The organism is Actinoplanes sichuanensis (assembly GCF_033097365.1).
Taxonomy (GTDB): Bacteria; Actinomycetota; Actinomycetes; order Mycobacteriales; family Micromonosporaceae; genus Actinoplanes; species Actinoplanes sichuanensis.
The window spans coordinates 6,830,547-6,888,217 of record NZ_AP028461.1 but is presented as its reverse complement, the minus strand read 5'-3'; the positions used below and the strand labels follow the sequence as shown (position 1 = coordinate 6,888,217).

Here is a 57,671-nt window from a genome sequence, read left to right as displayed (position 1 = left end):
CGCCCTCGGCACCCTGCGGCACGAACGGCCGGAGACCGCCGAGATCTTCACCGCGATCGACACCGCCCTCGCCGCCCACGGCGTGCCCACCGTCGGCGACCGGCTGCTGCGCCCGGACGCGCCGACCCTCGCCGAACTGCTCGACGGCGATCCGCACCTGCTGCAACTCGCCCTCTACGGCACCAACCTGGTGATCCACCGGATCCTCACCGACGCCGGGATCGGCGCCGGCGTCCTGGTCGGCCACAGCCTCGGCGAGATCTCGGCGCTGGTCGCGGCGGGCGCCTTCAGCGTCGGCGACGGCGCGGTCATCGTCGCCGAACGGACCGCGGCACTCCGGCCGCTCGACGGCCTCGGCGCGATGACCTCCCTTTCCACCCATGCGGTACGGGCGACCGCTCTCGTCACCGCGCTGGACCGGCCCGGCCTCGCCGTGGCCGTCGACAACGGCCCGGATCAGGTGGCGGTCTCGGGCCCGCTGGGTGACCTGACCCGCCTGGAGGGGCTCGCCCAGTCGGTCGGGATCGTCACGACTCGGCTGCGGTCGCCCTACCCGTTCCACAACCCGCTGCTCGCCGACGCCGCCGCCGACTTCCACCAGCGGATCCGGCACGTCCGTCAGCAGCCGCTGCGTGCCCGGGTGCACTCGCCGATCCTCGGCCGCGCCTACCACGATCTGGACGACCTGCCCGCCCTGCTGGCCCGGCATCTCACCTCGCCGGTCGGTTTCCGGGAGGCGATCCGGCTCCTGCACGGAACCGGCTTCCGGACCTTCGTCGAGGTCGGCGCCCGGCACGCGCTGACCGGCCTGACCCGGACCATCGTCCCGGGCGTCGTCACCGTCACCTGCCTGGACGGCCGCGACCCGATCGCGACGGCCTTGCGAGCCCTCCGCGGAGAAACCACCCCGCCCGCTTCCGCCGCGCCCGCGCCTGCTGTGCCCGCGCCTGCTGTGCCCGCGCCTGCACCTGCACCTGCTGTGCCCGCGCCTGCTCTTGTGCCCGCGTCGGCCGTCGCGTCCACCGCCGCCCCCATGTCGGTTCCGGGCGCGCTCAACCGGGAGCAGTTGATCACCGATCTGCGGGGGTTCTATGCCGAGGCGCTGGAGTATCCGGTGGACGTGTTGACCGCGGACGCCGAGCTGGAAGCGGATCTCGGTGTGGATTCGCTGAAGCAGACCGAGCTGCTGACCCGGCTGGGGGAGCGTTACGGCTTCGGCTCGTTGCCCGACGACTTCCGGATCACCGAGTTGAACACCCTCAGCCGGATCGCGAGCCTCGTCATCCGAATGTCCGGCACCAAGCCGGCGGCCCCGGCCGATCCCTCCGTCTCGCCCATTTCCGCGCTTTCGTCGGCCACACCCGTTTCGTCGGTTCTGGCAGCCGCCCCCGTTTCGCCGGTTCCAGAGTCCGCCCCCGTTTCGCCGGTTCCAGAGCCCGCCCCCGTTTCGCCGGTTTCAGCGGCCGCGCCCGTCCCGCCGCCGCTCGGTCGGGAGCAGGGGCTCGACCGGGAGCAGTTGATCACCGATCTGCGGGGGTTCTATGCGGCGGCGCTGGAGTATCCGGTGGACGTGCTGACCGCGGACGCCGAGCTGGAAGCGGATCTCGGTGTGGATTCGCTGAAGCAGACCGAGCTGCTGACCCGGTTGGGGGAGCGTTACGGCTTCGGCTCGTTGCCCGACGACTTCCGGATCACCGAGCTCAACACCCTCAGCCGGATCGCCGACCTGGTCCGCCGCATGCGGTCCGCGACGGTGTGAGAGGACCGGAAATGATCAGCTTCACGGGGAAGACCGTACTCATCACCGGCGGTGTCCGCGGCCTCGGCCTGGAGATCGCCCGCACGTTCGCCGACGCGGGCGCGAGCCTGGTGCTCAACTACTTCCACTCCCGGGACGCGGCCCGCGCGGTCGAGGCCGAGTTCGCCGCCCGGGGTGTCGACGTGCATCTGGTCCGTGGCTCGGTGGCCCGCGACGAGCAGGTCGGCCGGATGTTCGAGGAGATCCGGGACCGGGTCGGGCACCTGGACGTCCTGGTCAACAATGCCGCCTCGGGAGCCCTGCTGCCGCCGTCGGAACTGTCCGAACAGCACTGGAACCGGGCCTGGGACACCAACGTCCGTGGTTCCTGGCGGTGTGCCGAGGCGGCCCGGCCGCTGCTGGCCGCGCGGGGTGGCGGAACGATCGTCAACCTGTCGTCGTTCGGCGCCGGGCACGTCATCGGCAACTACGTCACGGTCGGCACCTCGAAGGCCGCGGTCGAATCGCTGACCCGCTACCTGGCCGCCGAGTACGCGACCGACAACATCCGGGTCAACACCGCGTCCGGTGGGCTGGTCCAGGGTTCGGTCGCCGAACTGTTCCCGGACGCCGCCGAGCTGCGCCGGGTGATGTCCGAGGCGACACCGTTCGGCCGCCTGGCCACCGAACGCGAACTGGCCAACATCGTGCTGTTCCTGGCCTCCGACCTGTCGTCCTGGGTGACCGGCCAGACCCTGCTGGCCGACGGCGGCCTGACCCTGGCCGGCGCGATCATGACCCCACCCGCGTTCCGCCCGGCGCCACCCACCCGTCCGACCCCGCCGACCCCGTCCGCGCCGGAGAAGGCGGCGGCGGAGAAGGCGGAGAGCGCGGCGCCGGAGAAGGCGGCGGAGAAGGCGGAGAGCGCGGCGCCGGAGACGGCGGCGGCGGAGAGTGCGGCGCCGGGGGAGCCCGCGGATGAGGCGGAGCCCGACGACGCCATCGTGGTCGTCGGTATGGGGCTGGTCTGTCCCGGCGCCGACAGTCCGGCCGAGTTCCTGCGGTTGCGGGCCGGCGCCGACGACGTGCTCAGCGAGCCCGGCGACCGGTGGGACCACTCGATCTTCCATTCGCCGGATCCGGGGGCGCAGGACCGTACCCGATCGCGCCGTGCCGGTTTCGTCACGAACGCCGAGGAGGCGAGCGGCGGCGCCGAATACACCACGGTGTGGCTGCGGAGGGCCATCGAGCAGGCGCTCACCGGGGTCACCCGGCCGGCCGGCGGGCACGTCGCCTACCTGGGCTACACCGCGGACGGCAGCCAGCACCTGGAGGAGGCCCTGGCCGCCGGGGGCGCGGCCGCCGGGCTCGTCGCCCGGCTGCGGGCGGTCGGTCACGACGACCGGGCGGCGAAGGTGGAACGGGTGGTCGCCGAGGCGCTGCGCCGCGCCGGGGACACCCCCGCCACCCGCCTTCCGCACGCGGTGATGCGGGCCGCCGTCGACGGGCTGCTCCCGGACGGGACACCGGTCACCGCGGTCGACACCGCGTGCTCGTCGTCGCTGTACGCGGTCGACCTCGGCATCAAGGCCCTGCGGACCGGCGCGGCGACCGTGGCGATCTGCGGCGGCGCCCACGCGATGGGCCCGCGGAACCCGGTGATGTTCGGAAAACTCGGCGGTCTGTCCGAATCGGATCGAATCCGGCCGTTCGACAGCCACGGCGACGGGGTGCTCTTCGCCGACGGGGCGGCGGTCGTGGTGCTCAAGACGCTGCGTCAGGCCCGCGCCGACGGCGACGAGATCCACGGGGTGATCCTCGGCGTGGGCACCTCGTCGGACGGACGGGGCAAGGCGATCCACGCCCCGAACGCCGACGGGCAGCGCCTCGCCGTGCGCCGCGCCTACCGGGCCGCCGGTGTCGAGCCGGAGCAGGTGGACTGGGTGGCCGCGCACGCCACCGGCACCCGGGCCGGCGACAGCACCGAGTTCTCCGCGCTGAAGGATCTCTTCGGTGGCCCGGACGGCTGCCTCGTCACCTCCAACAAGGCGCAGATCGGTCACACCGGCTGGGCGGCCGGTGTGGTGTCGCTGATCGAGGTGCTGCTCTCGCTGCGGGCCGAGACGATCGCCCCGCAGCAGGGATTCGTCGCCAGCGGACCGGCCGTCGCCGCCGAGGGCAGCTCGCTGACCATCCCGAAGATCGGCACACCGTGGCCGCGTACCGCCGACCGGCCACGGCTCGCCGGTGTCTCCGGTTTCGGGTTCGGCGGCACCAACGCCCACGTCGTCGTGGCCGACCGCCCCCTACCGGCCGGTCCCGCCGCCGACCCCGAGCCGCGGCCCGACGACCCGGTCGTGGTGGTCGGCTGGTCCACCCACCTGCCCGGCGAGGTCGCCGACGACGACGTCACCGCCTGGCTGACCGGCCGGGGCGCCGCACCCGCGCGGACGTTCGGCGACGACTACCCGGCGCCCCCGGTGCGCCGTTTCCGGCTCCCGCCGCCGATCATGCGCTCGTCGGACCGGGCCCAGCTGATGGCTCTGGAATGTGTCGACAAGCTGATCCGCTCGCCGCTCGGCGACACGTTCGACGACTACCGCGACACCACCGGCGTGTTCGTCGGCCAGCTCGGGCCCACCCGGCACGGTGCCCTGTCGGCGTCCCGCTGCTACCTGACCCTGGTCGAGCAGGCGGTCCGCGCCGATCCGGAACTCGCCGCCGACGAGGTGGTCACCGCCGCGCTCGACGTGTTCACCGGCGGGGTGCGGCGGCTGTTCCCGCCGATCGGCCCGGACACCCTGCCCGGCCTGATGACCAACATCGTCCCGGCCCGGGTGGCGAACTACTTCGACTTCCACGGCGTCAACATGGCCGTCGACACCGGGCTCGGCTCCAGCCTGGAAGCGATCCGGGTGGCGAGCAAGTACCTGCACGCGCCCGCCGGCGAGACACCGCTCGACCTGGCGGTGGTCTGCGGGGTCAACGGCAACTCGACCGACGAGCTGGCGTACGTCCTGGGCGGCACCGTCGACCGGCCGCTCGCCGAGGGCGCGTTCACCGTGGTCCTGACCCGCCGGTCGACCGCCGAGCAGAACGGCCTGACGATCCTCGGCACCCTCCGCGACGCCCCGGCCACGGGGGCCGGGGCGGTGCGGCTGGTCGCCGACGGCAGCGGCCCGGAACCCACCTATCTGGGCGGCGACGCCGCGCGTCTGCTGGTGCAAGCCCTGGTCAGCCCGGCGGCCGAGGTCGAGATCGGGTGCGTCGACCCGATCACCGGCACCGAGGACCGGCTGACCCTGCAGAAGACGCCGGTGCAGGAGGCGGCACCGGCCGCCGAGCGGTTCGTGGTGACCACCCGTTCACTGCCGCCGCTCGAACCGGTGGCCGCCGGACCGAACACTCTGGTGCTCACCGACGGTGACCTGACCGACGTGGCGGTGCCGGCGGACGTCACGTCGATCCTGGTGGTGTCGGACGTGCTGGCGGGCCGTGGTCGGCTCGACGGATCCGAGGCGGCTCTGGCCGTACACGACGGGGTCTTCAAGGTCTTGAGCGGTTGCCCTTCGGGGGTGACCTCGGTCGGTGTGGTCCTGCTCGGCGCGGTGGACACGACCGCGCATCCGGCGCTCGGGCTGTTCGACGGCCTGTTGAAGAGCCTGCAGACCGAGCGGCCGGGAATCCGGACGGTGACGGTGGCCCATGACGGCACCGACCCGGCGGCCGGGCTTGCCGCGCTCCGTGCGGAACTGGCCGCCGAGTCCGGCCCGCCGCTGGTGATCAGGCGCGGCCGGGCCCGGGAGGCACCGGTGGCCACCGCCCGCCCGGCCCGCCCCGACCTGCCGCCGATCACCGCCACGCTCGGCGAACGACCGGTCGTGCTGGCGACCGGCGGCGCCCGTGGCCTGACCGCGGAGATCGCCCTCGCGCTGGCCGAACGGGCCGGTGCACGGTTGTGGCTGCTGGGCACCGTGCCGCTCGACGGCCGCCCGGAGTGGGTGACCGGCGGCAGCGACGAGGAGTTCGCCCGGCACCGCGCGGACTATCTGCGGACGCTGCCCGACGGCGGCACGTTCGCGCAGGCCAAGCGGGAGACCGACCGGATGGCTCACGCCCGCGAGGTGCACCGCAACCTGGCCCGGATGGCCGCCCACGTCGGCGCCGACAACGTCACCTACGTGGTCTGCGACGTCACCGACGGCGAGTCCGTCGACGCCGCGGTGCGCCGGGTGCTGGCCCGCGACGGGCGGGTCGACCTGGTGATCCACGGTGCGGGGGTGAACCATTCGGCCGCGCTCGGCCGCAAGACCCTGGACCAGTTCCACCGGGTCCGCGACGTGAAGGTCCGCGGTTATCTGAACCTGAAGCGGGCCCTCGCGGCCACCCCGCCGAGGGTGTGGTGCAACTTCGGCTCGGTGGTGGGCTTCGCCGGCGGGCCCGGCGAGGCCGACTACGCCTCGGCCAACGCGTTCCTGGCGACCGCGGCCCGGGCCGTCGGCGACACCCGGGAGATCACCGTCGAGTGGCCGCTCTGGCGTGAGGTCGGCTTCGCCGCCAACAGCCTGACCAAGAGCTTCCTCAGCCGTACGGGCGGCGTCGACGGCATCGACACGGCGGCCGGAGTCGGCTACTTCCTGTCCGAGGTCGCCGATCCGGGGCAGAGCGGCTCGGTGGTCTACCTCCAGGCCGAGCACCGGGACGCCATCCTCGGCAGCCGCCCGGCGTTGCTCGGCTCGCCCGCTTCGGCCCTGCTCGTCGGCGGGTTCCGGCCGGACGGCGACGGCCGGTGGACCGGCACGCTGGAGCTGACCGCCGACGACCACGAGTTCCTGCGGCAGCACCTGGTCCGTGACCTGCCGACCGTGCCGGGCGCGTTCCTGCTGGAGGCGGCGGCCGAGGCGGCGTGCGCGGTCAGCCCGGGCCGTCCGGTGACCGCCGTGTCCGATGTGCGGTTCCTGGCGCCGGTACGCCGCCAGCCCGGCCGCCCGAACGTCTACCGGGTCGCCGTCGAGACCTCCGGTCCCGGCACCGCGTTCGCGGTCACGGTGACCGGTGACGTGCACGCCCCGGACGGCACGCTGCTCCGCCCGGACCGGCTCTACTGCCAGGCCGTCGTGCACCTGGGCACACCCGGCACGGCGCCCGCCGACGGCCCGGTCATCGGCGCGCCGGCCGGTCCGCCGATCCCCGACCCGTACCTGTGCGACAACGAGTACCTGCGCCTCGCGGGCCTCTTCGCCACGAACACCGACGGCCGGCTCCACGAGTACGGCTGCCGGGCCACCTTCCAGCTACCAGAGGGGCCGCGGCCGCCCCGGTTCGACGACTTCCGTCTACCGGCGATGTTGTTGGACGGCCTGTTCCGGGTGACGGTGTTACCACACGTCCGGGACGGGCGAGCGCCGCTCGTGGCGCCGACCGCGATCGACCGGATCGACTTCTACGACAGCCGCAACGACCTCCGGCTCGCCGCCGGACTGCCGGCGATCACCCTCACCTCGGACACCGCGGGCCGGCATGCCGTCGCGACGTCGCCCGACGGCCGGGTCCTGGTCCGGGTGCGCGGCCTGACCGGTGCGGTTCTCGGCGAGGTCGGCACGACGCCGGCTCTCGCCGCCAGGGCCTGACAACTAAGGGGAATGACATGACTGTGGACCTCCTATCAGCCGACCTCACGCCGGAGACCGTCGACGTCCTCCGGCGCCACGTCACCGGCGACTTCTACGACCTGGTGATCAGCCGTCGGCATAGCTCCGGCTCGTGGATCGTCGACGACCGGACCGGCCGCCGCTACCTCGACATGGTGGGCTTCTACGCGAGCTCGGCCATCGGGCACAACCATCCACGCCTGACCGAGGACGCCGGGTTCCTGGCCGAGCTCCAGTCGCTCGCCGGGTTCAAGCCGTCCAATCCGGACTTCCCGACCGACGTGCAGGCCCGGTTCACCCAGACGCTGCTGCGGGTGCTCGGTGACCCGGAGCTGCCGTACCTGCTCTACATCGACGGCGGCGCGCTCGCCGTCGAGAACGCGCTGAAGGTCGCCTTCGACTGGAAGACCAGGCACAACGGTCGTCGCGGAGTGGCCGTCGCCGGCTGGCGGGTGCTGCACCTGGAGCGGGCCTTCCACGGCCGCTCCGGCTACACCCTGTCGCTGACGAACACCGACCCGGCCAAGACGGCGCTGTATCCGGCGTTCGACTGGCCGCGCATCCCCAGCCCCGCGGTCAACGACACGGCCCTCTGGGCCGACCCGGAGCTGACCGTCGACGAGCGGGCCGCGATCACCGCGGCCGAGGCGGCGTTCCGGCGGCATCCGGACGAGATCGCCTGTTTCATCGCCGAGCCGATCCAGTGCGAGGGCGGCGACCGGCACCTGCGCCCGGCGTTCCTGCTGGCCATGCAGGAGCTCTGCCACCGGCACGACGCGCTGTTCGTGCTGGACGAGGTGCAGACCGGCTGCGGCGTCACCGGCGTCCCGTGGCTGCACCAGGAGCTCGGGCTCGCCCCCGACCTGGTCGCCTTCGGCAAGAAGACGCAGGTGTGCGGGGTGATGGGCGGCCGCCGGGTGCTCGACGAGCCGCTCAACGCGATGCGTACGCCGAGCCGGCTGAGCTCCACCTTCGGCGGCAACCTGATCGACATGCTGCGGGCCACCCGCATCCTGGAGGTGATCGAGGAGGACCGGCTGATGGACGCCGCCGCCACCAGCGGCGCCCACCTGCTGGGTCGGCTGCGGGAGGTGGCCGCCGACTTCAAGGGCACCGTCGACGACCCGCGCGGGCGGGGCCTGCTCTGCGCGGTCGACCTGGTGGACGGCGCGCTGCGGGACCGGGTCGTGGAGATCGCGCGGGAGAAGTACGACACGCTGTTCGTCGGGGCCGGGGAACGTACCCTCCGGTTCCGCCCGGCGCTGACGGTGACCGTGGCCGAGCTGGACGAGGCCGTCGACCGGATGACGACGGCGCTCAGCGACGCGCTCACCGAGCGCGGGACCACCCCGTGACCCTGGTCGACGACCGGGTCGCCGCCCTTCTGGCAGACCATCCGCGGGTACGGGACGCGCGTGTCGAGGCCGGGCCGGGCGGCGCCCGGACGGCCGTACTGACCAGCCGTCCGGTACCCGCGGCGGGCCCCGACCGGGTGTCCGGCCTGCAATCGATGTACGAGTCGCTGTACAGCCGCACCGACGCGCCCGAGGACCCGGCGTTCGACGTGCTCGGCTGGACGAGCAGCTACGACGGCGAGCCGATGGCGGCGGACGCGATGCGGGAGTGGGTGGACCAGACGGTCGCGCGGATCCTGGCTCGACGGCCGGCCCGGGTGCTGGAGCTGGGCTGCGGCACGGGCCTGCTGATGGCCCGGATCGCGCCGCACTGCGACAGGTACTGGGCGACCGACTTCTCGGTGTCGGCGTTGCGGCGGGCCCGCCGGGCGGTCACCGACGTCGCGGTGGCCCGCCGGATCCGGCTGCTGCACCGCCGCGCCGAGGACTTCTCCGGGCTGCCGTCCGATGTCGACGGTGTGGTGCTCAACTCGGTCGTCCAGTACTTCCCCGACCTGGACTATCTGCGGGAGGTGCTGGCCGGTGCGGTCGCCGCCACCCGGCCCGGCGGGACGGTGTTCGTCGGCGACGTGCGTTCCCTGCCACTGCTCGGGGTGTTCCACGCGTCGGTCGTTGCCGCAACCGGCCGTGACCTCGAGCCGGCGGCGCGCGCGGCGGCCGTACGCAGGCGGGTGGCGATCGACCAGGAGCTGGTCGTCGCCCCCGCCTGGTTCACCGCCCTGCCCGGGACGTTGCCGGGGGTCGCGGCGGTCGAGATCCGGCCCAAGGTCGCGACCTGCCGCAACGAGCTGACCATGTTCCGGTACGACGTGGTCGTGCACGTGGGGGAGCGGCCGGATCCGGTCGTCGTGCCCTGGACCGACGGGCGGGCGCTGACCGATCCGGCCGCTCTGCGCGCCACGCTGGAACACGACAGCCCCGCGGTTCTGGCGGTGTCGGCGATCCCGAACGCGCTGGTGGCGCCGGCTCTGGCCGACTGGGAGGCGATCCGCCGGGGCACTCCGACCGTGCCCTGGCACGAGGGTTCGGCCCCGGCCGACGCGACCGCGCACCGGCTCACCGGTCTGGCCGCCGGCCTGCCCTACCGGCTGCGGCTGGGCCTGACGGCGGGCCGTGCGGACGGGGCGCTGGACGCGGTGTGGGTTCGTGCCGGCGGCCCGGCACCGGAGGCGATCGTCATGCCGGCGGCGGTCGATCCGGGCCCGCCGGCCAACCGCGGCGGCGCCGGTCTGCCGTCCCACGACGAGCTGGCCGCGTTCCTGCGCCCGTGGTTACCGGCGGATCTGCTGCCCCGGAGCTTCGTCTGGACCGCCTGAGCACCACCCGCAGCGGCCCCGGTCAGTCACCACGACCGGGGCCGCCCGGCGCGAGCGACTCCAGGTAGCGCAGCACGGCGAGGACCCGGCGGTTGTGGTCCTGCTCGTCCTGGGACAGGTCCAGTTTCAGGAAGATGCTGCGGATGTGTTTCTCCACCGAACGCGGGGCCACGAACAGCCGTTCCGCGATGGCGTTGTTGCTCAGGCCCTCGGCCATCCAGCCGAGAACCTCGTACTCCCGGGCCGACAGCCGGTCGACGACCGGATTACTGCGGATCTTGGTACGGGCGACCAGCTGCCCGACCACCTCGGGGTCCAGCGCGCTGCCCCCGGCGAGCACCCGGTGCACCGCGGCGACGAAGTCGTCGATGTCCGGCACCCGGTCCTTGAGCAGATAACCGATGCTGTTCGTGCCCCGGCTGAGCAGCTCGGTGGCGTACCTCTCGTCGACGTACTGGGAGAGGACCAGAACCCCGATCTTCGGGTACGACGCGCGGATCTCGAGCGCTGCGTGGATGCCCTCGTCGGTGAAGCTGGGCGGCATCCGTACGTCGACGATCGCCAGGTCCGGTTGGTGCTCGCCGACCGCGGCGAGCAGCCCCGGCACGTCGCCGACCTCGGCCACCACGTCGATCCCCTCGTCCTCCAGCAGACGGGCGACACCGCTGCGCAGGAGCACGGAGTCATCGGCGATGGCGACCCGAGGACGCCGTTCTACGCTTCCCACGGAATGGTTGCCTTCATTTCGGTCGGGCCGCCCAGCGGACTCTGGAGTGCGAACGTGCCGTCCACCGCGTGGACACGATCGGCCAGACCGGCGAGTCCACCGCCGGGCGAGAGCTGCGCCCCGCCCATCCCGTCATCGACGATCCGCACCTCGAGGTCGTCCGCCGCCCGGGAGAGCGTGATGGTGACGGAAGCCGCGCCGGCGTGTTTTGCCGCATTCGCCAGCGCTTCCGAGACCACATAGTAGCCCAGTGCCTCGATCCGAGGGGACGGGCGCTCATCGAGTTCGATGTCCAGCTCCACCGGTGCGGGATGCCGTCCGGCGGCCGAGACGACCGCGGCGACCAGGCCGCGCTCGGTCAGGATCGGCGGGTGCGCGCCGCGGGCGATCTCCCGGAGCTCCTGGACCGCGGCCTGCGCCTCGGACTGGGCGGTGTCCAGCAGCCGGCGCGTCTTCTCCATGTCGGTGTCACCGATCCGCTTGGCCCGGCTGACCGCCAGCGCCACCGCGAGGAGCCGCTGCTGGGCGCCGTCGTGCAGGTTGCGCTCGATCCGGGCGCGCTCGGCGGCGGCCGCGTCGATCATCGCGGTCCGGGTGGACTCCAGCGTCTCGATGCGCCGCTGGAGCCGCAGCCGGCCGCCCTCGCCCTGGAACCAGCGCCCGACCAGCGCCTCGGACCGGACCGACCAGCGGGCCAGATGCAGCGCCCCGGTGGCGATCGCCAGCCCGGCCGGGATGCCGAACGCGGAGGCACCGAAGCTGATCGGGAAGCCGTTGATGTTCGCGTAGTCGATCGGGATCATGGTGGCGATCCACGGCAGGTTGACCAGCAGGAACGCGATCAGTAGCAGGCCGGCGACCAGGCCACCGGCGCCGAGCGACCAGAACGCCAGCGCCGCGCTGTGCCCGAGGGTGCGCCACGCCCGCCCGTCGACCAGCCCCCGCCAGCCGGGGTTGTGCCGGGGCGGCGGTATCTCCTCGCCGGCGATCCGCAGCGCGCCACGCTCGAGATGGATCGCCCAGCGGGCCGCGAATGTGGCCGCCGGAATCAGCGCGAGGCCGATCAGGAATACGGCGACGCCCACCACGCCGGCGATCATCAGAATGAGCGGCGTGAAGTAGAGAGGCGCCAGAAACAGCGCCGCCGTGGCGTAAAGGCCGGCCCGCCATCCGTCCTTGTTCAGCAGAATCGGCTTTCTTTCCCCGAACCAGGTACTCATTCGTCTACTCCAGCTCCGTGTGGATGACGGTGACGCTACCCGCGCGCCGGGCGCCGCCGCGTGGCCGTGAACCCACCGATCGGAGGTAGTGCTAGCCACACCCAAGAGACGGGTTAGCGCCCCAGCGGCGGCGTCCGCGCCCTCGATAGCTTCGAACGGCCGTAAGGGAGAACCTCGGTCGAATGGAGGACCAGTGAGTGTCAGGGCGACTGATCAGCCACAGGTAACACCGCCGCCGCAGCGCGCGGCGGGCGACGGGCCACGGTCACCTCGCGGCCTGGCCGAACGACTCGCGATGTGGAGCGCGAAGCGACGGGTTCTCGTCCTCGTCCTCTGGCTCCTGCTCACCATGCTCACCTATGCGTCGTCATTCCTGGTGCCCTCGCACGAGCTCGAGGACGCCGATTACCTCAATGGTGAGTCGGCCGTCGCCGAACGCGCGGTGGACAATGCGGAGTTCGACGAGGGTGCATGGGAAACGGTGCTGATCCAGGCCCGTGAGGGCAATCTGGATCGGGCCACCGGAACCGCGGTCAGCGAGGAACTGAAGAAGCGGTACACCGATCTCGGAAACATCCTCCAGATCGAGGGCCCGTATTTCTCCGACGACAACCGCACCGTGCGGCTGTCCGTGGAGATGGACCGTGGCCAGGGGACCGAGCGCAAGAACCCGGTGGAGATCGTGCAGCCGATGCTCGACACCACCGAGAGCGTCCAGGCGGCGCACTCCGACCTGCGCATCGAGCAGGTAGGCGCCGGGTCGATCCGGAAGGAGTTCGCCTACCAGGACGCCAAGGACATGCAGCGGGCCGAGCTGATCAGCATCCCGATCACGCTGGCGATCCTGCTGGTGGCATTCGGCGCGCTGGCCGCGGCCGGTCTGCCGCTGCTGCTCGGCCTCACCGCGGTCGGCGCGGCGCTCGGCATCAACGGGCTGCTGTCGGCGCTCGTGCCGATCAACACGTTCCAGTCCAGTCTGGTGCTGCTCCTCGGCCTCGCGGTCGGTGTCGATTATTCGCTGTTCTACGTGCGGAGGCAGCGTGAGGAGCGGGCCGCGGGGCTGAACACCCACGACGCGCTGCTGCGCACGGCCGCGACCTCCGGCCGTACCGTCATCGTCTCGGGTGTCGCGGTGGCGGTCGCCGCCGGCGGCATGTTCTTCACCAACAGCACGCTCTTCGCCGGTCTGGCGCTCGGCACGATGATCGTGGTGCTGCTCGCCGTCCTCGGCTCGCTCACGTTCATCCCGGCGATGCTCTCGTTGCTCGGCGACAAGATCAATTCGCCGCGCATCCCGCTGCTGTGGCGGCGGGCGCAGGCATCGGGGGAGAGCCGGATCTGGAACGCGATCCTGCGCCCGGTTCTCAAGGCGCCGGTACTGACCGTGATCCTCGGCTTCCTGATCATCGGTGCGATGACCGCCCCGATGTTCGGCATGAAGCTGCAGATGCCGACCGACGACCAGCTGCCCCAGAGCTACGGGGTGGTGCAGACCCGGGCCCGGCTGATCGAGGCGTTCCCCAGCGAGGGCTCCAGCCACACCGTCGTGGTGGAGCACGAGCCGGCGACCGAGGAGCAGGTCCGTGCGGCGCTGGCCGACCTGTCCGCCAAGGCCACCGCGAGCGGTCGGTTCTCGGCGGTGCAGGAGCCGCGCATCTCGACCTCGGTGGACGGACGGATCACCCGGATGTTCGTGCCGTTCCCGCAGACCGCCGACAGCCCGGAGGCGGAACAGACGTTGCAGGTGCTGCGAACCGACCTGGCGCCGGCGGCGCTCGGCGGGCTGCAGAACGCGACCTGGGCGGTCGGTGGCGGCACGGCGTTCAGCTCGGACGTCTCCCACCTGCTGCAGGAACGTCTGCCCATCGTGGTCGGCTTCGTGCTGCTGCTGAGCCTGATCGTGATGCTGCTGGCCTTCCGGTCGATCATCATCGCGATGCTCACCACGGTGCTCAACGTGCTGTCGGTCGCGGCGTCGTTCGGGGTGATCACGCTGGTCTTCCAGAACGAGTGGGCGGAGGGTCTGCTCGGGTTCCAATCCAGCGGGTTCATCGTCGCCTGGATCCCGATCATCCTGTTCGTGGTACTGATCGGACTGTCGATGGACTACAACGTGTTCATCCTCAGTCGGATCCGTGAGCCGCTGCAGCGCGGTGGTGACCTGCGGGACTCGATCCGGCACGGCATCGCCTCCTCGGCGGGCGTGGTGACCAGCGCCGCGATGGTGATGGTGGCGGTGTTCTCGGTCTTCGCGACGCTCTCCACCCTGGAGATGAAGCAGCTGGGTGTGGGTCTCGCGATCGCGATCCTGGTCGACATCACGCTGGTCCGGGCGCTGCTGCTGCCGGGGATCCTGGTCCTGCTCGGCCGGTCGCCCTGGAAGGAGCACCGGATGCTCCGCCGGCTCCCGTCGATCGCCCACGACTGACGACGTCCGGCGGGTGACCCCGCAGTGGTCACCCGCCGGACGGTCAACGCTCTGGTGCCCCCGTGTTGCGGTGATGCACGTGGGGGAGGTACTCGGGACGGATCATCCTGCTGTTCGTCCGCTGAGGCGCCGGATCGTGGGCCAGTCCGAGGCGAGCCGCGACTATGCCGGCCTGGAATCGCGAGGCGACGCCCAGGTGGTCGAGCAGCTCGGAGACTCTGCGACTGTACGTCCGTCCGGACACCCCGAGCTTGCGGCAGGCGGCCAGATCGGTGGCGCCGCTCGCCAGTTGGTCGAGGACCTCGGCCAAGTGTTCGGGGAGCGCCTGGCGGGACGTCTCACGACTCCCCGTCAAGCGATGGCTGTGTAATCCCGCGGTATGTGTCACGTATACCCCCGCATTTCATAACACTTCGCTAAATCACCACCGTCACCAGACTGAACCATTGACATCGCGCGGCAATCGTAACAGCGATCTATGGATCGGTAGATGACCGACAGAGCATGACAAGTGATATGTATCACTTTATTTCCCCCCGAGTTGCGATCATCGAGGCCTAGAAAAATTGGCTCCCACCAGGGGTTATGTTCAGCGGCCGCGATCAGCGAGGATGTCGTCGGAAGTCGCGACGTGGCCGGAACCGGGCCGCCGTCGTAATCCCATCGAGACTGTCGGCATTCGGATCGGACCGGCACGGCCATCGGCCGGGATGACGTTCCTCCGAGGGCAGGGCGGCCCGACTCCCCCGTGTCGGGAGCTGCCGGCTCTCAGATGCCGGCCCATCGCCTCCGCGGTGGGCCGGCATCCCCCCAGGTCACCGCAGGACGGCGGTCACCGCGATGGTGGTGTACGGCATGGTGAAGCGCTCACCGGTCACCTCACCCAGCCCGTCGAGCAGGGCGTTCAGCTCGGCCTCGGGCAGCAGGTTGTGCCCGCCCGCGGTCGGGATCAGATCGAGCCACTCGTCCCGCGTGTACTCGTGTTCCCACGCGTACTGCCACACCTCCGGCGCACCGAACTCCGGGCCGATGCCGGCGCCGGCCTTCTCGGCGACCGTCGCGTAGGGATCGGTCACCGCCCACGGACTGAACGGCAGACTCGGCGCGGCCTGGCGGTAGACCTCGCCGAACGCCGTGGCCAGCTCCGGCGGCGGCTGGTAGGCGTTCCAGAACAGGGCCAGTCGCCCGCCCGGTCGCAGGGCGCGGGCCGCCTTCGCCGAACCGGCCGCCGGATCGACCCAGTGCCAGGTCTGCCCGGCCGCGACCGTGTCGAACGTGCGCCCGGCCGGGTCCCAGTCCTCGAACCGGGACTCCTCGACGGTGAAGCCGTGCCGGCGGGCGGCCGCGGCCATCCGCGGGTCGGGTTCGACGCCGAGCACGTGACAGCCGGCGTCGCGCAGCTGGCGGGCCACGATGCCGGTGCCGATGCCGACGTCGAGCACCTCGCGGCCGCCCTCGGCGAGGCGGCTGATCAGCTCGGCCGGGTAGCGCGGCCGGGCGCGGTCGTAACGCTCGGCGTCGAGGCCGAAGGACTCGGCGATCCGCCGGGGGTCAGGTGTAGTGGGCATGTGCCCACTTTAAGTGGGCGCTTGCCCACTCGGCTAGATTCGCTGTGTGCCGACCGGTGTGGCCCTGCGCGACGTGCGGGAACAACTCTTCGACGCCGCCGACCGGATCCTGCTGAAATCCGGTCCCGAGGCGCTCACCAGCCGTGCCGTCACCATCGGCGCCGGCTGCGCCAAAGGCGTCCTGCACCGGCACTTCACCGACTTCGACGACTTCCTCGCGGCGTACGTGCTGGACCGCTCCACCCGGATGGACCCGCGAGTCGCCGCCCTGCGCGCCGGCGCGGGATCCGTCACCGACGCCGTGGCCGAGGCGCTGACCTCCCTGTTCGGGTCGGTCGCGGTCGCCATCGTCGCGCTCGTGACGTTCCGCGACGGATTGCGCGCCCGCCTCCGGGAGACCTGGCCGGCCGGGGTTCCGGTGCTCACCGAGGCCGCCGAGTCGTTCGCCGCCTACCTCGAGGACGAGCGGGCCCTCGGCCGGATCGCCGCCACCGCCGACACCGACACCCTCGGCGCCATCCTGATCGGCACCGGGCACCTGCTCTTCGCCGACCGCACCGGCCCGCCACCCGCGCCGGCCGACGTGCGCCGCACGGTCGCGGCGATCATCCCCGTCGTCGCCGCCACCTGATCACCACACCCACGTAGGAGACCGCGACCACCACGGCGATCAGCAGCCGCACCTCGTCCAGGTAGCGTTCCGGATACATCACCCCGGTCAGGTACGTGTCGATGAACCCGCGCTCCAGCCCGGACTGGCCGGCCCGCTCCCGGGCCCAGTCCTCCACATAGGTCAGCGGGCAGTTCAGCGCGAACACGACGATGCACAGGCCCCACGCGGCGGCCGCCAGATGCAGCCAGATCACCTTCGGCAGGCGCCAGGCCAGGAAACCGCCGGTCACCACGAACGCGATGAACAGGAAGTGCACGACCATCGTGGCCTCGGCCAGAACCCGGTAAATCATGTTCCACAGTCTGCTCGATTAATTCGTTGGACGGGTGCCGCGGGGCCGCCTATGTTTGTCATCAACACCGACCCAGCCGGGACGCGAAACACAGAGAGGGGGAGACGATGTCCGCCACGATGAAGGCCATGCCGAGTCTCCCCGCCCGACGTCTCAGCCGACTTCTGGGCCGGTGGCGCAGCTAGCGAGCAGCTAGTCTCCCTGCGCCGCCCTTCCTCACCGGAACCGGGCGGCGTTTTCTTTCTACCATTCTTTGACAATTCCACAGCGGACGACAAATGTCCCCGTAGCTCAGCGGAAAGAGCGTCGGATTACGGATCCGAGGGCCGGGAGTTCGAATCTCTCCGGGGACACTTTTCACGCCCTCGTGGCCCAACGGCAGAGGCACCAGACCGAGGATCTGGACGGTGCGCGTTCGAATCGCGCCGAGGGCACGCAGGAGATCAGGCCCGGGTAGCCCAACTGGCAGAGGCGCCGCATTCAGGGTGCGGAGGATGGGGGTTCGAATCCCTCTCCGGGTACGCAAGGGCTCGTAGCTCATCAGGTAGAGCATCCGTCTTGCAAGCGGAAGGTGGCCGGTTCGAGTCCGGCCGGGTCCACGTGACACGGTGGAGAGCTGGCCGAGTGGCCGAAGGCGCCGGATTGCTAATCCGGAGCAGGGGTGATCAACCTTTGCCGGGAGTTCGAATCTCCCGCTCTCCGCTCCGTCGCCGTAGCTCAGGGGCCGAGAGCGCCGCCCTCATAAGGCGGAGGTCGGTGGTTCGAAACCACCCGGCGACACTTCACGGGTCGTGGCGCAGCTTGGTCAGCGCGCTCGCCTTGGGAGCGAGAGGACGCGGGTTCGAATCCCGCCGACCCGACTGCACGACGTACGACCAGTGCCGCTAGCTCAATGGGTAGAGCAGCCGCCTCTTAAGCGGCGGGTTCGGGGTTCGAGTCCCCGGCGGCGCACTTGCAGGGTGGAGGAGTTCGGTCGTCCTCGCCGGTCTCATAAGCCGGAAATCGCGGGTTCGAATCCCGCCCCTGCCTCCAACACCGGTTTCGCCGGCTCGGTACGGGAACTCCGCCCCGCCGAGGCGGAGATACCGCCCCGGCTCAGGGGAGATGTAGGTCGTCCGCTGTGGAACGGGTCGCCGACGGCCGTCGAGAATCATCGGGGGTTCTTGGCGCGAAGGCCTGCGCACCGAGGCCTCACCTGGGCGAATGCGCAGATGAATGGCTTGCGTGAACCGCTTCGGAGGAGAAACCTGCGGGGTAGGGATGCGCGTGAGGGAGGCCTGCCATGGGCAGAGTCGTCGCTGCCATGTCCATGTCGCTGGACGGGTTCGTCGCGGATGAGTACGACGGTGTGGCCGAACTTTTCGGGTGGTACCAGAACGGTGAGGTCGAGATTCCGAGCGCCGATCCGCGCTGGGTCTTCCACGTCACGCGGGCGAGCGAGAGATATCTGCGGCCGGCCCTGACGAGTGCGGGCGCGCTGATCTGCGGGCGGCGGCTCTTCGAGAACACCGACGGGTGGGGCGGGCGGCATCCGGCCGGATGCCCGGTCTTCGTGGTGAGTCATTCGGTGCCCGGCGGGTGGCCGCGCGAGGACTCCGAGACGTCGTTCTTCACCGATCCGATCGCCGCGCTGGAAGCCGCGCAGAAAACCGCCGGCGAGCGCGTGGTGTCGGTCTCCACGCCGACCCTGACCCAGCAGTATCTGGACGCCGGGCTGCTCGACGAGATCACCGTTTCGCTGGTGCCGGTGCTGCTCGGCGCCGGCACCAGCTTCTTCGGCGATCAGGTGGTGGCGCCGGTCCGGCTCAGCGATCCGCGGGTGATCGAGGGCCGGGGCGTCACCCACCTCACATACACGGTTCTGCGTTAGGGAGCTTCTTCAGGAAACGGCCCAGGTGCGGGTCGAACCGGGCCGGGTCGGACTTGACGATCTCGTCGCGGCTCCACCAGCGGACGCTGTGGAACTCGCCGGTGTCCGGCTTCAGTGGCTGGTCACGGGGGATCTCGACGGTGTACCAGAGACTCACGTCGACGTGCCCGGAGTCCATGCCGACGGTCTCGGTCACGGTCAGGAAGAGCGGGGCGGCGGAGACCGGGGCGCTGACGCCGAGCTCCTCCTCGATCTCGCGGGCCGCCGTCTCGTACGGATCCTCGTCCACCTCCACGTGCCCGCCGGGCGGCAGCCACAGACCGGCGTTGACGTGCTCGACGAGAAGCAGGCTGCCGTCGGCCGGATCCACCGGGACCACGTAGGACACCAGGTGCCGGCCCGGTTCGGCCGGCTTGGCCCGGCGGAACACGTCGTCGGTGCTCCGTAGCCAGCCGAGGGCGTGCCCGCGGTGTTCGCCCTCGAGATTGTCGACCGGTTCCAGCCTGGTCACCACGTCGTGCACTGCCGCCACCGTTGAACGCATCCAGGAATGATGTCACCCCCATGTGCCGACTATGTGACATTCCGTTTCGGCCGGCCGTTCCGGATCAGCCGAGCAGGTTGTCGCCGCCCTCGGACGGTCTCGGGTCCGGCAGGCGGGCCATCCGGAACGCGTTCAGCAGGCCGAGCAGCCCGGCGAGCAGCGGCAGCAGCAGCGCCGCCTGCAGCGCGATCGGGCGGGCCTCGGTGTTGATCCGGAGGATCTCGTCAGCGATCTCGGTGGACTGGCCCGCCAGCAGCGCGGTCAGGTGCTCGTCGGACATCACCTCGGCGTTCTGCTCCAGGGCGGCGGCGACCTGCTGCTGCTGACCCGGGTCGAGGACGGTGCTCTGCTCGGCCCGGTCGGTGAACGAGGCGGCGAGGGTGGCCAGCATGATCGCGCCCGCCGCGGCCAGGCCGAAGGACAACCCGAACGATCCGCCGGCCGAGTTGACCGCGGCCGCCTCACTGACCCGCTCCTCCTCGATCGGGGAGAGCGTGTAGTTGTTGAGTTGCGACACCAGCATGCCCAGACCGGATCCGGCGACGGCCAGCGGCAGCAGCAGCTGCCAGCCGAAACCGGACTGCGGGACCAGTGGTACGAGCGCCAGCGTGCCCAGGGTGAGCAGAGCGAATCCGAGGCGGATGATGTTCGCCGGGCGCCACCGTCCGGCGCTGCGACCGGCGAGCAGGGCGACCGCGAACATGCTCAGTGACAGCGGGGCCAGCGAGAGCCCGGCCTGCAGAGCGTTGTAGCCGAGCACCATCTGCAGGTAGATCGGCAGGGCGATCATCAGGCCGCCGAGCGCGGTCTGCTGCAGCATCTGGGCCGAGATGCCGGCCCGGAACAGGTGGGATCGGAACAGGCCGGGATCCAGCAGCGCCGGGCGGCCGGCCCTCTTCCGCCGGACCAGCCACCAGGCGAGCCCGGCCAGGCCGAGGACACCGAGCAGGAGCAGGGCCGCCACAGCGCTGCCGCCCTCCTCCCAGACCAGGATGCCGAGGACGATGCCGCCCATGCCGGTGACCGAGAGGACCGCGCCGATCACGTCGATGTGCCGTGGACCGGTGTATTCGACGTTCTTGACCAGGCTGATGCCGGACAGCACCCCAGCGATGATCACGACCTCCAGCGCGAACCCGACCCGCCAGGACAGGAACGTGGTGATGAAACCGCCGAGCAGCGGGCCCACGGCGGCGGCGATCGCGGCGGCGGCACCGACCATGGCGTACACCCGACGCTGTTCGGCGCCCTCGAAGTTGCCGTGGATCAGCGACTGCATCGACGGCAGCAGCAGGGACGCACCGATCCCGCCGATCAGCGCCCAGCAGATCACGATCGGCAGCAGCGTGTCCGCGACGGTCATGGCCAGCGCGCCGACCGCGTAACCGAGCAGGCCCAGCACGTACGCCCGCTTACGCCCGATGAGGTCGCCGACCTTGCCGCCGATCAGGATGAACGCGGCCGAGACCAGCGCTTCCAGAGCGATCGCGGACTGGACGCCGCTGGCCGTGGTGTTCAGATCCCGGACCACCGCGGAGATCGAGACGTTCATCAACGAGGTGTCGACGACCAGCACGAACATGGCCATCGACAACAGGACGGCCAGTCTCGTCCGGCTACCGGTCGGTTTCGCGTCCTGTGCCATGACGAGCAGCGTGCCGACGGGAGTGGCCCGCCGGCATCCTCCGGTGAGGATGAGATGGAGAACAATGCCTGCCATGACCATTCGCATCAACGCACTCACGAACCCGTCCAGTGACAATCCGGTGTGGATCGCCGAAGGCACCGACGGGCGGCCGCTGGGCACCGCGTACGTCTTCGCTCCGCCCGGTGACGGGGCGGCCGACCTGCGGATCACCGTGCACCCGGCGGAGCGCCGGTCCGGGGTCGGTACCCGGCTGCTCCAGGCGGCGGCCTCCGCCACCGGCGGGCGCGCGCTGCTCGGACCGGCCGTCGAGGAGGGCTCCGCGGGGGAGTCCTTCTGCGTGGCGGCCGGGATGCGGCGGGTGCTGACGTTGACGTTCACCCGTCTGGAGCTCTCGTCGTTCGCCGTGACGGCCCGGGCCGTCGACGGTTACCGGCTCGTGCACTGGGAGGGCACGGTGGCCGACGAACTGGCCGAGACGTTCGCCCGGTCCCGGCGGGCGATGGACGACATGCCGATGGACGAGGCGGCCTGGGCCCCGGACGTGTGGGATGTCGAGCGGCTGCACCGGGTCGCCGCCGCGGTGGCCGAGCGCGGCGAGATCCTGCTGACCACCGCGGTGATCGCGCCGGACGGGGAGATCGCCGGATTCACCGAGCTGGTGGTGGCCGGCGACGGGACCGGGGACGGGCAGCACTACGGGACGGGCGTGCTGCCCGAGCACCGTGGGCGCGGCCTGGCCCGGTGGCTCAAGGTCGCGCAGATCGAGGCGGCCCGGGAGCGGTTCCCGAAGCTGGCCGGGCTGCTCGCCGACACCGCCGACAGCAACATCGCGATGCGCCGGGTCAACGACTCGCTCGGCTACCGGCCCACCCACCGCAGCCTGCTCTACCAGGTCGACGCGAAGGAGTGAGCATGCGGCACCACCTCACCGCGGGTTCCTACAGCCCGCTGCACCTGGCGGGCATGGCCGCCGAGCACGGCGTGGAGTTCCGCGAGATCGAGCTCGACCACGGCCTCCACCCGTCCCAGTCGACGATCATCGTGACCGGCGGCCGATCCCGCATCGCTGACTGGGAGAAGCGGATCCACCCGGTCCGGCGTCGGACGTTGGCCGCGGCGGAGACCGGCGACCGGAACTTCGAGCACCACATCGAGATGCGGTCCGCACCCGCGAGGGTGGCCGATCTCGTGCGACTCGAGGAGATCGTCGAGGAGCACGGCGCCGGACTGTGCCGCGACCCGCGACGGCTGGTCGTGCAGCGCTGCCCGGGCTCGTCGGGCGAGGCCGCGACGGCCCTGGAGCGACTGCTGGCCGACCTGCGGGCGGCCGGGCACGAGTGGGCGTCGGTCGAGCGGTGGCACATCGTCGCCGACGACAACCCCGGCTGGGACGCGGGCTGGCTGCCGCCGGACGAGGTCCGCCGCGATCCCTTCCACCGGAACAAACTGATCCGGCGCGGGATGGGGTATCACCCGCCGGTGTTCAAACCGGTGCCGCCGGGCCCCGGCGTCGAGCAGCGGTTCGTTTTCGACCCGGCGCTCAAACAGTTCGACGACGCGTACCGGCCGGGTGAGCCGGAGTTCGCCGACCCGAGGATCAGCGAACACTGGCGGGCCGCCCAGCAGGCGGCCATGAACCATCTGCTCACCGGAGTCGACCGGGATCATCTGGTGCTTCGCGGCAGCGCGCTCATGCCCGCCTGGGCCGGGGACGCCGCCCGCCGGCCCGGTGACCTCGACTTCGTCGTCACCCCCAGGAGCATCACCAGCGGCAGCCGGCAGGCCCGGGAGTTGCTCGACGGCATCCGGGCGGCGGCGTCCGGCGGCGGGCTGCGGCCCGACGAGACCGCCGAGTCGGCGATCTGGACGTACGAACGAGCCGACGGCCGCCGTCTGGTGATCCCGTTCTCCGCACCCGGGGTACCGGACGGCAGCATCCAGATCGACGTCGTCTTCGGCGAGCACCTGCCCATCGATCCGAAGCCGATCATGCTGCCTGGCGTCGGCACCCCGGTCCTGGCGGCGACCGCCGAGCTGTCCCTGGCGTGGAAGCTGCTGTGGCTGGCCACCGACAGGTATCCGCAGGGCAAGGACCTCTACGACGCGGTGCTGCTCGCCGAGTACACCACCGTCGACGTCGAACTGGTCCGAGAGCTGCTGCTGCCGGAACTCGGGCACGAGGCCGCCGAGTTCTCCGCCGCCACGCCACTGACCTGGACCGACATCGACTGGGACAACTTCACCGACGAGTATCCGACGGTCGAGGGGGCCAGCCGGCACTGGTTGCGCCGACTGGCCCTCGCACTGGACCGGTCGTCCTGACTCACGCGGCGGGGCGGTAACCGGCCGGACGGCTGGTGAACGTGCCCCGCCCGTGGGTGCGGCTGCGCAGTCGGGTCGCGTACCCGAACAACTCAGCCAGCGGCACCGTGGCGGTCACCGTGCGTACCGACGAATCGGTCACCTGGGCGCGCCGCGCGGCCAGGTCGCCGAGCACCGCGCCGATCGCGTCGGACGGCGCGCTGACCGTCACCTCGGCCACCGGTTCGAGCAGTGTGAGCGTGCAGGCCAGGAGCGCCTGACGCAGCCCGAACCGGCCGGCCGCCCGGAAGGCCATCTCCGACGAGTCCTTCACGTGCGTCTGGCCGTCGGTCAGCGTCACCCGCAGACCCACCACCGGATGTTCACCGTCGACGAGCGCCTCCCGACAGCCGGTCTCGACCGCGCGGGCGAACTCGGCGGGCACCCGGCCACCGGTCACCGTCGACGCGAACTCGAAGCCGGTGCCGTCGATCGGCGTCACGTCCAGCACGACGTGCGCGAACTGGCCCGAACCGCCGTCCTGCTTGACGTGCCGGTAGACGAACCCGGTCAGCCCGCCGGTCACCGCCGACCGGTAGGCGACCTGCGGACGCCCGGTGGTCAGCGCCAGGCCGGTCGACTGCCGAAGTTTCTCCACGGCAACCTCCAGATGCAGCTCACCCAGGCCGGACAACAGGGTCTGACCGGTTTCGGCGTCCGTCCGTACGGCCAGCGAGGGATCTTCCTCGGCCAGCGCCGCGAGAGCGCCCGGCAGACGTTGCGCGTCGGATCGCGTGCGTGCCTCGACCGCGACCGAGACCAGCGGCTCGGTCACCCGCGGTGCCTCCAACACCACCGGGTTCGCCCTGGTCGAGAGCGTGGTGCCGGTGCGGACGGCCTTCAGCCCGGCGACGGCGACGATGTCGCCGGCGACCGCGCGGCCGATGTCGGTGTGCCGGTCGGCCTGGACCCGGAGGATGCGTGCGATACGTTCGGTACGGCCGTCGCGCGCGTCCCACATGACATCCCCCTTCGTGATCGTGCCGTCGTAGACACGCAGGTAGGTGAGCCGGTCGCGTTTCTTGAACACGAGCGCGACCGGGTCTTTCGTCTCGTCGCCGCGCGGTGCCGGCAGGTAGTCGACGACGGCGTCGAGCAGCTGTTCGACACCGATGTCGCGGTAGGCGGAACCGCAGAGGACCACGACCGCCGTGTTGCTGAGGGTCAGGTCCCGGAGCGCCTTCCTGAGCGTCGTGTCGGACATGTCGCCCAGCTCCTCCAGCGCGCCCGCGTGCAACTCCGCGACCGCCTCCTCCAGCTTCCGCCGGTGTTCGGCCACCTCGGGCGGCGGCTGGTCGACCAGGTCGATCACGCCGGTGAGGTCGCCCTCCCGGCCGATCGGGACCTGCACCACCAGCGGGACCACCTCGAGCCGGTCCTGGATCGAGGCGACCGCGGCGTCCAGGTCCGCGCCGGTCCGGTCGAGCTTGTTCACGAACGCGATCCGCGGCACCTGATAGCGGTCGGCGGTGCGCCACACCGTCTCCGACTGCGGCTCGACACCGGCCACCCCGTCGAAGACGGCGACCGCCCCGTCCAGGACACGCAGCGACCGCTCGACCTCGTCGGAGAAGTCGACGTGGCCGGGCGTGTCGATCAGGTTGATCCGGTGATCGGCCCAGTCGCAGCTCACGGCCGCGGCGAAGATGGTGATGCCACGGTCGCGTTCCTGCGGGTCGAAGTCGGTGACGGTGTTGCCGTCGTCGACCAGGCCGGTCTTGTGGGTCATGCCGGTGGCGAACAGGATCCGTTCGGTGAGGGTGGTCTTGCCGGCGTCGACGTGGGCGAGGATGCCGATGTTTCGGACATGCATGATCGTCGGGTTCTTTCGAGTCTGAGCGGAAGGCGGACTGCGCCCGTTACAGGCAGCAACCGGCCCCGGTGGCGCAGCCGGAGCCGGCCACCCCAGACACCAGGATCAGCTCGAAACGCGACACGGGGATGACGACGGCGGTGCGGTAGCGCATGGCTGTGTCTCCTCTCCGGTCGCGGTGATGGCGCAACGGTACGAGAGACCCGCAGGCGGCGTCGAGCGATTAAGGTGACCGTCATGCTGATCGATCCGGACACCACCGGGCCGTGACCCTCGTCGTCGTCCTGCTGATCATGCTGGCGGTCCGGGTCTGGAACCGTCACGGGCCGGACCGCTCCCAGTCGTCCGTCGGCCCACTCGCGGCGATCCTGCTGGTCCTGGTCTCCGGGGTCGATCTCACCCCGGGCGACTGGCGGTACGCGGTGGGCGCCGCGCTCGCGATGGCCGCGCTCTACGGGATCCTGCTCCTCATCCCGGCCGGACGGGAGGCGCTGGCCGCCCGCTCCTACGATCACCCGGTTCGAAAGGCCCTGATCGGCGTACCCCTCGCCACGGTGATCTTCGAGGAGGTGGCGTTCCGGGGAGTGCTGTGGGCCCTGATCGCCGACGAGCACGGAGTAGCCTGGGCGACCGTCGTCACGGCTGTGCTCTTCGGTCTCTGGCATCTTCCGGACAGAGGAGAAGTGGCGTTCACCACCCTGGCGGGGGTTGTTCTCAGCTTTCTCCGGGCCGCTTCGGGCGGGCTGCTCGCCCCGTTCGTCCTCCACTGGACCGCCAATGGCCTGGGAATACTCGCCTCGGCATGGGTGCGTAGATCGGCGCCGACGGAATCCGGCGACCCCGAGAAATCCTGAGAACGATGTCGGACCCCGTCACTAAGCTCCGGAATGCCGTCCTACCTGTGGAGATGTTGTGAGCAGTCAGACCTCGGCGCCGGCGAAACTGGACGGCGCCGTTCTCAAGATCGCCGGGGTTGTCGTCCTCGGCGCCATCATGTCGATCCTCGACGTCACCGTGGTCAGCGTCGCGCTGCCGACCTTCATGGAAGAGTTCGACGCGTCGTATGCGGACGTCGCCTGGACCATGACCGGTTACACCCTCGCCCTGGCCACGGTCATCCCGCTGACCGGCTGGGCCGCCGATCGATTCGGCACCAAGCGGCTCTACATGACCGCGTTGCTGCTGTTCACCCTCGGCTCGGTGCTCTGCGCGACCGCCGACAACATCGGGCAGCTCGTCGCCTTCCGGGTGCTCCAGGGCCTCGGCGGCGGCATGCTCATGCCGCTCGGCATGACGATCATGACGAAGGCGGCCGGGCCGGAGCGCATCGGCCGGCTGATGGCGGTCCTCGGCATCCCGATGCTGCTCGGCCCGATCAGCGGCCCGATCCTCGGCGGCTGGCTGATCGACTCGTACAGCTGGCACTGGATCTTCCTGATCAACCTGCCGATCGGTCTCGGCGCGCTGATCTACGCCCAGGTCGTGCTGCCCAAGGACACCCCGGAGCCGTCCGAGTCGTTCGACTTCATCGGCATGCTGATGCTGTCGCCCGGTCTCGCGCTCTTCCTCTACGGCGTCTCCACCCTGCCCGAGGAGCAGACGATCAGCGCCACCAAGGTGTGGGTCCCGATGCTCGCCGGCGCGCTGCTGGTGATCGGGTTCGTCTTCTACTCGTTCAAGCCGAGACACCCGCTGCTCGACCTGCGCCTGCTGCGTAACCGCAACCTGACCGTCGCGTCGGTCACGCTCGCCGTGTTCACCATCGCGTTCATGGGCGCCGGCCTGCTGTTCCCCAGCTACTTCCTGCAGATCCACGGCGAGTCGACGCTGCACGCCGGTCTGCTGATGGCTCCGCAGGGCATCGGCGCGATGGTCACCATGCCGATCGCCGGCATGATGGCCGACAAGATCCCGGTCGGGCGTACCGTGCCGTTCGCGCTGCTCCTGATCGCGGCCGGGTTCTTCGCGTTCACCCAGGTCGGCACCGACACCTCGTATGTGTTGCTGTGCGGCTCGCTGTTCGTGATGGGTCTCGGCATGGGCGGCACGATGATGCCGATCATGACGTCGGCGCTGCGCACCCTGACCAACCACGAGGTGGCCCGGGGCTCGACGCTGCTCAACATCCTGCAGCAGATCGCCGGTTCGGTCGGTGGCGCCGTCATGTCGGTGATCCTGACCTCCGAGCTGAACGACTCGGCCCCGGTCAGCGTTCCGGACGCGACCGGCCAGACGGTGACCACCACCGAGGCCCAGCTGGCGATCGGCGCCCAGATGAACCCGGAGATGGCCGCCAACTTCCCGCCGGAGATGAAACCGCTGCTGGAGCGGGGTCTGGAGTTCGCGGCCGACGCGTTCGCCACCACGTTCACCGTGGCGTTCGTGCTGACGCTGCTCACGCTGATCCCGGCGTTCTTCCTGCCGCGCAAGCGCGAGGAGTCGCACCTGCTCGACGAGGAGAAGGGCGCCGCCCCGGTCATCCTGCACTGACCGTGGCACGTTCGTCGCGAGGCCGCCCGGCGTCTGTCCGGGCGGCCTCGCCCCGTTTCGGTACGGTGACCGTCATGGATCTTCTCGGCTCCGGACGTGAGGCGGACGTCTACGCGATCGACGAGCGGCGGGTGCTGCGCCGCTATCGGCGCGGTGACGACGCCACGGCCGAGGCGGAGCTGATGACCTACCTGGCCGGGCACGGATATCCGGTGCCGCACGTCCACTCGGCGAGCGGCGCCGACCTGGTCCTGGAACGGCTCGACGGGCCGACCATGACCGAGGCCTTCGCCGCCGGGCGGCTCGGGGTGGACGACGGCGCGGCGATCCTGGCCGATCTCCACGACCGGCTGCACCGGCTGCCGTCCCGGAGCGGGCGGGCCGGCATCCTGCATCGCGACCTGCATCCGGAGAACGTCATGCTGGCCTCGCGCGGGCCGGTCGTGATCGACTGGCACAACGCCGCCGAGGGCCGCCCGGCCGTCGACGTGTGCCTGACCGCGATCATCATGGCCCAGGTCGCCGTCGATCCGTCACACCCGCACGTCGACGCGGCGACCGCGTTCCTCGGTGCCTTCCTGGCCCGGGTCGGCGGGGAGCCGCTCGACGGGCTCGACGAAGCCCTGGACATCCGACGGGCCGATCCGGCGCTCACCGCCACCGAGGCCGCCGGACTCGCCGCCGCCGTGACCCCACTGATCCGCGATGCCGCCGCCGTGACCCCGTTGTTCCGCGATGCCGCCGCCGTGACCCCGTTGTTCCGCGATGCCGCTGCCGTGACCCCACTGATCCGCGATGCCGCTGCCGTGACCCCGTCGATCCGCGATGCCGCGCCGCCAGGACCGCCCCCCGTTTGAGCTGCCCTGGCGGCGGGTCATCAGCCGAGCCGCACCACCCGTGCCCACGACGGGGGCAGATCCAGCTCGAAGTCGGGGTTGTTCTCGTCGACGTGGCGCGGGCGGGGGAACAGGCCGATCACCGTGCGGCACGGCGGCTTCCGGTCCGGCCAGGGGGTCTGGCCGTCGGTCAGCACCACGATCACGTCCGGGGCCGGCTGGGTGGTCAGCGCCTTCGCGAACCCCGCACGCAGATCGGTGCCGCCACCGCCGAGCAGCGGGATGTCCTCGGCCGCGCAGATCTCACCGGTGATGTGTGCGGCGGCGTCACACGAGATCACCCGGACCAGGTCACGGCGGCCACCGACGGCCCGGGTCATCGCGGCCACCTCCACCAGGGCGCTGCCCAGCTCGGAGTCGCTCACCGAACCCGACGTGTCGATCACGACGCTGACCCGGGGCGGGCGGCGACGCAGACTCGGCAGGATCACTCCGGGCAGGCTCGACGAGCGCCGGGACGGGCGGTTGTACACGTAGTCCTCGCCGACCCCGGGCGCCGACACGGCCGACCGGACCGCGTTACCCAGCAGCTCACGCCACGGCTGCGGCGGGTGCACCACCCGCTCCGCCCAGCGCTGCCAGCCGGCCGGCGTGTCCCCACGACCGATCATCCCCTGCGCCACCCGGTAGCGGACCAGGGCCCGTTCCTGTTCGTCGAGCCCGTTCGCGCCGTCCGGGCCCAGCTCCCACGGCCGGTCCGCACCGTCCGCGCCACCGCCGCAGTCCAGCCAGGAGAGCTGCCGGAAGTACGGGCCGATCGCGATCATCGGCAGGTACTCCTCCATGAGCTTGCCGGGTTCCAACTCCAGCAGCTCGGGGCCGATCGCGCCGTCCGGGCGGGGCAGGCCGTCGCCGTACACATCGTCGTTGATCTCGAAATCGGCGGCGATGTTCATCCGCAGCCGGTCGCCCGGCCCGGTCAGGTCCTTCTCCCCGGCCAGCCGTTCCCCTCGGCCGTGGTGATCGCGGAGCAGGTGCGAAACCTCGTGGACCCAGACGCCCGCCAGTTCGTCCACCGGGGTGGCGGCCACGAAGGCGGGGGAGATGTAGCAGCGCCAGTACCTGTCCACGGCCATCGTCGGGACCGTCCACGACAGGATCGGTTTCAGGGCGTACAACGCGGTCGCCAGGTACGGCCGGGCCTCGGCGGCGAACAGCCTGGCGGCGTACAACCGGTCGGTCTCCTCCTGATTGAACGCCGCCCGCGGCAGAGTCTTCATCGGGCCGCCAGCACCCGCTTGCGGAGGCCGACGACCGGGGCCAGGCGCTCCATCTCGGCCGGGACCGGCCATTCGTCGCGACGCAGCGCGGCGAGCGTGGACGCCGGCACCACCACCAGATCCGGCGCGCCGGTCTCCATCGCCCGGACCAGCACCGCCCAGGCGGCGTCCCATCGGGACCGTTCCGGCCGTTTGCGGACCGCCTCGACGACCCCGTCGAGAGTGGCCTGCCGCAGGTCACCACGCTCCGGGAAGACAGCGGCGGACGGGTCGGCGAGCAACGTCTCCGGGTCGGGCAGGTCGAGCCGGTCGACGAAGGCCAGCAGTTCCAGCCCCGGCCCGTCGCCGACCGTGCCGCGAACCAGCATCGACAGCACCTCCCGCGACACCCCGGCCGCGGTGGCGAACGCGACCAGCCGCAACGTCATGTCCCAGCTGCGCGGCGACGGCCACGGACCACCCCGGCGGGCCTCGCTGTCCGGCAGCCGGTGCACGAGCGTCGGCCGTGCCTCCAGGAACCCGCACACCGCGCGCCGGGCCCGGGCCACCGCTTCCGGCAGCAGCTCCCGGTCGAGTCGCGGCAGCATCGCCCGCGGCCACGTGCCACCGAGGCCACGGACCACGACCTCGTGCTCGAACGTCCACTGCAGATGCACGAATCGGTTCGCCAGCGGCGGGCTCAGCTCCCACCCGTCGGCGGCCGACGAGCGCGGATTCGCGGCCGCCACGATCCGCACCCCGGGTGGCAGCCGCAGCGCGCCGACCCGGCGTTCCAGCACCACCCGCAGCAGCGCCGCCTGTACCGCCGGTGGGGCCGTCGACAGTTCGTCCAGGAACAGCAGGCCCCGGCCCGCGCGGACCAGCTGAACCGCCCAGTCCGGCGGCGCCATCGGCACACCCTGGGTCGCCGGATCGTCCCCGACGACCGGCAGCCCGGCGAAGTCCGACGGCTCGTGCACACTCGCGATCACCGTGGTCAGCGGCAGCCCGAGCCCGTCGGCGAGCTGATGAAGGGTGGCGGTCTTGCCGATGCCCGGCTCACCCCACAGCAGCACCGGCAGGTCGGCGGCCACGGCCAGGGTCAGCGCTTCGAGCTGGTTGTCCGGTCGCGGTTCGGTCCCGGTGGCGGTCAGGAGAGTGATCAGGTCATCGGCGATAGGGAGATTACGGTCAGAAAGCAGCAAATCAATCACCTTTTTTGCAAGAAGAGGGCACGGGGGTACGCGCAATCGCGCGCTGTGGCGAAGTCATGAGCGGCGGCCGGTGTCCCAGCCGTCGCGGTCCCGGCTCAGCGGACGACGGCCGCCCGCTTCGGGAGGCGATGATGTCGGCCGCGGCGGCCGGCCCGGTCCTTGCGCGGCCCGGCCAGACCGGTGATGCCGAACGGCGCCGTCGCCGCGAGCCCGGCCCGGTACAGCCCGTGCTCGATCCGGCCCTCCGCAGCCTCGGTGAGCGCCTCACGCAGCGCGCCCTCCGGTTCGATGCCCGGCCCGAGCAGGTCGACGATCACCGACGTGGCTCCCGCCTGATCACCGTGATCGAGCCGGGTGCGCACCTCATCCAGGCATTCCGGTTGCCGGGTGGCGCTGTGGACGGCCCGCAGGCAGGGGAGCGGCGGCCCACCGAAGACCGTCAGCAACTCCTCCCGGCGAAGCTCCTCAGCGTCGTGATCAAGCGGCGTGAGTCGACCGCCGACCAGTCCCAGCCGATGAACCGCCCCACAACACTCGACCAGCCGAACCCGGCTCACGAACCCGGACTCGAGCCCAGCGGCCGGCCCGCCGGGCGCGCGGCCACCGCTCGGCACCGAAGCGACAAGCGATCCATTCGGAGTCTCCGGCCCGCGACCACTCCCGGCCGCCGCCAGCGCCGAAGCGACAAGCGGATGCAGCAGATCCGTGGTGATCATTCCCGCCTGGAGAAGTTCCAGGTCAGGCAACACCCAAGTGGCCGCATGCGGGAGGACCGGCGCACCGTTCCCGCCGCGCACGACGACACCGTCGTCACCGGTGAGGAGCAGCCGCCGCCCGTTCCCGAGCCGAACCGCGACCGCCCCGCCATACCCGTCGGCCTCCCGAAGGATCGCCGCCTCAGCCGGCCAGCGATGCACGGCATACCCGCGCCCATCCGGAACGTCATCGATCCGGCCCGGCCTCGGCCCGTCGCCGGAATCCGCCATCGGCCCCGAAGTAGGCGAGCGCGACGGATCGGCGGGAGCCGGAGCGCCGCAGCGTTCCAGCAGTTCGGAGGCGCGATCAGCCGCCCACAGATGGGGATGCAGGTCGAGTCGGAACCGCCGATCCGGCCGAGGTCGAGGATGCGGACCGATCTCCGGCAGCCCCGGATCCCACAATCCGAGGCTGATCCGCTGCCCGGCCGAAGCCCAGCTCGGTGCCGTCCGCACCACGAGGTGAACGTCGTGCTCACCCACGGAATACCGAACCAGCGACATGCTCAGCCCGGGCCGTAGCAGTCCGTCCGACAGAGTCCGCGGAAGATGCCATCGCAGCAGGTCAGGAGCGATTCGCCGAAGATCACCACGAACGGCGGCCGCGAACTCTCGCCCATACCGGGACGCGATGGCACGCAGATCGAGATCCACGTCGACGTGGGCGGCGGCGCAGGCCCCGGCCCAATCCCCGGCTTCGCGCCGAGCGGTAGCAGTGTCGATCATCAAGGCCGGCACGGCGAACTCCCGCACGCGCCGCCAACTGAGAAGACGGTCCGGCCCGTCCGCGATCAAGGAGCGCATCAGCACTCACCTTGCGCGGACGAGACCCCCGTTCCACAACCGAAGGTATCCATTGCCGGGCAGCGTACATCCTCCTCCCAACCCCGCCAACCCCAAACCAAATGCCGCTTTTGTACGCCCCAAACCCCCACCAACCGCAATTTTCCCGCCCAGTAGATCCCCCGCGACGCCGGCCCGCCGTCAAGGCCGACCAGCGCCCGCCGGGCCGAATGCGTCCCTCACCGCCACCCCCGCACGTCGCCACCCCGCCTCCAGCGAGTCACGGGGTGGGCGACACGCGCCGTCCCCGCACCCCGCAGCGTCGGTGACACGCGGTGCCGTTCCGGACCGCACGTCGCCGTGCGGTGGAGTGTCCGCGACCGCCTCGGCGCGGCCGGGTGCCCCGAGCGAGCCGGTCCGGGTCGGTGGGCGACGGTCTATGGCTGTGGGGTGGTGAGGCTCGCATCAGCCCGGCGGTCGCGGCGCGGTCTCGGCCCGGGGCCGCGTCGCGGGGACCCGGCGGGGCGGCGTGGGTGCGGTCGACGGAGGTGTGGCCCGTACCGAATGGGAAGAATGCGGACCCGGACGTGGTCACCCGCTGGAGGGATTGAGTAATCCTTTTCGGACGCGTGAGCGACTTTCGTTTTCGAATGCGATCATGAATGACCTCGATAACGGTTCGGCCGCGGAGGGGGAATCGTTGTCACTTTCAGGTGATCGGAATGGCGAAATTCGATCGTTTCCCGGTACCTTTAGTCCGGAAATAGTCGGACATCGCACAGGTTTCTCTTCAGTAAACGATCCATGTCCCGGTCATTTCGGCCGCCAGATTCGTTGATCCGGCATACCTGACTCGTTCGATCGGCTATCGGCAGGTGCGCAGAGTGCGCCGGCCCGTTACGTTAAGTATGTGGCTAATGGTGATCTCCATTGGCACGATGCGCCTGTGAACTGGGAGGACGACCGTTTTCCCGGATCAATGGAAGATCTGTCGCCCCGCGGTCCGCCGAATGGACACGAGGCGCTAGAAAGGTATGTGCATCCAGCGTTCTGACAGGTCGACAACCGGCCGGCGCCGGGCGTCCATCGACGAGGGTGGTGTGATGATCCGGGTGGTTGTGGTCAGAGACGAGGGATACTTCGGTGTCCCGGTGCGGGCATTCCTCGAGACCGAACCGGACATGCATTACGTCGACACACTGCCGCTCGGCGGCGATCTCGCGCAGCGGGCCGCGCAGTTGTGGCCGGGCGTCGTGGTGATCGACACGCAGTACATGGTGAGTCAGGTTCTGCCGGTGGCGGATCAGTTGCACACCGCGATTCCGTCCTGTTCGATGCTGCTGCTGTGTGATCCGTCGAAACGGGGCATGCTGCCGCCCCGTCGATGGAACGGCGGTCTGAACTTCCTGATCAAGGACACGTCGCCGGCGATGCTGGCGGACGCGGTGCGCCGGCTGGCCCGGGGCGAGCGGGTGGTGTCGCCGATGCTGCAGGCCGCCTCGCTCAACACCGACCGTGGCCTGAGCACCCGCGAGCTGGAGGTGCTCGGCCTGGCCGCCGAGGGCGAGTCGGTGAAAGAGATCGCCGGTCGTCTCTATCTATCCGGTGGCACGGTCCGCAATTACCTTTCCGCGATCATTTCGAAGACGGGTGCGCGTAACCGGTTGGACGCCATCCGGATCGCGCGCAAGGAGGGCTGGTTGCGTTGAGTGCGGCACCGGCCGGGTAGCGTGGGAACAGATGCTGATCCACCGGCTTGATATTCCCGCGCTGCCCGTTCTTTTGCCCCTGGGCGTCCTTTTGATGGTCGTTTCCCTGGTGGTGCTCCATCGTCGCGGGGAGCTGACTCCGCTGCGCGTGATCGTGTTCTGGCTGGCCGGGTGGTATGCGGTGGCCGTGGTCGGCGCGACGCTGCTGCCGATGAGTCTGGCCTGGGGGCCGGGTGCGGCGCCGCCGGACGTCTCCCGGATCCTGTGGGTGCCGATCCTCGACATGCGTAAGCGTGACTTCGTCCTGAACACGCTGATGACGGTGCCGTTGGCCACCGTGCTGTATGTGGTGTTCGGGGTGCGCGACTGGGGCCGGGTGGTGCGGACCGGTTTCCTGCTGGGCCTGGTGATCGAGCTGACCCAGTTGACCCTGCTGCTGACGCTGAACGGCCTGCGCTGGGCCGACGTGCACGACGTGGTGTCGAACACGTTCGGCGCCGCGTTCGGTTACGTGCTGCTCTGGCGGCTCATGCGTTTCGCACGCTTCCGCCGGGTAGTGGAAAGCTGTGTTTGCGGCCGAATCGTCCGAACCGGCCGCGACGCCCCGGCGACGGCCCGATGACCCGGCGGCGGGTCGGCCCGGCGCACACCCGCTCGTAGAGGCGGCCGACCGCCTCGGCCAGGTGGTCGGCGTCGTACCCGGCGCCCGCTGACCGGGCCGGCAGCCGCCCGCCGCGCCGCTCGGCGAGGCACAGCAGTTCGGCCCGCAGGGTCCGCGGCAGCGACTCGCGGTCCTGGGAGAGCCGGTGGGTGCCGGGGACCGGCGCCCGAGCGGCGGCCCGCTCCTCCAGGGGGACGCACGAGCCGTAGACGGCGGGCAGCCCGGCGGCCACCGCCTCCAGGGTGGCCAGGCCGAACGTGGACTGGTCGGGCGAGGCGAAGACGTCGATGGCGCAGAGCGTCTCGCGCGGGTGGCCGACCGGACCCTCGAACCGGACCCGGCCGGCGACGCCGACTATCTCGGCCAGTCGTTCCAGGTCGGCACGGGCCGGACCGTCGCCCGCCAGCAGCAGCATCGCGTCCGGCACCTCGGCGAGCGCGCGGATCAGCAGATCGAGCCGCTTGTCCGGGGCGAGCCGCCCGACGCTGCCGATGACCGGCCGGCCGGGGTCGATGCCGAGACGGGCTCGGGCGGCGGCCCGCAGGATCGGGTCGAACCGGAACTCGGCCGCGTCGATGGCCGGTGCGATGGTGGCGATCCGCCGGTCCGGTACGCCCCGGGAGCGCAGCCGTTCGGCGACCGCCGGCGACGGCGCGATGGTCACCTGGCCGAGGCGTTCGCTGATCCGGTAGAGGGCGGTGGCCGGGTCGGCCGGGTGGTGCTCGGTGGCGACGATGTTCGGCACGCCGGCCAGCCGGGCGGCGATCCGGCCCTGAATGCAGGCCCGGCGCATGTGGGTGTGCACGAGGTCGTACCGGCCGTCGCGGATGAGCCGCCGTAGTCGCCGGACGGCGGTCGGGTCGTGGTCGCGACCGCTCGCTATCCGATGCACCGGGGAGCTGAGCGGGGCGGTGGCGCCGAGCGTGACGACCTCGCTGTCGTACGGCATCCGGCGCACCAGCAATCGCAACTGGCTCCCGGCTCCACCCGGTTCCAGCGTGCTGATGACGTGCAGCACCCTCATCCTTTTCCCCCGGTCGCATTCTCGACAGAACGCTTGCGACATCCGCCCTGAAGACGCTGCCGGAAAGTGCGTCGCAACGGAAGTCGCAGATGTCATGCCTAAGGTGAGAGCTTCTCGCCGTAGATATGACATCCTCCCCCGAATGGCCATGTCGGGATACCCGTACGTATCCGTGGAAATGCCGATCAAAGGAAAATGAGATTTACTCACGTAGCGTATGACAATTGCTACTGTGAACCGCCCCCCGAAGGCTGCAACGCTAATTTCACTAAAGGGAGTCACGGCGGCATTTCGTGTCCGGAAATGCATTTGCGCCGGCTCGCTTTTCCTTGTTCGCGCGACGACGTTCGGGCGACGAACCGCGGGCCGGCATCGTACGAGGGGGATTCCATGCAGGTACGGCGACGAGCGTCCGGCGACAGCAGCGCCGACGCGACTCCCGGCGACTGGCGCGGCCCGGGTCCACACCCGGCTCCGTGGTACCGCCGAACCCTGCCCGGCCGTGCGGCTCGCGCGGCCGTCGACGCGGTGGCCCTGGGCGCCGCGCTGCTGATCGCGACGCTGCTCCGGCACGACGGACACGTCGGTGAGGTCGACTTCACCGGTCTGGTGGTGCTGTCCGCGTTCGCCGCGGTCGTGCACACCGCGGCCGGCATCAACTTCGGGCTCTACACCGGACGCTGGGCGTACGGCTGCTTCGAGGAGATCGCCGCCCTGGTCCGGGCCGCCGTGGTGACCGTGCCCGTGCTGCTCGTCCTGGACACCCTGCTCGGCCGTCTCGTGCCGCGCTCGGCGATCATCGCGGCCGGCCTGTTCGCGCTGGTCCTGACCGCGGGCGTGCGCTACATGGTCCGCTCGCTGCAGGACAGCCGGCTGCGCCCGTCGCCCGAGCACGGCGGCCGGGTCGTGGTGATGGGCGCCGGTGAGGGTGCCACCCAGGTGATCCGGGCGATGCTGCGCAGCCCGCGCAGCCGGTACGTCCCGGTCGCCCTGCTCGACGACGACCCGGCCAAACGCACGTTCCGGGTGATGGGCGTGCCGGTCGTCGGCACCCGCGACGACATGGCTGAGGTGGTCCGCCGGTTCAAGGCCGACGCCGTGGTGATCGCGATCCCGAGTGCCGGCGCCGACCTGATCCGGGCGCTGACCGAGCTCGCCCAGCCGCTCAACGTGGACCTCAAGGTGGTCCCGCCGGTGGTGGAGCTGTTCGGCCGTACCGTCCGGGTCGAGGATCTCCGTCCGGTCAGTCACGAGGACCTGCTCGGCCGCCGTGAGGTCGGCATCGACCTGGCCGCCGTCGCCGGCTACCTGGAGGGCCGACGGGTGCTGGTCACCGGTGCGGGCGGCTCGATCGGCTCGGAGCTGTGCCGCCAGCTGGCCCGGTTCAACCCGGCGAAGCTGGTGATGCTGGACCGCGACGAGTCGGGGCTGCACGCCGTACAACTGTCGATCGATGGTCGTGGGCAGTTGGACGACCGCAACCTGGTCGTCGCCGACATCCGTGACCAGCAGCGTCTCGACGAGGTGTTCGCCGAGCACAAGCCGCACGTCGTCTTCCACGCCGCGGCCCTCAAGCACCTGCCGCTGCTGGAGATGCACCCGTCCGAGGCGCTCAAGACGAACATCATCGGCACGTACCAGATCCTGCAGACCGCGATGCGCCACAACGTGGAGCGCCTCGTCAACATCTCCACCGACAAGGCCGCGGATCCGTGCAGTGTCCTCGGCTACTCGAAGCGGATCACCGAACGGCTCACCGCGGCCGCCGACGCCGCCGCGACCGGCACCTATTGCAGTGTCCGGTTCGGCAACGTGCTCGGCTCGCGTGGCTCGGTGCTGACCGCGTTCGCCGCCCAGGTCGAGGCCGGTGGCCCGATCACCGTCACCCACCCGGACGTGACCCGCTACTTCATGACCGTGCAGGAGGCGGTGCGACTGGTCATCCAGGCCGGCGCGCTGGAGAGCAAGGGCGAGGTGCTGATCCTCGACATGGGCGAGCCGGTACGCATCGCCGACGTCGCCAAGCGCATCGCCGACGCCGCCGACCAGCACATCCAGATCGTCTACACCGGTCTGCGGCCGGCCGAGAAGCTGGCCGAGGTGCTGCTCGGCCCGAACGAGACCGACCACCGCCCCAACCACCCGCTGATCTCGCAGGCCCCGGTGCCGCCGCTGGACGGCGCGGTGCTGTCGCTGCTCGACCCGTCGTCGCCGCGGGACGACCTGATCGCCGTCCTGCACTGGCTGGCCGACAGCCCCGCCCTGCCCAAGTCGCCGCATCCGGTCTTCGCCGGCAAGCAGCGCCGCCCGGAGTCGGCCACCGTCCCGTTCGGCCCGCATCCATGAGCCGCAGGCACAAGACCGCCCGGAATGTTCGCAAACCCATGAGCAATCCCATGAGCAAACCCATCAAGGAGAAAACTCCCATGCGGGTCGTCATCGCCGGTCAGGGCTACGTGGGGCTGCCGCTCGCGGTCCGCGCCGCCGAGGTCGGGCACACCGTCGTCGGCTTCGACGTCGACGACGAGCGGATCAAACGGCTCGCCGCCGGTGAGTCCTACGTCGACGACGTGTCCTCGTCCGACCTGCAGCGGGTGCTGGCCACCGGCTCGTTCCACCCGTCGTCCGACCCGCGGGCCTGTGCCGGCTTCGACGTCGCGGTGATCGCGGTGCCGACCCCGTTGCGCGACGGCAGCCCGGACCTCACCTACATCGAGGACTCGGCCCGCACCCTGGCCCGCTACCTGCGGCCGGGCGCGACCGTCGCGCTGGAGTCGACCACCTACCCCGGCACCACGTCGGAGTTGGTGGCGCCGCTGCTGGAGGAGGGCTCCGGGCTGATCGCCGGGGTCGACTTCCATCTCGGCTACAGCCCCGAGCGCATCGACCCCGGCAACCGGGAGTGGAACCTGGTCACCACCCCGAAGGTGGTGTCCGGCATCAACCCGGCGTCGCTGGCCATGGTGCAGGCGTTCTACGCGTCGGTGGTGGAGAAGACCGTGCCGGTCTCCGACCCGAAGGTCGCCGAGCTGGCCAAGCTGCTCGAGAACACCTTCCGGCACGTCAACATCGCCCTGGTCAACGAGCTCGCGGTGTACGCCCACGACCTCGGCATCGACGTCTGGGAGGCGATCGGCGCGGCCAGCTCCAAGCCGTTCGGTTACATGCGGTTCGTACCCGGCCCCGGTGTCGGCGGCCACTGCCTGCCGATCGACCCGTCCTACCTGTCGTGGCGGGTGCAGCGGACCCTCGGCCAGAGCTTCCGCTTCGTCGAGCTGGCCAACGACATCAACAACCACATGCCCGACTACGTGGTCCGCCGGTTGGTCGCCGCCCTCAACAAGCGCCGCAAGGCGGTCAACGGGTCGCGGGTCCTGCTGCTCGGCCTGGCCTACAAGAAGAACAGCGGCGACGCCCGCGAGTCGCCGGCCCGCCGGGTCGCGTCGCTGCTGCTGGACATGGGCGCCGAGGTCCGGGCGGCCGACCCACACGTGATCGAGGACGCGCACGTGGACAGCCGGGTCGGGATGGTCGCGCTCACCGCCGACCAGATCGCCGCGGCCGACGCCGTGGTGCTGCTCGCCGACCACGACGACTTCGACCTGGACCTGGTCCTGGAGCACGCGCCCTACGTGCTGGACACCAGGCATCGCCTGACCGGCCCGACCGTCGAGTCGCTGTAGGAGAAAGAGGAGACCGTGCGCCTGATCTGGAATGCCCTCAACCGGCTGACCGCCCTCGGAATGCTCGTCCTGCTCGCCCCGGTGATCCTGGCCGTCGCCGCCTGGATCCGGATCGCCGACGGGAAGGGTGTCCTCTTCGTCCAGGACCGGGCCGGCAAGGACGGCGTCCCGTTCCGGATGCTGAAGTTCCGCTCGATGGTCCACAACTCGGTCGCGATGAGCGCTCAGCTCGGCATCGACGACCCGTTCGGCCTGGTCGAGAACGACCCGCGGATCACCAGGTGTGGGCGGTTCCTGCGGCGGACCAGCCTCGACGAGCTGCCCCAGCTGATCAACGTGGTGTCCGGCCGGATGAACCTGGTCGGCCCCCGCCCGGACGTGCTGCCGCAGGTCGCCCGCTACTCGCCGGAGGACGCCCGCCGGCTCGAGGTGAAACCCGGCATCACCGGCTGGGCCCAGGTCAACGGCCGCGACGACATCGACTGGGCGCAGCGGTTCGTGCTGGACCGCTGGTATGTCGACAACTGGTCACCCGCTCTCGACCTGAAGATCATCTGGCGGACCGCGGTGACCCTGAACCGCGGTGAGCCCCCGGTCCACGTCGACCAGATCAACATCGCCCGCCAGAAGTCGGTCCAGGATGACGCGGAAGTCAGCCGTGCCGCCTGAGATCGGCTCGGAGTTCCACTGGGACCCGGCCGCCCTGCTCGACCCTGAGCGGGGCGGTCTGCCCCGGTGGCTGCCCGCCCGGCGGGAACTGTTCGCCACCGGATGCGGCGCGCTCAGCAGCCTGCTGCGCGCGCTCGCCCCGACCGGACGGCTGCACGTGCCCAGCTACTTCTGCATGGGCGTGGCCGAGTTCCTCAGCGAGCAGATCCCGGTCACCTTCTATCGGCACCTGCCGGACGACGGCCCGCGCTGGGAGACGCTGCGGGCCGCCGACGGCGACGTCGTCCTCGCCCAGAACCTGTTCGGCCGCGAGGAGGGCACCGCCTGGCACAACTGGGCACTCGCCCACCGGAGGGTCACGGTGATCGAGGACCACTCGCACGACCCGTTCAGCGACTGGGCGCGGACCAGCACCGCCGCCTACGCGGTCGCCTCGCTGCGCAAGACCCTGCCCATCCCGGACGGCGGCCTGCTCTGGTCACCGTCCGGGCTCGACCTGCCGCGACCCTCCGGGACCGGGCCGCAGGCAGCCGGGCTGAAACTCGCGGCGATGCTGCTCAAGGCCGCGTGGCGGGACGGGCAGCCGATCCCGCGGGACCGCTTCCGCGCCCTGCAACAGCAGGGCGAACGGCAACTTCTCGGCAGTGCGGCGGAGGCGTCGGCGGTCACCGCGGCGTTGCTGCCGCTTCTGGACATCGAGGGGATACGGTCGTCGTGCGCTCGGAACGCGCAAGAGGTGGCCACGGCGCTGGGGGCCGGTGTGCTGGGCACCGGGGGCTTCCGCGTGCAACTCGTGCTCTCCTCCGAGTCGGAACGGGACGGCCTTCTCTCGTACCTCGCCGAGGTCGGGATCTTCGCCCCGGTGCATTGGCGCCAGAACCGCAACGGCTTCTGGAGCGGCGACGAGGAGGCCGCCGACCTGGCCGACCGGATGCTCACGTTGCCCGTCGACCACCGCTGTACCCAGGCCGATCTCGCGCGCATCGTGGAGTCGATCGAGGGATTCGCTCGCATGGATCTTTCCGGAGCTTTATGATCCGAGAGTGACTTGCCGGTCCACGCAGAGTGATCTTGTCGGGGGTGTGCGATGACCTCCATGAGCTGGTTCGCGCTGGGGATGGCCGTGTTCGGCGCCTTCAGCTACGCGACCGGGTCGATCCTGCAGGCCATCGGCGCCAAACGCAGCCACAGTACGGCCAGCACGCTCGGCCATCCGCTCTACCTGATCGGCATCGTCTTCGACATCGTCGCCTGGATCGGCGCGATCGTCGCCCTCCAGCACCTGGCCGTCTACGTCGTCGAGTCGGTCCTGGCCGGTTCACTGGCCGTCACCGCGGTCGCCGCCTGGCTGTTCCTCGGTTCGCGCCTGCGCCCCCGTGACGTCGCCGCCATCGTCTGCACCACCTGCGCCCTCGGTGTGCTGGCCCTCTCCGCCGGACAGCAGCACGAGATGCTGCCGTCCACCCAGGTCCGCATCGGCCTCGCGTCGGCGCTGGTGCTGCTCTGGGTGCTCGGCTACGGCGCCACCAAGACCGGCCGCCCCGGGCTGATCGCCGTGATCGGCGGCTTCTCCCTCGGCGGCGCCGCCATCTCCGGCCGGGCCCTGCAGTTCCCCGAGGAGGAGATGCGCTCGTTCACCACCGGCGCCGTCGCCGTGGTCACCGAGCCGGTCCTCTGGACGATGATCGCCTTCGCCCTGACCGGCATGTTGCTGTACGCCAGCGCGCTGCAGGGCGGCGAGGTGGGCCGGGTGACCGCCGTCCACTGGACCGGCGAGGTGGTCCTCCCGTCGATCATCGCCCTGACCCTGATCGGCGACACGGTCCGCCCCGGCTGGGAGCTGCCCGCCCTGGCCGCCGGCCTGGTCACGGTGGGTTCCGCGATCGTCTTGGCCTCCGCCCCGGCCGCGGTGGCCCCGGCCGGCGACGACCCGGTCCCGGTTCACCTGCAGGCGGGCGCCGTGGTGGTCCCGCCGCCGCGGGCCGGCGCCCTGCTGCCCGCCGAGGCGTGGCGCCTGTCCATTCCCGCCGAGGCGTATTGGCCGGCGCTGCAACCCCCACTGGTCCGCGGTTACGGTTCGTTCATGTGGTTCGGTTCGGCGACCACGCCCCAGCCACTGTGGATACCGCCCGACCGCACCCTGGCCGCCCCCGACGCCATCCCGGCCTGGGCCGGCCCGCAACTCCCCGAGTCCCGGACCGCCCCGGCCCCCGGCGCCCAGCCCGTTCTGCACCGCCCCCGCCGCCTCGCCACCCCGCGCCACGCGGCCCTGCCCACCTCCCACCACTCCGGCAAGACCGCCGCCTGACCGCCGCCCTCCGGACCCGCCTCCCCAGCCTGACCGCCCACCCGCTGACCGGGCTGGTTCCTGCGTCTCGGGCCGGCCTGGTTCGCTGCGGTTAACGTGGATCGATGCCGTCGAGCCAGTGGGACAATCCGTACTATCCCGACGTGGTCGCCGCTGGAAGCTTCCGGGCCGCCCTGCAGAACGCCTTCGACCAGCTCGGCCTGCGGCTCAAGGCCGAGCATGTGTCGTCTCCCGGCTGGGTCCACACCCACGCGGTCGTCAGCGACGGCGACCGGCACGCATACGTCCACCTGATGTCCGGCGAGCGTGCCTTCGTCGTCGACTTCTGGATGTCGGGGATGCGGATGGCCGAAGGTTCAGCGCCGGACCTCGCCCCCATCGCCGCGGCCGTGGACGTGTACCTGGGCGGTGCCGACCTCCGGCAACTCCACGCCGCCTGGCCGTTCGTGAAGTACCACGGGTTGGCCGAGGCGTTCGAACGCGGCCAGCCCGAGGCGATCGAATTCACCTGGCGCCGCATGCTCACCGATCCACCGCGTCATGACCGGCGCGACGAGCTGCGCGACTTCCTCGTGGCCGCCGCAGAGGAGCCCCGCCTGCGTGCACTTCACCCGTCCACCAGCCATTTCGACCTCGGCCTCCGGAGATTCGTCCGTGCCCCGCAGAACCCGGCGCTGGCCTGGGTGCGCCCGTTCGGCGACGGTCGTTACCTGATCGCCGGCCCGGACCGGCGTCGGCTGTACACCCCGGGCCCGATCCGCCGGACGATATGGGACGAGGAACCGATCCCCGGCGCCCTCGGCCCCGCGCCCGCCCAGGAGAGCGTCACCCTGGTCCTCACCGCCCTGGACCGGAGCGCGCCGCCGGCCGATTCACCGCGATGACGACGGCCCGCCGACCGGTTCGCGAAGGAATGGACCGGTCGGAGTCGACCCCGCCCGGTGTGCCGAGTTGCGGCCGAATCCGCCGGAACCCGCCGGGCGGGCCCGGCCGCGCAGTAGCATCGATGGCACCCGAATGCCATGGTGGTGGTCGATATGGGTCGTTACTGGTGGTCGATCGAGATTCTGGACGGGCCGCATTCGTCCGCTGCCCGATGGCGTGACACGTACCAGGAGACCATGGTGTCCGCGGCCGTCTCCTTCGGTGCCAAGGAGTGGTCCTGGCACGTGTTCGGGTGGGGTGTCCTCTTCGAGATCGCCTTCGACTCCGAGGAGACGTGGCCCGACTTCCGCGCGTTGCCGGCCGTCCAGGCCGCCTTGGACGCGGCGCCCGACCCGGTGAACGGCCTGTTGATCTACCCCGGCCGAGGCGGTAGTGCCGGGCGTACCGTACCCCGGCGGCCCAGGCCGACCGCGGGTGCGGGCGCGGTCCCGCTGCCACGCGAGGAGCAACGAACCCGAGTCACACTGGCCACCGCCGAACCCGCCCCGACCCAGGCCGGCGTCCTGGTCTGACGGCGTCCTGATCTGACCCGCCCGTGCGCTCCGGGGAGTCGATCACCGAAGTCGTCTCGGCGGTCCGAGAACACCCCTGAGCTCCATGACGTCCGTAAGCTTCGGGAGTCTGACGATCTCAGGGAAGACGGTGGGCGATCACGTAGGCGTGGGGGCGACCGGGCCGTGACGGGGGCTCGTAGACGGAGGTCAGCATCGTGCGGAAGCCCGCCTCGGCCAGCAGGTTCGTGACGGTCTCCGGGCGGCGGCGATGGATGGTCAGGTTCACGTCGTGGTCCCAGGCATGGGTGAAGTGTTTAGGCTCGTCGCCGGCCTGAAACGCCAGCAGCAGCGGCGCACCCGGTTTCAACACCCGGTGGAACTCACCGTAGACGGCCGGCAACTCCGGGGTCGGGAAGTGGATCGTGGAGTAGAAGGCGACCAGCCCGGACAGGCTCTCCGCAGGGAGATCGAGATCGGTCATCGAACCGACTTCAAACCGGAGCTCCGGATAGGTCGCACTGGCCTGGGCGATCATGCCGGGTGAGAGATCCACACCGAAGACGTCCAGGCCACGGCCACGCAGGAAGGCGGCCAGGTGCCCGGGTCCACACCCGACGTCGGCGACGCGGCCGGGCCCAGCCGAAACGAGACCGGATCCGTCCTCAGCGAACACGTTCCCGGGCGCGATCACCAGCTCGGCGAAGAGCGCCAGAACACTCCGCAGCATCGGCTCATCAGCGAGCTCGTCGTTGAAGAGAGTGGCGTAGTGGGCGGCCACATGGTCATAGGACGACCGAACCGCATCAAGATATCCAGATTCGCGCACGCGCCGCAGCCTATCCCCACCACAATCGCCCAAACCCCCACCGCCCGCCCACCGCCCGCCACCCGCCGCCCGTCCGTGCCCGTGCCGCGTTTCTGTTCGCCCGTCCGCGCGCTATTGCCTGCCCGTCCGCGCGCTCCGTCTGCCTGTTCCATCCGCTTCGTCTGTTCTATCCGCCCCATTCGCCCTGGTGCTGTCGATCTTGTGAGCTTGTGCCCTTCGCGCGCCCCGAAACTCACAAGATCATCGCTAGGCGGCGCCCACCACGTCGATCTTGTGAGTCTGTGGCTGCTCAGACGACGCAAACTTCACAAGATCGCGGCGGCATGCCCGGGTCTCCGGCGGTGACGCTTCCTGGCGGTCGCGCTCGGGTGTAGAGGAGCTTGCAAGGCCGGCCCGAGAGCGCATTTCGTGCAAGATCCGGGCGGCGCGGCGTCGTGCAGCGCGACGGTGCGTGGCGTGGCGTGGCGTCGTTCGGCGAGGTGGTGCGTGGTGTGGTGCGGCGTCGCGTCGCGTGGTGCGGCGTCGTGCGGCGAGGCGTGGTGCGGCGTCGCGTGGCGTCGTGCGGCGAGGCCGTGCGTGGCGTGATGCGGCGGCGTGCGGCATGGCGTCGTGCGGCGAGGCGAAGGCGTGGTGTGGGGTGGGGTGGGTGGGGCGGTGAGGGAGTTGGGGTGGGTGGCGGATCGGGGTGTGGGGGAAGCGAACGGCCGCCGCCGAGAGAGGAGGAAGGCGGCGGCCGTTCGGGTGGAGGGGGTCGGGGGCCCTACGGAACTGTGATCGTCAGGTTTGCCACGTAACCGGCCGACACCGAACCGGTGACGGTGGCCATCTGGGTTGCTGCCAGGTCGTCGCCGAAGACCATGTCGCCGGCCAGGGTGATTCGGCTCAGGTTGGTGACGCTCTGCGAGTAGCCGGTGGCGCTGGCGTAGACGGTTCGGGAGATCGACTCGGGTAGCGCGATCTGCGACGTCTTCTTGATCAGTCCGGATGCGCTGGTGGCCGCGGCCAGCGACGAGTAGACCTCGAAGTGGATGTGCGGCCACCGGCCCGCGTAGCAGCCGGGGTAGATGCTGGTGAACGTCACCGTGCCGGATGAGTTGGTCACCTGGATGCCGCGCAGGTAGTTCTGGTTGGTCACGCCCGACGAGTACAGCGAGTATCGTCCGGCCCGGTCGCAGTGCCATGAGTAGATCGCCGCGCCGACCGTCGGTGTGCACGCCGAGTTGAGCACGGTCAGCGAGAACTGCAGCGGGACACCGGGCGCGGTGGTCGTCGACGTGCCGAACGACGACCTGATGTCACTGCGCACGATGCCCGAGAGCACCCGGACGTTGGGGCCGTTCGAGCCGTCGGCCGGGTACGGTCCGGCGGTCTCCGAGTCGACCTCGGCCGCGCACGCGGCGAGTGCCGGTTCAGCCGAGCCGCCGAGCAGGGTGCCACCGGCCACGGCCAGTGCTCCGGCGCCACCGACCGCGGTGAGCATCCGCCGCCGGGACATCACCGGAAGGTCGTAGGCGAGACCTTTGTCGTGGACCTCGCGCACGAACGCGTCGTTGTCCTGCATAGAGGGAGAGGGGTCCTGCATGATGGGTTCCTCCTTCTGCCGTTGGGGGAGCCCGCAGCAAAACATCGAAGTCTATGAATGACCTGTGGTTGATCTCCGTGAGGTCATATCGGCTGGGTCATCGCAGGGCCGATCAGAAGTAGACCGACTCGTGGGACTTCTGGTAGCCACGCACGTCGGCGAGACGGTTCGAGGTGAGCAGCGACGCCCAGGACGGGTTGGCCAGCAGGATGCGGCCCGCCGCCACCAGGTCGAACTCGCCCGTGGACAGGCCGTCGAGCAGCCGGGGCAGTTCCGGGAGATCACCGTTCAGGCCGACCGAGCCGACCGTGATCGACGGCAGGCCGGTCAGCTTCCGCGCCCACCCGGCCAGGTTGAGCGGCGAGCCGGCGAACGCCGGTTCCCAGAAGCGTCGCTGCGAGGCGTGCAGGATGTCGGCTCCCGCATCGGCGAGCGGCGTGAGCAGCGACTCCAGTTCACCCGGGGACGCGGCGATACGGGCGTCGTAGTCGCGTTCCTTGAACTGGGAGAACCGTACGATCAAAGGGGTCTCCGGGGAGAGTTGGGCCCGGACCGCCCGGACCACCTCGGCCGGGAAGCGGCTGCGATCGGCGCCGTAGGCGTCGGTACGACGGTTGGTGACCGGCCACAGGAACTCGTCCAGCAGATATCCGTGCGCGGCGTGGATCTCCACCGCGTCGAATCCGGCCAGCACGGCGACCCGCGCCGACTCCGCGAACGCTTCCACGATGGTGTCGATATCGGACACCGACATGGTCGACGGTGTCCAGGATTCCCTCCCGTCGACCGGCCGGCGCTCACTGCCGAGGTGCCAGAGCTGCGCCGCGATCCGGCCGCCCGTGTCGTGCACGGCGTCGGTGACCAGCCGCCAGCCCGCCTCGGCGACACCGGCCGTCATCCGCGGCACGGTCGTCTCGTGACTCGCGCTCGGATGCCCGACGAGGGTGCCCTCGGTGACGATCAGCCCGATGCCGCCCGCCGCCCGTCGCGCGTAGTAGTCGGCGACCTCCGCGGTCGGCACCCCGCCGGGCGACCGGAACCGCGTCATCGGGGCCATGACCAGGCGGTTCGCCAGCTTGAGGTCGCCGATGGCGAAGGGGCTCAGCAGAGAAGTCATGCCGGGACGCTAAGACTTGACACCGATGTAAGGTTCAAGGAGATGTGAGCGGGGAGACACGCATGCGGATCGGTGACCTCAGCGCCGCGACCGGCGCCAGCGCGCGGTCACTGCGCTACTACGAGGATCAAGGGCTTCTGAAGAGCCTCCGGGGTACGGGCGGACAACGCCACTATCCAGAAGCCGCGATCGACCGGGTCACGCTGATCAAAAGCCTCCTCGCCGCGGGCCTGTCGACGGCGACCATCCGTGACGTGCTGCCGTGCGTGGCCGACGAGTCGATCCGCACCCCGTGGCTGGCCGACCGGCTCACCGGCGAGCTCCACCGCATCGAGTCACAGATGGCCGACCTGCGCCGCACCCACGACATCCTGGCCGGCCTGGTGGAACGCTACCGATGACGGGCTATCGGTAGGGCGGGAAGCGTCCGGCCATCATCGCGTCGGTCGGCATTCCGCACAGTTTCTCGACGGCCAGTGGATCGGTGACCACCCGCCACGTGTGGAAGTCCTGCCGCCCGGCCGCGAACGCCGCCTTGTATCGGAACAGCGAGTCGTCCGCCCCGCCCACCCCGCCGCCGATGTGGTGGACCAGGTCACCCCGGTCCCGGCCCCACAGCCGGACCGCGTGGTAGAGCAGTTTGTCGGCCCACCAGATCTGACCGTCCCGGGTGGACTGCAGATGGGTCTGCAGGATCCCCCGATGGGCGAAGAACAGGTTCCCGCCCAGCACCTCGCCGTCGCGTACGGCCGCCGCCAGATGGATCTGATCCGGCAGAGCGGCGCGCAGCCGTGCGAAGTGGTCGAGTCCGAAGAAGTAGAAATCGGTCGCCCCGACCCGGCGCATCGTCGCGTGATAGGTCGCCACCCAGGGCGCCAGCAGATCCCAGTCGTCGAAGACGATCCGTACCCCGGCTCGCTTCGCCTTGTTGATCTGATTGCGATGGGTGCGGTGGGTGTCGTGCCACAGCTGCTCGGGGGTGAGCGTCAGGTCGGCCGACACCGTCTCGCCGTGCCGCACCACCGTCCCGGCGCCGGGAAGTGCCGTGGCCAGGGCCGCGACCGGCGCCGGGAGCAACGGGTGCAGCCGGGCGAAGACGGTGATCACGTCGTGGGTGCGCAGCAGCGCCGCCATGTGCCGGGCGGCCCGTGTCCAGAAACCGGTGTCCGACGGTGGGACGTCACTGACCGGCCCGGGGTAACCGTAGGGCGAGACCGCGTCCCGCAGCCCGGTGCCGGGGACCGGCCGCAGCACCAGTGGCAGCAGCAGGACCTGGCCCATCTCGTCGTACCGGAACGCGACCGGCGTACCCCCGGCGAGATGGGCGTCCAGGGTCACGTATCCGGGCAGGTGGTACACGTCGTGGTGGACGCGCCGCAACGCGTCCGTCCACGCCGGGTCGCCGGGTTCCAGCAGGGCGCCTTCGGCCATCGGCCGTCCCTTCCTCGAGTGCTACGCGGTGTTGGGCAGGATCGCGTGTCCGGTGGTGACCTGACCGCCGTCGGTCCGGCGGCGGGCCCGGCTCCACCGGCGGGCGCTGAGCGTCCACCGCAGCAGGGTGCGCGGGACCGTCGTCTGTGTCGCCATGTGCAGCAGGTAACGCCACGTCGGGTATTCGCCGCGGCGGTTCGACAGGGCGTACGAGAACCGGCCGGCCGGCAGGTGGGCGTACTCCGGCATCTTCTCGAACCAGGCGCTGCTCGCTCGCGCCGCCCGTTGCAACGGTGCCATCGCCGCCTTGCGGCGGTGTTCGTACCGTTCCAGGGCCACCGCCAGATCGTCGCCGGAGGCGACCGCGTCGGCCAGGGCCATCGCGTCCTGCATGGCCAGCTTCGTGCCGGAGCCGATCGCGAAGTGGGTGGTGTGCGCGGAGTCGCCCATCAGCACCAGGTTGCCGTGGTCCCAGCGGTGCGCGGTGACCCGCCGGAAACTCTGCCAACCGGTCCGCCCGACCTCGGCCCGGTGGTCGATCAACTCGGCGCCGTCCAGATGGGACGCGAAGATCTGCCGCAGCCGCTCGGTGCCGTCCCGCGCGTCGAGAGTGTCGAAGCCCAGGTCGGACCAGGTCTGCGGGGTGCACTCGACGATGAACGTGGAGGTCTTCGCGTCGAACGGGTAGGCGTGGAACCAGATCCACCCGGCCGAGGTCTGCTCGAACCCGAAGGTGAACGTGTCGAACACCTTCGGCGTGCCCAGCCAGATGTACTTGTTACGGGCCACCTCGACCTCGGCGCCGAAGTGCTCGGCGTGCGCCTCCCGGATCCGGCTGCGCGCCCCGTCGCACGCCACCACCAGGTCGGACGGCGGCAGGTCGGCCAGGTCGGTCAGCTCGTCGGACCAGGTGATGTTCACACCCAGCTCGACCGCCCGCTCGGAGAGGATCTCCAGCAGCCTGTGGCGGCCCAGGCTGAAGCCGTACCCGGGCAGGTGGCTGGTGGGTTTGCCGGTCGCGCGGACCTCGTACTCGTCCCACTTGTAGGCCGCCTCCCAGATCCGATCGGCGCTGACCGGGTCGTACCGGAACAGGTCGTCGAGCAGGTCGTCCCAGAACACCACCCCCCAGCCCCAGGTGACGCCGGCCGGGTTGCGCTCGACCACGGTGACCTCGTTGCCGGGGTCGGCGAGCTTCGCCAGCGTCGCGAAGTACAGTCCGGCGGGCCCTCCGCCGACACAGGTGATCCGCATGACGGGGCTCCTAACGGTAGGCCGGGAAGGTGGCGGTCAGGTCGGCCGGATCGGCGTCCGGACGGCGGTCGCGGACCAGCCGCCGGTACGCCTCCGGGTCGGTGATCACCCGCCAGGTGTGGAAGGCGTTCCGGCTGGGCGAGAACCCGGCCTTGTACGAGAACAGCGAGTCGTTCGCCCCGCCCTTGCCGCCACCCAGGTGGAACACCTTGTCCCCCCGGGACTTGCACCAGCGTCGCACCGAGTCGTAGAGCAGTTCGTCGGCGTACCGTTTCGGGGCGCGGCGGGTCGACGACACGTAACCGGTGGCGATCCCGTCGTACGAGAAGAAGGTGTTGCCCCCGACGACCTCGCCGTCCTCCAGCGCCACCACCAGGTGCATCTTGTCGCCGACCGCGTCGTGCAGCGCCGACAGGTGCTCACGGGTGAAGAAGTAGTACGAGGTGGCGCCGACCCGCCGCATGTTGTCGTGGTAGACCTCGACCCACTCGCCGAGCCGCCCCCAGTCGTCGAACACGATCTCGGTACCGGCCCGTTTGGCCCGGTTGATGTGGTTGCGATGGTCGGCGCGGGTCTGCTTCCACATCTCATCCTCGGAGACCGTCAGGTCCATCGACACGGTTTCGCCGTGGTACACCAGCTTCCCGTGGTCGGCGAGGACCGGGGTGGCGAGGAGCGGATGCAGGCGGATGAACGCCGAGATGACCTTCAGATCAGACAGGACGTCGATGAAAGCCGAGCAGGCCGCGTCCCAGAAAGCGGGATCATCGGTGGAGCCCACGGGACCCGGGTAGCCGTACGGCGAGATCGCGTCCTTGAGGTCCGTGCCCGGGATGTCCCGCAGGATGAGCGGAATCAGCAACCGCCGCCCGTCCTGTTCGAAATGGAACGCGGCGGGCGCGCCGCCGTAGAGCCGCGCGTCCAGGACGACGTAGTCCGGCACGTGGTACATGTCGTGACTGACCTGCTGGAGCGTCTCCTTCCACTCGCGTGCCGCCGGTTCCAGCAGCGATGCCGTCATCTCCTGATTTCCCTTCCGGTGCTCAGGCCCGCAGCAGGCGGGCGTTGAGCGCCATGTTCGCGGCGAACTGGTCGTTCACCACCTGGTGTCGCTCCAGCCGTAGTTGCACGGCCGGGTCGTATCGGCCCAGCTTCACGAAGCCGTCGGACCACCAGCCGTTGTCGACGCCGGTGCCGTCCACATAGGCGTGATAGGTCGTCCCGCCCGGCCAGATCACCTTGGTGAGCAGGGACGAGAAGGCGGCCACGTCGGCGGCCGACCAACCCTGGTTGCGGTCGCGGGCCTCGACCACGTACGTGACCACGCCGTTGCCGTGGCCGACGTCCTGACCGGGCCGTTTCGCCGAGTCCCACACGTCGCTCCAGAACCAGGCGGTCGGCTCGGCCGGGTTGCGCCGCAACTGCCGGCGCAACTGGGTGCTGATCTGGTCGACGACCGTGTTGCAGCGGGCCTTGCGGGTCTGGTCGGCGGTGAGGTGGGCGATGTTCATCGCGATCAGCGCCCAATGCGCGGCCATGTGTGTGCGCTCGCGGTAGAGGTAACTCTTCGGGCCGCGGGTGTACCACTTGTCGAAGACGTCGACCTCGGCGAACGCCAGCAGCCGCTGGTACCTGGCCCGGTATCCGGCGTCGGTGAGATCCTTCATGGCGACCAGCAGGTTGGTGCCGTACCGCCACAGGTACGACTCGTAGAGCGGCACCTCGTCGCCGCCGCCACCGGCCCGGCTCGACCCCCAGCCCCGGAACCGGTCGCCGAACGAGCTCTTCGCCAGCGACGTCGACGGGGCCGAGGCGGCGACCACGTTCTCCATCCAGATCAGCGCCCGGTCCAGGTAGCGGCGCTGGCCGGTGGCCCGGTACATCGCGGTGCACGCGTCGACGTCGTACGCCAGGTCGTAGTGGTCGCGACTGTCCTTGGACCGGCTCAACGGGGTCGCGTTGCCGTACGCGAACTCCCAGCTCTTCATGAAGATCCCGGTCCAGTACGAGACCGGTTTGATCTTCGACACCTGCTCCACCGCGGGCGGCTCGGCCGGCATCGGATCGCGCACCTCGGGAACGTCGTCGTCGCTCGCCCCGCGGACCAGGTGCAGCCCGGTCGCGCCGGCCACCAGCACCCCGCCCAGCCCGGCGGCCAGGATCGTGCGCCGCTTCATCGGGCCGTCACCGGCACCCGGTCGGCCACCGGCACCAGCGCCGTGGCCGCGGCCAGTCCGGCGAACATCCAGGCCAGCCGGGAGTCGTAGTAGTCGCCGGAGAACAGACCGGACAGCGCCACGAAGACGGTCGCCGACACGGTCAGGCCGGTCAGCTGGGGACGGGCGCCGCCACCCCGGACGAGCCGGGTCCACAGCAGGACCGAGGCGGTGAGCAGGCCCAGCCCGGCGAGCCCGCCCTCGGCCGCGACCGCCAGCACGTAGTTGTGCGGATACTCGACGGCCTGGTTGACGCCGATCAGGCCGTAGAAGCCGTCGAGCCCGGACCCGGCGACCGGATGGTCGAAGAACATGTCGACGGCGGCCATCCAGATGTCGGTCCGCCCGGAGAGATATTGTTCCTGCACGGTCTGTTCAACGAACCGTTCCTGGAACAGGTCGGTGAACTCGGGTGGGGCGAAAGCCCAGATGGCGCCGACCGCGACCACCGCCACCAGCCCGGCCCCGACGATCGCCGAGCCGCGCAACCGGTGCCGCAGCTTGAGCAACGCGGCGAAACCGACCACCCCACCGGCGACGAGTGTGCCGCGCGACCCGGACAGCACGGTGGCCAGCAGGAACAGCGGGATCACCAGCAGCGGCAGGATCCGGCCGGTCAGCATGAACAGCGCGACCGCGCTGATCACCCCGAGGACCTCGATCCGGGCGAACACGTTCGGCCCGCCGCCGAACGCCGAGTAGCGGCCCTGCTCGCCGGGGCCGCTGATGAAGATGGCGGCCAGCGCGTAGACGATCGCGGCGACGAAGAACAGCTGGAACGTCAACCGGGCGACCGCCGCCGGGTCGGACAGCGAATACCGGTAGAACGCCACCACCAGCACACCGAGCAGCACCAGGTCCAGGACCTGCGGGCCGACCCGGGCGGCCGGGGGCGCCCACAGCGCCGAGGCGATCTGGAAGAGGAAGAACAACAGGGCGGCGACCAGCCAGCCCTCCCGGTCGATCACCGGCCGGGCCTTGGCATCGGCCGACAGCCCGAGCGCCACCAGTGCCACGACCAGGCCGATCACCCGCAGGTCGACCCAGGCCAGGTCGAGCAGCCCGGCCCGGTCGAGGGTGTACCGGCCGCCGATCGCGACGAGGATCAGCAGCAGGCCGGGCGTTCTCAACGTCGGCCCACGATCTGGCTCGCCGCCATCGCGAAGACCAGACAGGCGCCGTAACCGGCGAGCGAGCCGTAGGCCGCGCCGAGGATGCCGAGCCGGGGGATCAGCAGCAGGTAGGCGGCGAAACTCACCACGAACCCGGCGATCTCGGCGGCCGACACGAGACCGCCGTGCCCCTTGGCGATCAGCAGACCCAGACTGATCCGGGACACCGCGTACAGGCCGGCCGCCGCCACCAGCGGCAGCACGATCACCTTGGCGTCCGCGTACTCGTGCCCGAACAGCGGCTCGATCAGCAGATACAGGCCACCGGCCACCAGCGGCACCACCACGAGCACGTAGACGGCCGCGGCGGCCACGATCGGCGCCGCCCGCAGGCCACCGGAGTTGTGCGAGGCCCGCCACTTGCCGAGACGCGAGTCGGCGTACGCCCGGATCGGCCACGCCAGCAGCTCGGTCATCGTCGCCACCGACGTGTAGTGGCCGAGCGCCGCGGTCGACGCCAGCGCCGGGATGACCAGCCGGTCCACCCGCAGCATGGCCATGTTCGACAGGGCTGCCGGGAACAGCGACAGCCCCTCCCGCCGCACCTGCCGGTTCTGTTCCGGCCGGATCGGGCCGGCGTCGGCGACCACCGGCAGCCGCAGCCAGATCACCAGGTAGACGACGGTCGGCGTGGCCCCGGCGATCAGGTAGGCCAGGAACCACCACTCCGGGTGGCTGGCGTGCCCGGCATAGAGCCCGACCAGCATGGTGAACAGCAGCAACGCCTCGATCACCCGGGCCAGCAGGAAGTCCCGGACCCGCCCCACCGCGATGGCGATCGACCGGGTGGCCAGGCTGGTCGCCTCGATCAGCGCGAACCAGGCGAGCATCGCGACGATCAGCGGGCCCGGCGTCAGATGCGCGGGTGCGGCGATCTGCCAGATCACCGCACCACCGAGAAACAGCAGGCATGGTACGGCCAGCAGCCGCGCGTAGGCACGAACGGCCGGAGCGGGCGACACATTGTGGTAGGCCGCCACGAAACTGCGTTCGGTACCGAGCAGCAGCAGCTGGGTGGCCAGGTAGACGACCTGGAGCAGCAGTGCCACCTCGCCCCGGTTGGCCGGGCTCAGCGACCGGACCATCAGGATGTTCGCGGCCATCGCCACCGCACCGGTCAGCACCTGCGACGCGAGCAGCTGGACGGATGGTTCCCGCAGCACCTTTCCGGCGAGGGCGATCGGGCCGGCCTGCCGGATCCCGATCCGTAGGTCACTCACTGCGCTGCTGCTCCTCGTCGGCGTCGTCGTCGGCGCCGCTGCGTTGGGCCGGCACGTCAGGGGACTGCTCGTTCTCCGTGTCGGCGACCCGGGCCCGGCCGCGGGCGGTGCCCACCACCGGCAGCGACACGAACGTGTCGTCGAGCCGCGGCGACTGTGTCGGATCCAGCCCGAACACCAGATCCGGGCTGTCCATGCCGGTGCCCACCTCGGCCGGGCCGTGCCACGAACCGTTCTCCGGCAGCTTGCGCGGCAACGCGTTCAGCACCGCACCGGCGAGTTTGGCGCCGACCCGCTGGAGCAGGTCGATCGACTTCTCCACGTCCGCCGTCCGGGTCCGTCCGGCCCGTACCACCAGCAGCGCGCTGTCGGTGACCTGCCCGATCACGGTGGCGTCGGCGACACCCTGCAACGCCGGACCGTCGACCAGCACGATGTCGTAGCGTTCGGTCAACGTGCGGACGGTCGCGCCCAGCCGGGGCGAGGCCAGCAGCTCACCCGGGTCGGGCGCGTGCTCCCCGGCGGGCAGCACGGTCACCCGGCCGCCGAGCGAGTCCTGGAGCACGTCGGGCACCCGGGCGGTACCGGCCAGCACCTCGGCCAGACCGGGCGCCGCGTCCAGCGACAGGTAACGCCCGATCCCCGGTGTCCGCATGTTCGCGTCGACGAGCACCACCCGCGCCCCCGTTTCAGCCATCGCGATGGCCAGGCCGCAGGTGACGGCCGTGGTGCCCTCCTTACGGCCGGCACCGGTGAGCAGCAGCGAACGGCCTCGCGCCGGGACCGTCGGAGCCGGGTGTTCGGCCAGCACCGGCAGCAGGCTGCGCAGCCGGCGGAACGCCTCGGCGAGCGCCTGGTCCGGGTGGTCGTCGCGGGAGCGGCCACCGATCGAGATGGTGCCGACCGCGTTCAGGCCGAGCCGCCGCAGGTCGTCCTCCTCGGCGACGGTACGGCCGGTGGCCTCCTTCACGGCGACCGCGGAGGCCCCGATCAGCAGGCCCAGCACGGCGGCGAACCCGACGTTGCGGGCCATGTCGTTCGGCTCGTCGGCAGTGACCGCGTCCTGCACGATCGACACCTGGGTGGCCGGTCCGGCGTCCGGGTCGGCCGGTGCGCCGATCTGCCGGGCCAGCCCGACCAGCACCGACGCCGCGGTGGTGACGATCTGCTTGCTGCGGTCGGCGTCCTGGTCGACCGCGGCGATCTCCAGCAGGTCGGTGCCCTCCCGGATCTGCGCCGACAGGCTCTTCTGCACCTGCTCGACGGTGATCTCCGGGCCCATCCGGTCGACCACCGCCTGCGCCACCCGGGGCCCGGTCAGCAGCGCGATGTACGAGTTGAGCCGCCGCGCCCCCGAGTCCGGGTCGGAGTTGCCCGAGCTGACGTACAGCACCATCGACGATTTGTGGCCCGGCGCGCCGGCCATGGTCAGCCCGGCCGCGATGCCGGCGGCGACCAGCACCGGCACCAGCAGCCAGAGCCATCGGCGCCGGCAGGCCCGGACGTACGCACGCAGTTCCACTGTTCCCCCGAATCAGGTGTTGGCGGGTTCGAGCTGTGCCGACCGGTTCAGCACCGCCTCGAACTTCTCGAAGAGCAGGTCACGGGAGAACTGCTCCACGGCCAGCCGGTACGCGGCGTCCCGAGCCTGTTTCAGCCACAGTTCGTCACGCAGGTGCCGGGCCAGTTCGGCGCCTGCGGACTCGGTGTCGACCGGGTCCAGCACCAGGCCGGCCCCGGTCTGCCGGAGCAGGTCGGCCTGCCAGCCGCCGTAGTTGATGGCGATCGGCCGGGACGCGGCGAGGGCGTCGAAGAACTTGTTCGCCGAGTTGTCCCAGAGCCCGCGGATCGGCCGGACCGTACTGCTGGACATGGTGGCCGCGCCGAGGATCACCGGCAGCTGCGACTTCGGCACCTTCTCCCACATGTGCACGACCCGGTCCAGCAGGCCCAGTTCGGCGGCGAGCGCCTTGGTCGGCTCCCACTCCTTGCCGTGCCCGACGATCAGGAAGCGCAGGTCGGGATCCGCCCTGGTGGCCGTGTGCATGGCCCGGACCAGGTACTCCACGCCGTTCACCACACCCAGCGCGCCGGTGTAGACGATCAGCGGACGGTCGCCCAGCCAGTCGTGGGCGGCACGGAACCGCCGTACCTCCTCCGGATCGACCCGGAACAGTTCGAGGTCGGCGGCGTTCGGGATGACCGTGGTCGGGGTGCCGGGCCGGCGGGCGACGACACCGTCGGCCATGCCGGGGGAGAGGGCGATCACCTCGGACGCGTTGCGGTAGGCGAAGTCGGCCAGCCCGCCGGCCACTCTCCGCAGCACCGGGTTGCGCAGCGCGCCCAGCTCGATCGGCACCTCGGGCCACAGGTCGCGGACCTCGAACACGAACGGCACCCGGCGCAGCTTCGCGGCGATCACGCCGGGCACCGCCACGGTCAGTGGCGTGCTGGTGGCGAACACCAGATCGGCGTGCAGCTTCGCCGCCTTCGCGGCGGCCAGCACCATGAACTCGGCGAAGGCCCGCAGGCGGCGGGCATACGACATGTTGTTGTTGTACGGAACCTTGAACCAGTGGACCGTGACGCCGTCCTCGACGGTCGTGGTCCAACCGGCCTGCCGTGCCCCCGGGGTGATGTCGGTGGTGATCACGTCGACCGTGTGCCCGCGCGCGACCAGCCGGCGGGCCTGCTCGTACGAGCGGATCCCCCCGGCCATCTGCGGATTGCAGTAGTACTGGTGGATGTAGACGATGTGC

Annotated in this window: 45 protein-coding genes and 9 tRNA genes (2 of these 54 cut by a window edge); 31 read left to right on the top strand and 23 right to left on the bottom strand. The window is 70.7% G+C overall.

Translation table 11 applies throughout. The features are described from left to right. The 4 genes in view from Q0Z83_RS31880 to Q0Z83_RS31865 are tightly spaced (at most 17 nt apart) and all read left to right on the top strand, a layout consistent with a single transcriptional unit that may run on beyond the window. Positions 1-1,759 carry the 3' portion of an acyltransferase domain-containing protein gene (locus Q0Z83_RS31880; RefSeq protein ID WP_317786937.1) on the top strand. The gene continues 50 nt to the left of window position 1, outside the view, so 1,759 of the gene's 1,809 nt are visible here — the last part of the coding sequence; its start codon lies off the left edge, out of view; it ends in the stop codon at positions 1,757-1,759. Positions 1,760-1,770: 11 nt separating this feature from the next. Beyond that, the gene (locus Q0Z83_RS31875) at positions 1,771-7,368 is read left to right on the top strand and encodes an SDR family oxidoreductase (protein ID WP_317786936.1); all 5,598 of its coding nucleotides are present in this window, start codon (positions 1,771-1,773) and stop codon (positions 7,366-7,368) included. A 17-nt stretch (positions 7,369-7,385) separates the two neighbouring features. Further along, the gene (gene lat / locus Q0Z83_RS31870) at positions 7,386-8,744 is read left to right on the top strand and encodes an L-lysine 6-transaminase (protein WP_317786935.1); all 1,359 of its coding nucleotides are present in this window, start codon (positions 7,386-7,388) and stop codon (positions 8,742-8,744) included. Next, on the top strand, positions 8,741-10,120 hold the full coding sequence (locus Q0Z83_RS31865; protein WP_317786934.1) for a class I SAM-dependent methyltransferase: 1,380 nt from the start codon (positions 8,741-8,743) through the stop codon (positions 10,118-10,120). The genes lat and Q0Z83_RS31865 overlap by 4 nt, the downstream gene beginning before the upstream one ends. A gap of 22 nt (positions 10,121-10,142) precedes the next feature. On the opposite strand, the gene Q0Z83_RS31860 is transcribed toward Q0Z83_RS31865, so the two are convergent. Both Q0Z83_RS31860 and Q0Z83_RS31855 read right to left on the bottom strand, forming a co-directional pair. Next, entirely contained in the window at positions 10,143-10,847 is a 705-nt protein-coding gene (locus Q0Z83_RS31860; protein WP_317786933.1) for a response regulator transcription factor, read from the bottom strand. Next, positions 10,835-12,067: a sensor histidine kinase gene (locus Q0Z83_RS31855; RefSeq protein WP_317786932.1), complete on the bottom strand. Its 1,233-nt coding sequence runs from the start codon at positions 12,065-12,067 to the stop codon at positions 10,835-10,837. The genes Q0Z83_RS31860 and Q0Z83_RS31855 overlap by 13 nt, the downstream gene beginning before the upstream one ends. A 295-nt stretch (positions 12,068-12,362) precedes the next feature. On the opposite strand from Q0Z83_RS31855, the gene Q0Z83_RS31850 reads away from it, so the two are divergent. Next, a complete protein-coding gene (locus tag Q0Z83_RS31850; protein ID WP_317786931.1) occupies positions 12,363-14,495 on the top strand; it encodes an MMPL family transporter in 2,133 nt (710 codons plus the stop codon). Positions 14,496-14,538: 43 nt separating this feature from the next. Here Q0Z83_RS31850 and Q0Z83_RS31845 read toward each other — a convergent pair whose 3' ends face one another. Beyond that, the gene (locus tag Q0Z83_RS31845; RefSeq protein ID WP_317786930.1) at positions 14,539-14,850 is read right to left on the bottom strand and encodes a helix-turn-helix domain-containing protein; all 312 of its coding nucleotides are present in this window, start codon (positions 14,848-14,850) and stop codon (positions 14,539-14,541) included. Positions 14,851-15,310: 460 nt separating this feature from the next. Continuing rightward, the gene (locus tag Q0Z83_RS31840; RefSeq protein ID WP_317786929.1) at positions 15,311-16,063 is read right to left on the bottom strand and encodes a class I SAM-dependent methyltransferase; all 753 of its coding nucleotides are present in this window, start codon (positions 16,061-16,063) and stop codon (positions 15,311-15,313) included. A gap of 46 nt (positions 16,064-16,109) precedes the next feature. Here Q0Z83_RS31840 and Q0Z83_RS31835 point away from each other — a divergent pair, with 46 nt between their 5' ends. Beyond that, positions 16,110-16,694, top strand: coding sequence for a TetR/AcrR family transcriptional regulator (locus Q0Z83_RS31835; RefSeq protein ID WP_317786928.1), 585 nt, complete (start codon positions 16,110-16,112; stop codon positions 16,692-16,694). Here the strand turns inward: Q0Z83_RS31835 and Q0Z83_RS31830 are convergent. Continuing rightward, positions 16,669-17,028 carry a DUF2784 domain-containing protein gene (locus Q0Z83_RS31830; protein ID WP_317786927.1) on the bottom strand — a complete coding sequence of 120 codons (360 nt, stop codon included), beginning with the start codon at positions 17,026-17,028 and terminating at the stop codon, positions 16,669-16,671. The two genes, Q0Z83_RS31835 and Q0Z83_RS31830, sit on opposite strands and share 26 nt — an antisense overlap. 280 nt (positions 17,029-17,308) lie before the next feature. On the opposite strand from Q0Z83_RS31830, the gene Q0Z83_RS31825 reads away from it, so the two are divergent. The 10 genes from Q0Z83_RS31825 to Q0Z83_RS31780 all read left to right on the top strand — a co-directional run bounded on the left by Q0Z83_RS31825 (position 17,309) and on the right by Q0Z83_RS31780 (position 18,898). Next, a tRNA-Arg gene (locus Q0Z83_RS31825) sits at positions 17,309-17,381 on the top strand. A gap of 8 nt (positions 17,382-17,389) precedes the next feature. Beyond that, positions 17,390-17,462 (top strand) — tRNA-Leu (locus tag Q0Z83_RS31820). A 13-nt stretch (positions 17,463-17,475) separates the two neighbouring features. Then, a tRNA-Leu gene (locus tag Q0Z83_RS31815) sits at positions 17,476-17,549 on the top strand. A 5-nt stretch (positions 17,550-17,554) separates the two neighbouring features. Continuing rightward, a tRNA-Ala gene (locus tag Q0Z83_RS31810) sits at positions 17,555-17,627 on the top strand. 11 nt (positions 17,628-17,638) lie between these two features. Next, positions 17,639-17,730: transfer RNA gene (locus Q0Z83_RS31805), tRNA-Ser, on the top strand. 4 nt (positions 17,731-17,734) lie between these two features. Beyond that, positions 17,735-17,808: transfer RNA gene (locus Q0Z83_RS31800), tRNA-Met, on the top strand. Positions 17,809-17,813: 5 nt separating this feature from the next. Beyond that, a tRNA-Pro gene (locus Q0Z83_RS31795) sits at positions 17,814-17,888 on the top strand. Positions 17,889-17,906: 18 nt separating this feature from the next. Beyond that, a tRNA-Lys gene (locus Q0Z83_RS31790) sits at positions 17,907-17,979 on the top strand. A gap of 2 nt (positions 17,980-17,981) precedes the next feature. Further along, positions 17,982-18,060, top strand: a tRNA-Met gene (locus Q0Z83_RS31785). A gap of 250 nt (positions 18,061-18,310) precedes the next feature. After that, on the top strand, positions 18,311-18,898 hold the full coding sequence (locus tag Q0Z83_RS31780; RefSeq protein ID WP_317786926.1) for a dihydrofolate reductase family protein: 588 nt from the start codon (positions 18,311-18,313) through the stop codon (positions 18,896-18,898). Here the strand turns inward: Q0Z83_RS31780 and Q0Z83_RS31775 are convergent. Then, positions 18,876-19,442 (bottom strand): NUDIX hydrolase, encoded by a 567-nt coding sequence (locus Q0Z83_RS31775; RefSeq protein WP_317786925.1) that lies wholly within the window; start codon positions 19,440-19,442, stop codon positions 18,876-18,878. The two genes, Q0Z83_RS31780 and Q0Z83_RS31775, sit on opposite strands and share 23 nt — an antisense overlap. A 64-nt stretch (positions 19,443-19,506) precedes the next feature. Further along, positions 19,507-21,087, bottom strand: coding sequence for an MFS transporter (locus tag Q0Z83_RS31770; RefSeq protein ID WP_317786924.1), 1,581 nt, complete (start codon positions 21,085-21,087; stop codon positions 19,507-19,509). Between the two features lie 73 nt (positions 21,088-21,160). On the opposite strand from Q0Z83_RS31770, the gene Q0Z83_RS31765 reads away from it, so the two are divergent. Together Q0Z83_RS31765 and Q0Z83_RS31760 are read left to right on the top strand one after the other, a co-directional pair. Then, a complete protein-coding gene (locus Q0Z83_RS31765) occupies positions 21,161-22,000 on the top strand; it encodes a GNAT family N-acetyltransferase (RefSeq protein WP_317786923.1) in 840 nt (279 codons plus the stop codon). A 2-nt stretch (positions 22,001-22,002) separates the two neighbouring features. Continuing rightward, positions 22,003-23,412, top strand: a complete 1,410-nt coding sequence (locus Q0Z83_RS31760) for a nucleotidyl transferase AbiEii/AbiGii toxin family protein (RefSeq protein WP_317786922.1) — start codon at positions 22,003-22,005, stop codon at positions 23,410-23,412. 1 nt (position 23,413) lies between these two features. Here the strand turns inward: Q0Z83_RS31760 and Q0Z83_RS31755 are convergent, their stop codons facing one another. Next, positions 23,414-25,264 (bottom strand): elongation factor G, encoded by a 1,851-nt coding sequence (locus Q0Z83_RS31755; RefSeq protein ID WP_317786921.1) that lies wholly within the window; start codon positions 25,262-25,264, stop codon positions 23,414-23,416. Positions 25,265-25,530: 266 nt separating this feature from the next. Between Q0Z83_RS31755 and Q0Z83_RS31750 the strand changes: the two genes are divergently transcribed. From Q0Z83_RS31750 to Q0Z83_RS31740, 3 genes are all read left to right on the top strand, one after another. Then, on the top strand, positions 25,531-26,118 hold the full coding sequence (locus tag Q0Z83_RS31750; protein WP_317786920.1) for a CPBP family intramembrane glutamic endopeptidase: 588 nt from the start codon (positions 25,531-25,533) through the stop codon (positions 26,116-26,118). A gap of 58 nt (positions 26,119-26,176) precedes the next feature. Next, positions 26,177-27,754: a DHA2 family efflux MFS transporter permease subunit gene (locus tag Q0Z83_RS31745; RefSeq protein WP_317786919.1), complete on the top strand. Its 1,578-nt coding sequence runs from the start codon at positions 26,177-26,179 to the stop codon at positions 27,752-27,754. Between the two features lie 74 nt (positions 27,755-27,828). After that, positions 27,829-28,611, top strand: coding sequence for a phosphotransferase (locus tag Q0Z83_RS31740; protein WP_317786918.1), 783 nt, complete (start codon positions 27,829-27,831; stop codon positions 28,609-28,611). A gap of 20 nt (positions 28,612-28,631) precedes the next feature. On the opposite strand, the gene Q0Z83_RS31735 is transcribed toward Q0Z83_RS31740, so the two are convergent. The 3 genes from Q0Z83_RS31735 to Q0Z83_RS31725 form a co-directional block, all read right to left on the bottom strand. After that, positions 28,632-29,870 (bottom strand): vWA domain-containing protein, encoded by a 1,239-nt coding sequence (locus Q0Z83_RS31735; protein WP_317786917.1) that lies wholly within the window; start codon positions 29,868-29,870, stop codon positions 28,632-28,634. Then, on the bottom strand, positions 29,867-31,054 hold the full coding sequence (locus Q0Z83_RS31730; RefSeq protein WP_317786916.1) for an AAA family ATPase: 1,188 nt from the start codon (positions 31,052-31,054) through the stop codon (positions 29,867-29,869). Before Q0Z83_RS31730 ends, Q0Z83_RS31735 begins: the two co-directional genes overlap by 4 nt. 104 nt (positions 31,055-31,158) lie before the next feature. Continuing rightward, positions 31,159-32,622, bottom strand: a complete 1,464-nt coding sequence (locus Q0Z83_RS31725; RefSeq protein WP_317786915.1) for a hypothetical protein — start codon at positions 32,620-32,622, stop codon at positions 31,159-31,161. 1,082 nt (positions 32,623-33,704) lie between these two features. Between Q0Z83_RS31725 and Q0Z83_RS31720 the strand changes: the two genes are divergently transcribed. Together Q0Z83_RS31720 and Q0Z83_RS31715 are read left to right on the top strand one after the other, a co-directional pair. Continuing rightward, positions 33,705-34,310, top strand: a complete 606-nt coding sequence (locus Q0Z83_RS31720; RefSeq protein ID WP_317786914.1) for a response regulator transcription factor — start codon at positions 33,705-33,707, stop codon at positions 34,308-34,310. 94 nt (positions 34,311-34,404) lie between these two features. After that, a complete protein-coding gene (locus Q0Z83_RS31715; RefSeq protein ID WP_317786913.1) occupies positions 34,405-34,932 on the top strand; it encodes a VanZ family protein in 528 nt (175 codons plus the stop codon). Here Q0Z83_RS31715 and Q0Z83_RS31710 read toward each other — a convergent pair. After that, a complete protein-coding gene (locus tag Q0Z83_RS31710; protein ID WP_317786912.1) occupies positions 34,838-35,995 on the bottom strand; it encodes a glycosyltransferase in 1,158 nt (385 codons plus the stop codon). The two genes, Q0Z83_RS31715 and Q0Z83_RS31710, sit on opposite strands and share 95 nt — an antisense overlap. Positions 35,996-36,385: 390 nt before the next feature. Between Q0Z83_RS31710 and Q0Z83_RS31705 the strand changes: the two genes are divergently transcribed. The 7 genes from Q0Z83_RS31705 (at position 36,386) to Q0Z83_RS31675 (ending at position 44,112) form a co-directional block, all read left to right on the top strand. Continuing rightward, positions 36,386-38,341, top strand: coding sequence for a nucleoside-diphosphate sugar epimerase/dehydratase (locus Q0Z83_RS31705; protein WP_317786911.1), 1,956 nt, complete (start codon positions 36,386-36,388; stop codon positions 38,339-38,341). A gap of 80 nt (positions 38,342-38,421) precedes the next feature. Beyond that, a complete protein-coding gene (locus Q0Z83_RS31700; RefSeq protein ID WP_317786910.1) occupies positions 38,422-39,678 on the top strand; it encodes a nucleotide sugar dehydrogenase in 1,257 nt (418 codons plus the stop codon). 15 nt (positions 39,679-39,693) lie between these two features. Next, on the top strand, positions 39,694-40,347 hold the full coding sequence (locus tag Q0Z83_RS31695) for a sugar transferase (RefSeq protein WP_317786909.1): 654 nt from the start codon (positions 39,694-39,696) through the stop codon (positions 40,345-40,347). Next, positions 40,337-41,383, top strand: a complete 1,047-nt coding sequence (locus tag Q0Z83_RS31690) for a hypothetical protein (RefSeq protein ID WP_317786908.1) — start codon at positions 40,337-40,339, stop codon at positions 41,381-41,383. The genes Q0Z83_RS31695 and Q0Z83_RS31690 overlap by 11 nt, the downstream gene beginning before the upstream one ends. Positions 41,384-41,443: 60 nt before the next feature. Continuing rightward, positions 41,444-42,655 carry a hypothetical protein gene (locus Q0Z83_RS31685; protein ID WP_317786907.1) on the top strand — a complete coding sequence of 404 codons (1,212 nt, stop codon included), beginning with the start codon at positions 41,444-41,446 and terminating at the stop codon, positions 42,653-42,655. A gap of 104 nt (positions 42,656-42,759) precedes the next feature. Then, the gene (locus tag Q0Z83_RS31680; RefSeq protein WP_317786906.1) at positions 42,760-43,539 is read left to right on the top strand and encodes a DUF6193 family natural product biosynthesis protein; all 780 of its coding nucleotides are present in this window, start codon (positions 42,760-42,762) and stop codon (positions 43,537-43,539) included. Positions 43,540-43,692: 153 nt separating this feature from the next. Further along, positions 43,693-44,112, top strand: a complete 420-nt coding sequence (locus tag Q0Z83_RS31675) for a hypothetical protein (protein ID WP_317786905.1) — start codon at positions 43,693-43,695, stop codon at positions 44,110-44,112. Positions 44,113-44,230: 118 nt separating this feature from the next. Here Q0Z83_RS31675 and Q0Z83_RS31670 read toward each other — a convergent pair whose 3' ends face one another. The 3 genes from Q0Z83_RS31670 to Q0Z83_RS31660 form a co-directional block, all read right to left on the bottom strand. Beyond that, positions 44,231-44,920, bottom strand: coding sequence for a class I SAM-dependent DNA methyltransferase (locus Q0Z83_RS31670; RefSeq protein WP_317786904.1), 690 nt, complete (start codon positions 44,918-44,920; stop codon positions 44,231-44,233). 760 nt (positions 44,921-45,680) lie between these two features. After that, the gene (locus Q0Z83_RS31665) at positions 45,681-46,502 is read right to left on the bottom strand and encodes a dioxygenase family protein (RefSeq protein ID WP_317786903.1); all 822 of its coding nucleotides are present in this window, start codon (positions 46,500-46,502) and stop codon (positions 45,681-45,683) included. A gap of 112 nt (positions 46,503-46,614) precedes the next feature. After that, positions 46,615-47,619 carry an oxidoreductase gene (locus tag Q0Z83_RS31660; RefSeq protein ID WP_317786902.1) on the bottom strand — a complete coding sequence of 335 codons (1,005 nt, stop codon included), beginning with the start codon at positions 47,617-47,619 and terminating at the stop codon, positions 46,615-46,617. A gap of 62 nt (positions 47,620-47,681) precedes the next feature. On the opposite strand from Q0Z83_RS31660, the gene Q0Z83_RS31655 reads away from it, so the two are divergent. After that, entirely contained in the window at positions 47,682-48,020 is a 339-nt protein-coding gene (locus Q0Z83_RS31655; protein WP_317786901.1) for a MerR family transcriptional regulator, read from the top strand. Between the two features lie 4 nt (positions 48,021-48,024). Here the strand turns inward: Q0Z83_RS31655 and Q0Z83_RS31650 are convergent, their stop codons facing one another. The 8 genes in view from Q0Z83_RS31650 to Q0Z83_RS31615 are tightly spaced (at most 22 nt apart) and all read right to left on the bottom strand, a layout consistent with a single transcriptional unit that may run on beyond the window. Beyond that, entirely contained in the window at positions 48,025-49,050 is a 1,026-nt protein-coding gene (locus Q0Z83_RS31650) for a GNAT family N-acetyltransferase (RefSeq protein WP_317786900.1), read from the bottom strand. 21 nt (positions 49,051-49,071) lie between these two features. After that, entirely contained in the window at positions 49,072-50,304 is a 1,233-nt protein-coding gene (locus Q0Z83_RS31645) for an FAD-dependent monooxygenase (protein ID WP_317786899.1), read from the bottom strand. 10 nt (positions 50,305-50,314) lie between these two features. Beyond that, on the bottom strand, positions 50,315-51,325 hold the full coding sequence (locus Q0Z83_RS31640; RefSeq protein ID WP_317786898.1) for a GNAT family N-acetyltransferase: 1,011 nt from the start codon (positions 51,323-51,325) through the stop codon (positions 50,315-50,317). Between the two features lie 22 nt (positions 51,326-51,347). Next, complete coding sequence (locus Q0Z83_RS31635; RefSeq protein WP_317786897.1) at positions 51,348-52,481, bottom strand: hypothetical protein; 1,134 nt, start codon at positions 52,479-52,481, stop codon at positions 51,348-51,350. Next, on the bottom strand, positions 52,478-53,650 hold the full coding sequence (locus Q0Z83_RS31630) for an O-antigen ligase family protein (protein ID WP_317786896.1): 1,173 nt from the start codon (positions 53,648-53,650) through the stop codon (positions 52,478-52,480). The genes Q0Z83_RS31635 and Q0Z83_RS31630 overlap by 4 nt, the downstream gene beginning before the upstream one ends. Then, on the bottom strand, positions 53,647-54,912 hold the full coding sequence (locus Q0Z83_RS31625; protein WP_317786895.1) for a lipopolysaccharide biosynthesis protein: 1,266 nt from the start codon (positions 54,910-54,912) through the stop codon (positions 53,647-53,649). The genes Q0Z83_RS31630 and Q0Z83_RS31625 overlap by 4 nt, the downstream gene beginning before the upstream one ends. Then, a complete protein-coding gene (locus Q0Z83_RS31620) occupies positions 54,905-56,434 on the bottom strand; it encodes a polysaccharide biosynthesis tyrosine autokinase (RefSeq protein WP_317786894.1) in 1,530 nt (509 codons plus the stop codon). The genes Q0Z83_RS31625 and Q0Z83_RS31620 overlap by 8 nt, the downstream gene beginning before the upstream one ends. A 12-nt stretch (positions 56,435-56,446) precedes the next feature. After that, on the bottom strand, positions 56,447-57,671 hold the 3' portion of the coding sequence (locus Q0Z83_RS31615; RefSeq protein WP_317786893.1) for a glycosyltransferase family 4 protein. 2 nt of this gene lie beyond the right edge of the window; 1,225 of the gene's 1,227 nt are visible here — the last part of the coding sequence; only part of the start codon is in view: it crosses the right edge, with 1 base visible at position 57,671; it ends in the stop codon at positions 56,447-56,449.

Bases quoted from the DNA above. Each gene is read 5' to 3' on its own strand.
- Q0Z83_RS31700 (WP_317786910.1), top strand. From the start codon at position 38,422: ATGCGGGTCGTCATCGCCGGTCAGGGCTACGTGGGGCTGCCGCTCGCG.
- Q0Z83_RS31760 (WP_317786922.1), top strand. From the start codon at position 22,003: ATGCGGCACCACCTCACCGCGGGTTCCTACAGCCCGCTGCACCTGGCG.
- Q0Z83_RS31765 (WP_317786923.1), top strand. From the start codon at position 21,161: ATGACCATTCGCATCAACGCACTCACGAACCCGTCCAGTGACAATCCG.
- Q0Z83_RS31645 (WP_317786899.1), bottom strand. From the start codon at position 50,304: ATGCGGATCACCTGTGTCGGCGGAGGGCCCGCCGGACTGTACTTCGCG.
- Q0Z83_RS31640 (WP_317786898.1), bottom strand. From the start codon at position 51,325: ATGACGGCATCGCTGCTGGAACCGGCGGCACGCGAGTGGAAGGAGACG.
- Q0Z83_RS31660 (WP_317786902.1), bottom strand. From the start codon at position 47,619: ATGACTTCTCTGCTGAGCCCCTTCGCCATCGGCGACCTCAAGCTGGCG.
- Q0Z83_RS31830 (WP_317786927.1), bottom strand. From the start codon at position 17,028: ATGATTTACCGGGTTCTGGCCGAGGCCACGATGGTCGTGCACTTCCTG.
- Q0Z83_RS31710 (WP_317786912.1), bottom strand. From the start codon at position 35,995: ATGAGGGTGCTGCACGTCATCAGCACGCTGGAACCGGGTGGAGCCGGG.
- Q0Z83_RS31770 (WP_317786924.1), bottom strand. From the start codon at position 21,087: ATGGCACAGGACGCGAAACCGACCGGTAGCCGGACGAGACTGGCCGTC.
- Q0Z83_RS31780 (WP_317786926.1), top strand. From the start codon at position 18,311: ATGGGCAGAGTCGTCGCTGCCATGTCCATGTCGCTGGACGGGTTCGTC.
- Q0Z83_RS31725 (WP_317786915.1), bottom strand. From the start codon at position 32,622: ATGCGCTCCTTGATCGCGGACGGGCCGGACCGTCTTCTCAGTTGGCGG.
- Q0Z83_RS31775 (WP_317786925.1), bottom strand. From the start codon at position 19,442: ATGCGTTCAACGGTGGCGGCAGTGCACGACGTGGTGACCAGGCTGGAA.
- Q0Z83_RS31665 (WP_317786903.1), bottom strand. From the start codon at position 46,502: ATGCAGGACCCCTCTCCCTCTATGCAGGACAACGACGCGTTCGTGCGC.
- Q0Z83_RS31650 (WP_317786900.1), bottom strand. From the start codon at position 49,050: ATGGCCGAAGGCGCCCTGCTGGAACCCGGCGACCCGGCGTGGACGGAC.
- Q0Z83_RS31740 (WP_317786918.1), top strand. From the start codon at position 27,829: ATGGATCTTCTCGGCTCCGGACGTGAGGCGGACGTCTACGCGATCGAC.
- Q0Z83_RS31855 (WP_317786932.1), bottom strand. From the start codon at position 12,067: ATGAGTACCTGGTTCGGGGAAAGAAAGCCGATTCTGCTGAACAAGGAC.
- Q0Z83_RS31705 (WP_317786911.1), top strand. From the start codon at position 36,386: ATGCAGGTACGGCGACGAGCGTCCGGCGACAGCAGCGCCGACGCGACT.
- Q0Z83_RS31720 (WP_317786914.1), top strand. From the start codon at position 33,705: ATGATCCGGGTGGTTGTGGTCAGAGACGAGGGATACTTCGGTGTCCCG.
- Q0Z83_RS31685 (WP_317786907.1), top strand. From the start codon at position 41,444: ATGAGCTGGTTCGCGCTGGGGATGGCCGTGTTCGGCGCCTTCAGCTAC.
- Q0Z83_RS31680 (WP_317786906.1), top strand. From the start codon at position 42,760: ATGCCGTCGAGCCAGTGGGACAATCCGTACTATCCCGACGTGGTCGCC.
- Q0Z83_RS31875 (WP_317786936.1), top strand. From the start codon at position 1,771: ATGATCAGCTTCACGGGGAAGACCGTACTCATCACCGGCGGTGTCCGC.
- lat (WP_317786935.1), top strand. From the start codon at position 7,386: ATGACTGTGGACCTCCTATCAGCCGACCTCACGCCGGAGACCGTCGAC.
- Q0Z83_RS31715 (WP_317786913.1), top strand. From the start codon at position 34,405: ATGGTCGTTTCCCTGGTGGTGCTCCATCGTCGCGGGGAGCTGACTCCG.
- Q0Z83_RS31635 (WP_317786897.1), bottom strand. From the start codon at position 52,481: ATGAAGCGGCGCACGATCCTGGCCGCCGGGCTGGGCGGGGTGCTGGTG.
- Q0Z83_RS31840 (WP_317786929.1), bottom strand. From the start codon at position 16,063: ATGCCCACTACACCTGACCCCCGGCGGATCGCCGAGTCCTTCGGCCTC.
- Q0Z83_RS31675 (WP_317786905.1), top strand. From the start codon at position 43,693: ATGGGTCGTTACTGGTGGTCGATCGAGATTCTGGACGGGCCGCATTCG.
- Q0Z83_RS31850 (WP_317786931.1), top strand. From the start codon at position 12,363: ATGTGGAGCGCGAAGCGACGGGTTCTCGTCCTCGTCCTCTGGCTCCTG.
- Q0Z83_RS31755 (WP_317786921.1), bottom strand. From the start codon at position 25,264: ATGCATGTCCGAAACATCGGCATCCTCGCCCACGTCGACGCCGGCAAG.
- Q0Z83_RS31655 (WP_317786901.1), top strand. From the start codon at position 47,682: ATGCGGATCGGTGACCTCAGCGCCGCGACCGGCGCCAGCGCGCGGTCA.
- Q0Z83_RS31735 (WP_317786917.1), bottom strand. From the start codon at position 29,870: ATGAAGACTCTGCCGCGGGCGGCGTTCAATCAGGAGGAGACCGACCGG.